Source organism: Thiocapsa rosea (assembly GCF_003634315.1).
Classification (GTDB): domain Bacteria; phylum Pseudomonadota; class Gammaproteobacteria; order Chromatiales; family Chromatiaceae; genus Thiocapsa; species Thiocapsa rosea.
The window spans coordinates 2,149,940-2,207,500 of the sequence record NZ_RBXL01000001.1 but is presented as its reverse complement, the minus strand read 5'-3'; the positions used below and the strand labels follow the sequence as shown (position 1 = coordinate 2,207,500).

52 protein-coding genes and 1 pseudogene (2 of these 53 only partly in view) are annotated in these 57,561 nt (G+C 64.0%); 28 read left to right on the top strand and 25 right to left on the bottom strand.

Going from position 1 to position 57,561, the window contains the following annotated elements; translation table 11 throughout:
* The 6 genes from erpA to BDD21_RS09785 all read right to left on the bottom strand — a co-directional run.
* Positions 1-258 carry the 5' portion of an iron-sulfur cluster insertion protein ErpA gene (gene erpA, locus BDD21_RS09810; RefSeq protein ID WP_120797027.1) on the bottom strand. The gene continues 93 nt to the left of window position 1, outside the view, so 258 of the gene's 351 nt are visible here — the first part of the coding sequence; its start codon is at positions 256-258; its stop codon lies beyond the left edge, outside the window.
* Between the two features lie 136 nt (positions 259-394).
* Positions 395-1,156, bottom strand: a complete 762-nt coding sequence (locus BDD21_RS09805; RefSeq protein WP_120797026.1) for a DUF6776 family protein — start codon at positions 1,154-1,156, stop codon at positions 395-397.
* Between the two features lie 92 nt (positions 1,157-1,248).
* Complete coding sequence (gene argC / locus BDD21_RS09800) at positions 1,249-2,280, bottom strand: N-acetyl-gamma-glutamyl-phosphate reductase (protein WP_120797025.1); 1,032 nt, start codon at positions 2,278-2,280, stop codon at positions 1,249-1,251.
* Between the two features lie 109 nt (positions 2,281-2,389).
* Complete coding sequence (locus tag BDD21_RS09795; RefSeq protein WP_120797024.1) at positions 2,390-2,767, bottom strand: HesB/IscA family protein; 378 nt, start codon at positions 2,765-2,767, stop codon at positions 2,390-2,392.
* An 81-nt stretch (positions 2,768-2,848) separates the two neighbouring features.
* Positions 2,849-3,334, bottom strand: coding sequence for a DUF5063 domain-containing protein (locus tag BDD21_RS09790; protein WP_245969503.1), 486 nt, complete (start codon positions 3,332-3,334; stop codon positions 2,849-2,851).
* A 143-nt stretch (positions 3,335-3,477) separates the two neighbouring features.
* On the bottom strand, positions 3,478-3,642 hold the full coding sequence (locus tag BDD21_RS09785; RefSeq protein WP_007191431.1) for a rubredoxin: 165 nt from the start codon (positions 3,640-3,642) through the stop codon (positions 3,478-3,480).
* A 223-nt stretch (positions 3,643-3,865) separates the two neighbouring features.
* On the opposite strand from BDD21_RS09785, the gene thiD reads away from it, so the two are divergent.
* The 10 genes and pseudogenes from thiD to BDD21_RS09735 all read left to right on the top strand — a co-directional run bounded on the left by thiD (position 3,866) and on the right by BDD21_RS09735 (position 17,730).
* Entirely contained in the window at positions 3,866-4,657 is a 792-nt protein-coding gene (thiD, locus tag BDD21_RS09780; RefSeq protein ID WP_120797022.1) for a bifunctional hydroxymethylpyrimidine kinase/phosphomethylpyrimidine kinase, read from the top strand.
* Positions 4,654-5,238: pseudogene (gene thiE, locus BDD21_RS28255) on the top strand (thiamine phosphate synthase); the annotation flags it as partial. The gene thiD and the pseudogene thiE, both read left to right, overlap by 4 nt.
* 48 nt (positions 5,239-5,286) lie before the next feature.
* A complete protein-coding gene (gene hemL, locus BDD21_RS09775; protein ID WP_211335195.1) occupies positions 5,287-6,570 on the top strand; it encodes a glutamate-1-semialdehyde 2,1-aminomutase in 1,284 nt (427 codons plus the stop codon).
* Between the two features lie 821 nt (positions 6,571-7,391).
* Complete coding sequence (locus BDD21_RS09770) at positions 7,392-9,287, top strand: propionyl-CoA synthetase (protein WP_120797020.1); 1,896 nt, start codon at positions 7,392-7,394, stop codon at positions 9,285-9,287.
* A 135-nt stretch (positions 9,288-9,422) separates the two neighbouring features.
* On the top strand, positions 9,423-10,109 hold the full coding sequence (locus BDD21_RS09765; RefSeq protein WP_120797019.1) for a GntR family transcriptional regulator: 687 nt from the start codon (positions 9,423-9,425) through the stop codon (positions 10,107-10,109).
* Between the two features lie 275 nt (positions 10,110-10,384).
* On the top strand, positions 10,385-11,269 hold the full coding sequence (prpB, locus tag BDD21_RS09760) for a methylisocitrate lyase (RefSeq protein WP_120797018.1): 885 nt from the start codon (positions 10,385-10,387) through the stop codon (positions 11,267-11,269).
* 166 nt (positions 11,270-11,435) lie between these two features.
* Positions 11,436-12,590 (top strand): bifunctional 2-methylcitrate synthase/citrate synthase, encoded by a 1,155-nt coding sequence (prpC, locus tag BDD21_RS09755; RefSeq protein ID WP_120797017.1) that lies wholly within the window; start codon positions 11,436-11,438, stop codon positions 12,588-12,590.
* 95 nt (positions 12,591-12,685) lie between these two features.
* On the top strand, positions 12,686-15,292 hold the full coding sequence (gene acnD, locus BDD21_RS09750) for a Fe/S-dependent 2-methylisocitrate dehydratase AcnD (RefSeq protein WP_120797016.1): 2,607 nt from the start codon (positions 12,686-12,688) through the stop codon (positions 15,290-15,292).
* Positions 15,293-15,495: 203 nt separating this feature from the next.
* Positions 15,496-16,689 carry a 2-methylaconitate cis-trans isomerase PrpF gene (gene prpF / locus BDD21_RS09740; RefSeq protein ID WP_120797015.1) on the top strand — a complete coding sequence of 398 codons (1,194 nt, stop codon included), beginning with the start codon at positions 15,496-15,498 and terminating at the stop codon, positions 16,687-16,689.
* A gap of 300 nt (positions 16,690-16,989) precedes the next feature.
* The gene (locus tag BDD21_RS09735) at positions 16,990-17,730 is read left to right on the top strand and encodes a sulfite exporter TauE/SafE family protein (RefSeq protein WP_245969502.1); all 741 of its coding nucleotides are present in this window, start codon (positions 16,990-16,992) and stop codon (positions 17,728-17,730) included.
* A 98-nt stretch (positions 17,731-17,828) separates the two neighbouring features.
* Here BDD21_RS09735 and BDD21_RS29020 read toward each other — a convergent pair whose 3' ends face one another.
* Together BDD21_RS29020 and BDD21_RS09730 are read right to left on the bottom strand one after the other, a co-directional pair.
* On the bottom strand, positions 17,829-17,963 hold the full coding sequence (locus BDD21_RS29020; RefSeq protein WP_281269148.1) for a hypothetical protein: 135 nt from the start codon (positions 17,961-17,963) through the stop codon (positions 17,829-17,831).
* A 218-nt stretch (positions 17,964-18,181) separates the two neighbouring features.
* The gene (locus BDD21_RS09730) at positions 18,182-18,946 is read right to left on the bottom strand and encodes a spermidine synthase (protein WP_342769597.1); all 765 of its coding nucleotides are present in this window, start codon (positions 18,944-18,946) and stop codon (positions 18,182-18,184) included.
* A 289-nt stretch (positions 18,947-19,235) separates the two neighbouring features.
* Between BDD21_RS09730 and BDD21_RS09725 the strand changes: the two genes are divergently transcribed.
* The gene (locus BDD21_RS09725; protein ID WP_120797012.1) at positions 19,236-20,228 is read left to right on the top strand and encodes a hypothetical protein; all 993 of its coding nucleotides are present in this window, start codon (positions 19,236-19,238) and stop codon (positions 20,226-20,228) included.
* Between the two features lie 35 nt (positions 20,229-20,263).
* Positions 20,264-20,857: a YqiA/YcfP family alpha/beta fold hydrolase gene (locus BDD21_RS09720; RefSeq protein ID WP_120797011.1), complete on the top strand. Its 594-nt coding sequence runs from the start codon at positions 20,264-20,266 to the stop codon at positions 20,855-20,857.
* A gap of 38 nt (positions 20,858-20,895) precedes the next feature.
* On the opposite strand, the gene BDD21_RS09715 is transcribed toward BDD21_RS09720, so the two are convergent.
* Positions 20,896-22,101: a TraB/GumN family protein gene (locus BDD21_RS09715; protein WP_120797010.1), complete on the bottom strand. Its 1,206-nt coding sequence runs from the start codon at positions 22,099-22,101 to the stop codon at positions 20,896-20,898.
* Positions 22,102-22,322: 221 nt separating this feature from the next.
* Here BDD21_RS09715 and BDD21_RS09710 point away from each other — a divergent pair, with 221 nt between their 5' ends.
* Together BDD21_RS09710 and BDD21_RS09705 are read left to right on the top strand one after the other, a co-directional pair.
* The gene (locus BDD21_RS09710; RefSeq protein WP_245969500.1) at positions 22,323-22,739 is read left to right on the top strand and encodes a hypothetical protein; all 417 of its coding nucleotides are present in this window, start codon (positions 22,323-22,325) and stop codon (positions 22,737-22,739) included.
* A gap of 8 nt (positions 22,740-22,747) precedes the next feature.
* Positions 22,748-23,818 carry an AI-2E family transporter gene (locus tag BDD21_RS09705; protein WP_120797009.1) on the top strand — a complete coding sequence of 357 codons (1,071 nt, stop codon included), beginning with the start codon at positions 22,748-22,750 and terminating at the stop codon, positions 23,816-23,818.
* Between the two features lie 112 nt (positions 23,819-23,930).
* Here the strand turns inward: BDD21_RS09705 and BDD21_RS09700 are convergent, their stop codons facing one another.
* Together BDD21_RS09700 and BDD21_RS09695 are read right to left on the bottom strand one after the other, a co-directional pair.
* The gene (locus BDD21_RS09700) at positions 23,931-24,257 is read right to left on the bottom strand and encodes a DMT family transporter (protein ID WP_120797008.1); all 327 of its coding nucleotides are present in this window, start codon (positions 24,255-24,257) and stop codon (positions 23,931-23,933) included.
* Between the two features lie 186 nt (positions 24,258-24,443).
* Entirely contained in the window at positions 24,444-24,866 is a 423-nt protein-coding gene (locus BDD21_RS09695; protein ID WP_120797007.1) for a hypothetical protein, read from the bottom strand.
* A gap of 97 nt (positions 24,867-24,963) precedes the next feature.
* Here BDD21_RS09695 and BDD21_RS09690 point away from each other — a divergent pair, with 97 nt between their 5' ends.
* Entirely contained in the window at positions 24,964-25,278 is a 315-nt protein-coding gene (locus BDD21_RS09690) for a DUF3301 domain-containing protein (protein ID WP_120797006.1), read from the top strand.
* 282 nt (positions 25,279-25,560) lie between these two features.
* Here BDD21_RS09690 and BDD21_RS09685 read toward each other — a convergent pair whose 3' ends face one another.
* The 6 genes from BDD21_RS09685 to BDD21_RS09660 form a co-directional block, all read right to left on the bottom strand.
* Positions 25,561-26,079 carry a ClpXP protease specificity-enhancing factor gene (locus BDD21_RS09685; RefSeq protein WP_120799839.1) on the bottom strand — a complete coding sequence of 173 codons (519 nt, stop codon included), beginning with the start codon at positions 26,077-26,079 and terminating at the stop codon, positions 25,561-25,563.
* Between the two features lie 11 nt (positions 26,080-26,090).
* Positions 26,091-26,696, bottom strand: a complete 606-nt coding sequence (locus BDD21_RS09680; protein ID WP_245969498.1) for a glutathione S-transferase N-terminal domain-containing protein — start codon at positions 26,694-26,696, stop codon at positions 26,091-26,093.
* Between the two features lie 245 nt (positions 26,697-26,941).
* Positions 26,942-27,670 (bottom strand): cytochrome c1, encoded by a 729-nt coding sequence (locus tag BDD21_RS09675; RefSeq protein WP_120797004.1) that lies wholly within the window; start codon positions 27,668-27,670, stop codon positions 26,942-26,944.
* On the bottom strand, positions 27,667-28,911 hold the full coding sequence (locus tag BDD21_RS09670) for a cytochrome b (protein ID WP_120797003.1): 1,245 nt from the start codon (positions 28,909-28,911) through the stop codon (positions 27,667-27,669). Before BDD21_RS09670 ends, BDD21_RS09675 begins: the two co-directional genes overlap by 4 nt.
* Positions 28,911-29,504 (bottom strand): ubiquinol-cytochrome c reductase iron-sulfur subunit, encoded by a 594-nt coding sequence (gene petA, locus BDD21_RS09665; RefSeq protein ID WP_120797002.1) that lies wholly within the window; start codon positions 29,502-29,504, stop codon positions 28,911-28,913. Before petA ends, BDD21_RS09670 begins: the two co-directional genes overlap by 1 nt.
* Positions 29,505-29,683: 179 nt before the next feature.
* Positions 29,684-30,436 (bottom strand): Nif3-like dinuclear metal center hexameric protein, encoded by a 753-nt coding sequence (locus BDD21_RS09660; protein WP_120797001.1) that lies wholly within the window; start codon positions 30,434-30,436, stop codon positions 29,684-29,686.
* A gap of 92 nt (positions 30,437-30,528) precedes the next feature.
* Here BDD21_RS09660 and BDD21_RS09655 point away from each other — a divergent pair, with 92 nt between their 5' ends.
* The gene (locus BDD21_RS09655) at positions 30,529-31,656 is read left to right on the top strand and encodes a trypsin-like peptidase domain-containing protein (RefSeq protein WP_120797000.1); all 1,128 of its coding nucleotides are present in this window, start codon (positions 30,529-30,531) and stop codon (positions 31,654-31,656) included.
* 50 nt (positions 31,657-31,706) lie between these two features.
* On the opposite strand, the gene BDD21_RS09650 is transcribed toward BDD21_RS09655, so the two are convergent.
* Positions 31,707-32,702, bottom strand: a complete 996-nt coding sequence (locus BDD21_RS09650) for an aminoglycoside phosphotransferase family protein (RefSeq protein WP_211335020.1) — start codon at positions 32,700-32,702, stop codon at positions 31,707-31,709.
* Between the two features lie 190 nt (positions 32,703-32,892).
* Between BDD21_RS09650 and BDD21_RS09645 the strand changes: the two genes are divergently transcribed.
* From BDD21_RS09645 to pdxA, 3 genes are read left to right on the top strand one after another with little or no spacing between them, the layout of a single operon-like run.
* The gene (locus tag BDD21_RS09645) at positions 32,893-35,502 is read left to right on the top strand and encodes an LPS assembly protein LptD (RefSeq protein WP_120796999.1); all 2,610 of its coding nucleotides are present in this window, start codon (positions 32,893-32,895) and stop codon (positions 35,500-35,502) included.
* Positions 35,483-36,838 carry a peptidylprolyl isomerase gene (locus tag BDD21_RS09640; protein WP_120796998.1) on the top strand — a complete coding sequence of 452 codons (1,356 nt, stop codon included), beginning with the start codon at positions 35,483-35,485 and terminating at the stop codon, positions 36,836-36,838. Before BDD21_RS09645 ends, BDD21_RS09640 begins: the two co-directional genes overlap by 20 nt.
* Entirely contained in the window at positions 36,835-37,848 is a 1,014-nt protein-coding gene (pdxA, locus tag BDD21_RS09635; protein ID WP_120796997.1) for a 4-hydroxythreonine-4-phosphate dehydrogenase PdxA, read from the top strand. The genes BDD21_RS09640 and pdxA overlap by 4 nt, the downstream gene beginning before the upstream one ends.
* Positions 37,849-37,895: 47 nt before the next feature.
* Here pdxA and BDD21_RS09630 read toward each other — a convergent pair whose 3' ends face one another.
* The gene (locus BDD21_RS09630) at positions 37,896-38,636 is read right to left on the bottom strand and encodes a Crp/Fnr family transcriptional regulator (protein ID WP_120796996.1); all 741 of its coding nucleotides are present in this window, start codon (positions 38,634-38,636) and stop codon (positions 37,896-37,898) included.
* Between the two features lie 450 nt (positions 38,637-39,086).
* On the opposite strand from BDD21_RS09630, the gene BDD21_RS09625 reads away from it, so the two are divergent.
* From BDD21_RS09625 to BDD21_RS09595, 7 genes are all read left to right on the top strand, one after another.
* The gene (locus tag BDD21_RS09625) at positions 39,087-42,227 is read left to right on the top strand and encodes a chemotaxis protein CheB (RefSeq protein ID WP_120796995.1); all 3,141 of its coding nucleotides are present in this window, start codon (positions 39,087-39,089) and stop codon (positions 42,225-42,227) included.
* The gene (locus BDD21_RS09620; protein WP_120796994.1) at positions 42,224-44,578 is read left to right on the top strand and encodes a putative bifunctional diguanylate cyclase/phosphodiesterase; all 2,355 of its coding nucleotides are present in this window, start codon (positions 42,224-42,226) and stop codon (positions 44,576-44,578) included. Before BDD21_RS09625 ends, BDD21_RS09620 begins: the two co-directional genes overlap by 4 nt.
* A gap of 420 nt (positions 44,579-44,998) precedes the next feature.
* Positions 44,999-45,226, top strand: coding sequence for a CsbD family protein (locus BDD21_RS09615; protein WP_120796993.1), 228 nt, complete (start codon positions 44,999-45,001; stop codon positions 45,224-45,226).
* 72 nt (positions 45,227-45,298) lie between these two features.
* A complete protein-coding gene (locus BDD21_RS09610) occupies positions 45,299-45,457 on the top strand; it encodes a DUF3309 family protein (protein WP_120796992.1) in 159 nt (52 codons plus the stop codon).
* 86 nt (positions 45,458-45,543) lie between these two features.
* Positions 45,544-45,717: a transport-associated protein gene (locus BDD21_RS09605; RefSeq protein WP_211335018.1), complete on the top strand. Its 174-nt coding sequence runs from the start codon at positions 45,544-45,546 to the stop codon at positions 45,715-45,717.
* A gap of 132 nt (positions 45,718-45,849) precedes the next feature.
* The gene (locus tag BDD21_RS09600; protein WP_245969497.1) at positions 45,850-46,146 is read left to right on the top strand and encodes a BON domain-containing protein; all 297 of its coding nucleotides are present in this window, start codon (positions 45,850-45,852) and stop codon (positions 46,144-46,146) included.
* Between the two features lie 96 nt (positions 46,147-46,242).
* Positions 46,243-47,316 carry a DUF2333 family protein gene (locus tag BDD21_RS09595; RefSeq protein ID WP_120796990.1) on the top strand — a complete coding sequence of 358 codons (1,074 nt, stop codon included), beginning with the start codon at positions 46,243-46,245 and terminating at the stop codon, positions 47,314-47,316.
* Between the two features lie 159 nt (positions 47,317-47,475).
* Here BDD21_RS09595 and BDD21_RS09590 read toward each other — a convergent pair whose 3' ends face one another.
* Entirely contained in the window at positions 47,476-47,730 is a 255-nt protein-coding gene (locus BDD21_RS09590) for a hypothetical protein (RefSeq protein WP_120796989.1), read from the bottom strand.
* A 627-nt stretch (positions 47,731-48,357) separates the two neighbouring features.
* On the opposite strand from BDD21_RS09590, the gene BDD21_RS09585 reads away from it, so the two are divergent.
* On the top strand, positions 48,358-49,098 hold the full coding sequence (locus tag BDD21_RS09585) for a hypothetical protein (protein ID WP_245969496.1): 741 nt from the start codon (positions 48,358-48,360) through the stop codon (positions 49,096-49,098).
* Here BDD21_RS09585 and BDD21_RS09580 read toward each other — a convergent pair.
* The 5 genes from BDD21_RS09580 to BDD21_RS09560 all read right to left on the bottom strand — a co-directional run bounded on the left by BDD21_RS09580 (position 49,090) and on the right by BDD21_RS09560 (position 56,729).
* Positions 49,090-49,824 carry a L,D-transpeptidase gene (locus tag BDD21_RS09580; protein WP_120796988.1) on the bottom strand — a complete coding sequence of 245 codons (735 nt, stop codon included), beginning with the start codon at positions 49,822-49,824 and terminating at the stop codon, positions 49,090-49,092. The genes BDD21_RS09585 and BDD21_RS09580 overlap by 9 nt on opposite strands.
* Positions 49,815-52,172: a phosphoketolase family protein gene (locus tag BDD21_RS09575; protein WP_120796987.1), complete on the bottom strand. Its 2,358-nt coding sequence runs from the start codon at positions 52,170-52,172 to the stop codon at positions 49,815-49,817. The genes BDD21_RS09580 and BDD21_RS09575 overlap by 10 nt, the downstream gene beginning before the upstream one ends.
* A gap of 361 nt (positions 52,173-52,533) precedes the next feature.
* Positions 52,534-53,097, bottom strand: a complete 564-nt coding sequence (locus tag BDD21_RS09570; RefSeq protein ID WP_120796986.1) for a lipid-binding SYLF domain-containing protein — start codon at positions 53,095-53,097, stop codon at positions 52,534-52,536.
* A gap of 655 nt (positions 53,098-53,752) precedes the next feature.
* Positions 53,753-55,327 (bottom strand): ATP-binding protein, encoded by a 1,575-nt coding sequence (locus tag BDD21_RS09565; RefSeq protein WP_120796985.1) that lies wholly within the window; start codon positions 55,325-55,327, stop codon positions 53,753-53,755.
* 538 nt (positions 55,328-55,865) lie between these two features.
* Positions 55,866-56,729 carry a damage-control phosphatase ARMT1 family protein gene (locus BDD21_RS09560; RefSeq protein WP_120796984.1) on the bottom strand — a complete coding sequence of 288 codons (864 nt, stop codon included), beginning with the start codon at positions 56,727-56,729 and terminating at the stop codon, positions 55,866-55,868.
* Between the two features lie 258 nt (positions 56,730-56,987).
* Here BDD21_RS09560 and BDD21_RS09555 point away from each other — a divergent pair, with 258 nt between their 5' ends.
* A protein-coding gene (locus BDD21_RS09555) for an IS1595 family transposase (protein ID WP_120796983.1) crosses the window boundary here: on the top strand, positions 56,988-57,561 show its 5' portion. It continues 383 nt past the right edge of the window; the window shows 574 of its 957 coding nt (coding positions 1-574); it begins with the start codon at positions 56,988-56,990; its stop codon lies beyond the right edge, outside the window.

Genomic DNA, 57,561 nt, shown 5'->3' with positions numbered 1-57,561 from the left:
GATCTCGGAGCCCATTAGATACTGGAGGCTCATGGGGTCAACCAGCAAGGTGACGCCGTCCGTAACGACCTCGGTGTCGCCGTCCTGGATCTCTTCATCGAACGTAAAGCCGTATTGGAAGCCCGAACACCCGCCCCCCTGGATGTAAACCCGGAGCATCAACGAAGGGTTACCCTCCTCGGAGATCAATTGAGCCACCTTGGACGCGGCGGAGGTGGTAAAAACCAGCGGTAAATCAGCGGCAACGTCAGTCGTCATAACAGTTGGCTCTCGGGTTGAGGAGATTAGGAGTCTTATCCTATGCTCTCCGTCGGTTTTTTCAAGCGCGCAAGACCGGTCGGCGAGTCAGTCGACGCGTGAGACCTCTCGGGTCAGCAATCCGGTTCAAGTCGCATCAAGTCCTTTTAGACAACGCCTCCTCGGGCGAGCCGCTTGGCGACGGCGCCTCGATCGTCGGTGCCCAGGGGAAGGATTCCGACGTCGGTATCAAGCGGTCGTCGGACGGCTCGACCCCGATCAGAAGACCGGTCGGCTCGAAATCGCCGGGGAGCTCGAAGGTCCCCGACAGACTTTGGAGATATTCGAGCGCGATCGGAAGGGCTCGCGGCGCTGCGCTCGGGAGGTCCTCGAGCGACAGCGTCGCCGCACCGCTTGGGTTCCGCCCTTCGATCTCGAATCGAATGTGCCCGGTGGACTCCGAGAATCCCGGCACGACCTGGGTCAGCGTGAAGGCATAGCGAAACGTCTTGGGGGTCCCTGCGGAGACGATGCGCAGGTCATGAACCCGAATTGCACCGCGCTGGCCGTCCTGGACCAGCCGCTTCAGATACGAAAGCTCCCGACTCAAATCCAAGCGGGCCTCTTGCGCTTCCTTGAGTTGATCGGTCAGCGCGCGCGCCGTCTCCCGCTCGATTTGGCCACTGCGCTCGGAAATCACCCGTTCGCGCAGCGCGGCTGCCAGCTCGTCTCGCAGCACATCGCGCTGCGCAATCAAGTCAAGGCGCTCCCTATCGAGCGCAACCAACTCCGGCTGCACGATCGACGTCACACGCTCCTGGCCAAGCTCGAACCCTGCCCAAAGCGCCGCAGCCAAGAGAACGGCATAGAAACCGCCCGCCAGCAGCCGATAGGAGAGGCGCCGCAATGACTCAGGCATGGGAATCGAATGATCCCGGACCGAAGGACAGAGCACTGGACCGCTTGCACATCGGCTCACCCGGCGTCGTCGGACTCAAACGGGCCTGGCCCTCAGGGTAGGAGAGCCAACGCATCCAGCCCGGCCGATTCGTCGATGCCGAACATCAGATTCATGTTCTGAACCGCCTGCCCTGCCGCGCCCTTCACCAGATTGTCGATCACGGACTGGACAACGACCACACCGGAGTCACCTTGGCGCGTCGCCGCCATCCGGCAGAGGTTTGCACCACGCACCGAGCGGGTATCCGGATGCGCCCCGCCCGGCATCGGATCCACGAAGGGCTCGTTCGCGTAATAGGTCGAGAAGAGGTCGTCGAGATCAACGTCGGGTCGGGTCAAGCGCGCATAGAGCGTCGCCTCGATCCCACGGATCATCGGGACCAAATGGGGCACGAAGGTCAGATTCAGTTCCGCACCGGAAAAGCGTTCCAGGTTCTGGCGGATCTCCGGAGCATGTCGATGCCCGGTGACGGAATACGCCTTGAAGCTTTCGCCGACCTCGGCCATCAACAAACCCGTCGTCGCCTTGCGCCCGGCACCGCTCACGCCGGACTTTGCATCGGCAATCAACCAGGTCGGGTCGACCACACCGGCGGCGAGCAGAGGCAGAAACCCGAGTGTCACTGCCGTCGGATAGCAACCCGGATTCGCCACCAGTCGTGCGCCGCGCAAGTCATCCCGGTTGAGCTCCGGCAACCCGTAGACCGCCTCGGCCAAAAGCTCGGGACAGGCATGAGGCATGCCGTACCAGGTCTCCCAGAGACCTGGATCCTTCAGACGAAAGTCGGCAGCCAGATCGACCACACGCACGCCGCGCCCGAGCAGATCCGGCACCGCCTTCATGGCCGTTCCGTTCGGCGTGGCGAAAAAAACGAGGTCGCATTCAGCCAGCGCGCCATCGTCGGGCACGGTGAACTCGAGATCCAGCCGTCCCCGCAGATGAGGAAACATCTCGGCAACGCGGATCCCTGCCTCGCTCCGCGACGTGATGACCGCCAGCTCAGCAGCGGGGTGCCGTGCCAAGATCCTCAAGAGCTCCGCACCCGTATATCCCGTGCCGCCGACGATTCCGACCCTCACCATACCGACTCGACTCCAAACGTGCGAAAAACAGAACGCGATCCTCTATCGCCCCAACGAAAAAAGCGGCATAAGCCGCTTCTCGTTTCGAGGCGACACAAGGCTTTCGGGATCAGGAGCAGCCGCCGCCCGAGGACGACGATGACCCGCAAGAGCCGCAGCCTCCGCCGCCGCCGAGCTGCGGAAGATTGTTGAAGACGAAGGTCGCGTTGCCGTCGCCTTGATCGACGAAGTCGATCTCGACACCGCGCAGATAGGGCAGCGTACCGTCGTCGACTACGACCTTGAAGCCGTCGAATGCCAAGACGCCGTCGTCGTCGTTGATGGCGTCGGTGAAGGTCATCCCGAAACTGATGCCGCTGCAGCCCCCGGGCGTCGCAAACACACGCACGCCTTGCACGTTGTCGTCGACTTGCTCGAACAGATCGGCCATCTTCGCCTGAGCCGGCGCGGTCAGCGTCAGCTCTATTTCATTCAATACCGCGGACATAGGAATCGACCTCTTGACAAATCGGTTTAACGCGGGAGGTTAGCAGAAAACCCGACCATTATACTACCGCAAGATTAAGGGTCAAAGGTCGAGCCGACCTTGCGCGGCGAGCAGGGCGAGGTGGCGCTCGGCATCGACGAGATGTTGGCCCCAGTGACGATCGAACCCGTAGGCCCAGCCCCTCAAGGCGCGCTCGGGGTGACATGCATAGAGCCCGAGTCCGGATTTCAGCTCGCAATAGATGTCGGTCAGATCGTCCGCCAAGCTCCCGGTCATCCCGTCGGCGCCCTCGCTGGCCCGATCGAACTCCAGCCAATAACCGTCGCGATCGGCGAGCCGCCGACGCAGGCGCCAGAACAGCTCGAAGCGCGCATCCAGATCCACCGCGCTCATCGGAAAAACGCCCGAAACCGGGGCCGACACCGAGGAGATGGCTGCCTGCAGACGCGGCAGAAGGCTCGCGACATCCCACAGCCAACGCCGACGGTGCTCGTCCGTAGACGCCTCGATGAGATCGCAATACCGCCTGGCGAGCCCGGCAACCTCAAGGCCCTCGAGTCCGCTCACCTGTCGTTCCGCAATCGCGTCCATGCCAAGGAGTGTAGACGAGAAAATCGGCAATGCGCGGGAACTACCGAGCCCGTGATTCCCGTCGGATTCGCCCATCGAGCCGCTTCTCGGCGTCGCTGGATCTTCAAAATCACGGTACATCAGACCTCGACCATCTCGAAGTCGTCCTTCCCGGCACCGCACTCGGGACACTTCCAGTTGAGCGGAACGTCCTCCCACCGCGTCCCGGGCGGGATATCGTCGTCGGGCCAACCCTCGGCCTCGTCGTAGATCAAGCCGCAAATCACACACATGTAGGTCTTCATCAGGTCGCTCCGTCGCGGTTCCGGCCCCCGGCGCGAGGGTGTGTCGGGATCGACATCCATAATCGCACCGGGGTTTAATGGGCTCCAATGGTCGGGCGGGTCGACTCGGATTTCAACGAAGCTCGGGCGAATCATCTCCGAGGTTCCGCGGAACCCACTCCGCGGCGGCGCGGAACGGCCCCATCCGACCGCACATGCCGGCTGCACAGAAGAGACTCCTCCCATGCGTACCCTCAACGACCGACCCGTCGTCCTCTGCGTCGGCGGCCATGACCCGAGCGGCGGAGCGGGTATTATTGCCGACGCCGAGGCCGTGCGGGCTGCGGGCGCCTTCCCGGTCACCGTGATCAGCGCACTGACCGAGCAAAACACCTGCGGGCTTTCGCGCATCTATCCGCAAGCCCCGGAGCACGTCGAAGGGCAGTGCCGCGCTCTCTTGCGCGACTGCAGCCCGAGCGCACTCAAGATCGGGATGATCGGCAGCGCCCCGCTGATCGACCTGCTCGGCGCCCTGATCGACGAAAACCCCGATCTTCCGGTCGTCCTCGACCCCGTGCTGGGCAGCGGCGCCGGACAACGGGTCGCGGACGCCGCCGTGGTGGATCGGTTGCGCGTGGGCCTGATTCGTCGCAGCACGCTCGTCACGCCGAATCTGCCGGAGGCGCAAACCTTGACCGGTGCACTCGATCCAAGCGAGTGCGCGACGCGCCTACTCGCGCTTGGCGCAGGATGGGTTCTGATCACGGGCACGCATGACGACACGGCCGACGTCACCAATTGGCTGTTCAACGCCGATGGTCTTCAACAACGCCTGGACTGGCCGCGCTTGCCCGGCGACTATCACGGTTCGGGCTGCACGCTGGCGAGCGCGATCGCCGCCCGCCTCGCGCTCGGGGCGACAATGCAGGAGGCCGTCGCCGAAGCCCAAGCCTATACCTGGGAGAGCCTCGATCGGGCGCTCCGGACCGGCCGCTGTCAACTGACACCGAATCGTCTTTACGCACTCGACCGATGACACACCTCGACGGACTCTATTTGATCACCCCGGATACCGCGGAGGCCCCCGGCGTCCTCGCCGAGCAGGTCGCGCAGGCCATCTCGGGCGGCGCCAGGCTCGTCCAATATCGCCAAAAGGGCCGGGATCGGCAGCTGCGACGCGCCCAAGCCGCCGCGGTCCTGGGCGTGTGCCGTGTCGCCGGGGTGCCCTTCATCGTCAACGACGATGTCGAACTCGCCGCCGATATCGGCGCCGACGGGGTGCACCTCGGCCGCGACGACGGCGACCCGATCACGGCCCGGCGACGCCTGGGAGACGACGCCATCATCGGCGTCTCCTGCTACGATGACATGGCCCTCGCCCGAGCCGCCGAGCGGGCCGGTGCGAGCTATGTCGCCTTCGGAAGTTTCTTCCCATCAGCCACCAAACCGCATGCGGTGCGTGCATCCGTGGAGCGTCTGAGCGCCGCACGCGACAGCCTTCGAATTCCCGCGGTTGCGATCGGCGGGATCACGCCACAAAATGGCGGGCTATTGATCGCGGCGGGCGCCCGGATGTTGGCGGTCGTGACCGGTGTCTTTGCGCAGCCGGACCTCGCCGCCGCGGCGCGCGCCTATGCCTCACTTTTTGTCGACGGAGACCCCCCGATGAGCCGATCCCATGATCTCTTCCAAGCCGCGCAGCGCCATATCCCCGGCGGCGTGAACTCGCCGGTGCGCGCGTTTCGCGGCGTCGGCGGCGATCCGGTCTTCTTCGACAGCGCCTCCGGGGCCTACGCGATCGACGCCGACGGCAAGCGCTATGTCGACTATGTCGGCTCCTGGGGCCCCATGATCCTCGGACACGCCCATCCGCAGGTCATTGCGGCCGTGCAGGAGCGCATCCAGAAGGGCCTCTCCTTCGGCGCCCCGACCGAGCTCGAGACGACCATGGCCGACCGGGTCTGCGAGCTGGTTCCGAGCATGGACATGGTGCGCATGGTCAGCTCCGGCACCGAGGCGACCATGAGCGCCCTGCGTCTGGCTCGCGGCTACACGGGTCGCGACAAGGTGATCAAGTTCGAGGGCTGCTACCACGGCCATGTCGACTCGCTGCTGGTCAAGGCCGGCTCCGGGGCACTGACCCTCGGCGAGCCGAGCTCCCCCGGCGTGCCCGCGGCCTTGGCCGAGCTGACCATTACCCTGGCCTACAACGACCTGGAACAGGTGCGCGAGACCTTCGCCGAGATCGGCAGCGAGATCGCCTGCATCATCGTCGAGCCGGTCGCCGGCAATATGAACTGCATCCCGCCCGTGCCGGGATTCCTCGAAGGGCTGCGTGAGATCTGCGACCAATACGGCACCGTGCTCATCTTCGACGAGGTCATGACCGGTTTCCGTGTCTCGCGCGGCGGCGCCCAGGAACTGTTCGGCGTCACCCCGGATCTGACCGCGCTCGGCAAGGTCATCGGCGGCGGCATGCCGGTCGGCGCCTTCGGCGGCAAGCGCGAGATCATGTCCCGCATCTCCCCGCTCGGACCCGTCTATCAAGCCGGCACGCTCTCGGGCAACCCGATCGCGATGGCCGCCGGCCTCAAGACGCTGGAGCTGCTCAGCGAGCCCGGCTTCTACGACCGCCTGAGCGCCACCACGGCGCAGCTCCTCGCCGGTCTGCAGGCACGCGCCGATGCCGCGGGGATCCCCTTCAGCACCAACCAAGCCGGCGGGATGTTCGGACTCTTCTTCACCGGCGAGAAGGTCACCAATTACGAGCAGGCGACGACCTGCAATCAGGATCAGTTCAAGACCTTCTTCCATGCCATGTTGGAGCGCGGGGTCTATTTGGCGCCTTCGGCCTTCGAGGCCGGCTTTGTCTCGATGGCGCATGGCGAGGCCGAGATTCAGGCGACGCTGGATGCGGCCGAGGAGAGTTTTGCCCTGATCGCCCGCTAAACGGCTGCTAAACCGCGCCCGGCGCGACATGCGCCGTTCGTGACTCGGCTCGGCGCTGGTGCGACCCACCGGCGCCGGAGTCGGCGCGGTTTAGGAATTTAGGAGATTGTTTTTTACAGCGCCGAGCACGGGCTGCTCGGTGATTGATCGAGCCAGGAATCCCATTCCAACGGCCCCGGGGTACTTGCGATACCCGTGAGCATCCTGACGTATCCTGCTCGACCCGACGGCCGGTATCCTCGTCAATCCGAAGGTCCGCTGGCTCGCTCATCCCCGTACATATGCCATCCGCAACTCGACGGCCTTGCTCGCAGCCAATCCCTCGCCATCCCGGCACCGCATGACATAAGGCATCGTTCGTAGCGATGTGCATAGCGGCACGTGGCGCAGAGCGCCAAGGGCATGCGTGACACCGCAAAGCGGTGTCACGAGTCCCTGAAGGTTTGGGTGGCCGGTCGAATGAACGCTGCCCGACCTAAGTATCCTTGGGCTTTGTCCGGACCGCGCGCCCCAAGCGCGCGGTCCGGACAAAGCCCGAGTGCGGATTGCAAATTCTCATCACCCGCACTAGTGTTGCATCGCAGCAAATACGCAGAAGCCTTCCGGTCTTAAACCGCGTCCAGAGCGAGATGCTCATTGTCGAGTGAACTCGACGGTTGGTGCATCTACAGCCATTAGCGGAGACGCGGTTTAAAATGATATATTTTTTAATATCTTAAATCGCGCCAACTCCAGCGGTCGTCACGTTTTCCGGGGCCGATCCCATCCAAAAAAACATCGCATACCGCGCTGGGCGCGGTTTAACTACCGAGGAAATCACCATGGGTTATCAAGCCGTCTACGAGCGATCGATGAAGGATCCGGAGTCGTTCTGGGCCGAGGCCGCCGAGCTCATCGACTGGGATCGGCCGTGGGACAAGGTCCTGGACAGCTCCGATGCCCCCTTCCATCGCTGGTTCGCGGGCGGGATGCTGAACACCTGCTACAACGCCGTAGATCGGCACGTCACCGCAGGACGGGGCGATCAGCCCGCGATCATTCACGACAGCCCGGTCACCGGCTCCAAGACCGTGATCACCTATGCGGAACTGCAGGATCAGGTCGCGCGCTTCGCAGGCGCCTTGCTCGCGCTCGGCGTCACCAAGGGCGACCGGGTCATCGTCTACATGCCGATGGTCCCCGAGGCCGCAGTCGCCATGCTCGGCTGCGCCCGGATCGGCGCCATCCATTCGGTGGTGTTCGGCGGTTTCTCCGCACGCGAGCTGGCCACCCGGATCGACGACGCCAAGCCCAAGGTGATGGTCGCCGGATCCTGCGGCATCGAGCCGAACCGGGTCGTCCACTACAAACCGCTGCTCGACTCAGCCATCAATCTGGCCGAGCACAAGCCCGAGCACTGCATCGTCCTGCAACGCGAGCAGGAGCCCGGCACCCTGATCGCTGGACGTGACCTGGGATGGACCGAGGCACTGGCCGCCGCCGAGCCGGCCGCCTGCGTCTCGGTCGCCGCGACCGACCCGCTCTATATCCTCTACACCTCCGGCACCACCGGCCAGCCCAAGGGCGTCGTGCGCGACAACGGCGGACACGCGGTCGCCTTGGCCTGGAGCATGGAGAACGTTTACAACGTCAAACCCGGCGAGGTCTTTTGGGCCGCATCGGACGTGGGCTGGGTGGTCGGACACTCCTACATCGTCTATGCGCCGTTGTTGGCCGGCTGCACCACGATCGTCTACGAAGGCAAACCGGTCGGCACACCCGATGCCGGGGCCTTCTGGCGCGTCATCTCCGAGCACGACGTCTCCGTACTCTTCACCGCGCCCACCGCCTTCCGCGCCATCAAGCGCGACGATCCGAACGCCGAGCATCTCGCGCGTTACGATCTCGGAAGCCTGCGCGCCCTCTTCCTCGCAGGCGAGCGGTGCGACCCGGATACACTCGGCTGGGCGCAGAAGATCCTGGATATCCCGGTCATCGACCATTGGTGGCAGACCGAGACCGGCTGGGCGATCGCCGCGAACTGTCTCGGCATCGAGCAGCTCCCGGTCAAGCCCGGCTCGCCGACCCGAGCGGTACCCGGTTACGACATTCAGGTCCTCGACGACGAGGGCGTCTCGGTCGCACCCGGCGACATCGGCCGCATCATGATCAAGTTACCGCTGCCGCCCGGCTGCTTGCCGACCCTCTGGGGCAACGACGCGCGCTTCATCCAGTCCTATCTCTCGTCCCAACCGGGCTACTACCTCACCGGCGATGCGGGCTACCTGGACGAGGACGGCTACCTGTTCGTGATGAGCCGCATCGACGACATCATCAACGTCGCAGGTCACCGACTCTCCACCGGCGCGATGGAGGGCGTGCTGGCATCCCATCCGGATGTGGCCGAGTGCGCCGTGATCGGTGCGCACGATCAGCTCAAAGGCGAGCTGCCGCTGGGCCTGGTGGTGCTGAAATCGGGCGTTTCGCGCGACGATGCCGTCATCACCAAAGAGCTGGTGAATCTGGTCCGCGATCAGATCGGACCCGTCGCCGCCTTCAAGACCGTGGTCGTCGTGCAGCGCCTGCCCAAGACCCGCTCGGGCAAGATCCTGCGCGGCACCATGAAGTCGATCGCCGACGGCAAGGATTACCGCATGCCCGCCACGATCGACGACCCATCGATCCTCGAAGAGATCGAAACGGCTCTGGGCACGATCGGCTACGCCCGGCACGCCTGATCCGGCCGCCCCGCTCAACCGCCGGGGTCGGGGTTCGCAACCCGACCCTAGCGCGACATTTTGTCGACACTTAAACTTGACAGATCCGGTAAATGGGCTAAATTAGGGTCATTCCTGGATCAAGTGTCGACAGTTATGACATCTGCCACCACCGAACCCCTGAGCGAGGAAACCTCGACGATCGCCGATCGTGTTTTCGGTCAGGTGCGCCAGGCGATTGTCGAAGGCCAGATCCCCGCCGGCAGCAAGATCAGCGAGCCGGCACTCGCGGCCCGCTACGGCATCAGCCGCGGCCCGCTGCGCGAGGCCATGCGCCGGCTCGAATCCACCAATCTCGTCGAACGCCGCCCGAATCTGGGCGCGCGGGTCATCACCCTGTCGAACGATGAACTCCTGGAGATCTACGTGATCCGCGAGGCGCTCGAGGGCATGGCCGCGCGCATCGCCGCGGAACGCATGTCCGATGCGGCCATCGCAGACCTTAAGAGCCTCTTGGAGCAGCACAGGCGCGAGGTCGCTCGCGCCGACTGGCAGACCTATTTCCAGGAGGAAGGCGATCTGGATTTCCACTTTCGCATCGTCCAAGGCAGCGGTAACCGGCGCCTCATCGATATCCTCTGCAACGACCTCTACCACCTCGCGCGCATGTATCGCTGCCAGTTCGGGATGAAGAGCGATCGGGCCGCGGATGCGCTCAAAGAGCATGAGATGGTGGCAGACGCCATCGCGGAACGCGACGGCGAACTGGCTGAGTGGCTGATGCGGCGGCATATCCGCGCCTCGCGACGGGCAGTCGAGCGCCGGCTGGCGGGCGAGCTTTGAGCGGTGCGGAGCGAGGAGCGGTTAGCTGTTAGCTGTTAGCTGTTAGCTGTTAGCTGTTAGCTGTTAGCTGTTAGCTTCCGGAGGGTGCGGAGTAAACGAGGTGCCCGAGAACACGATGCAATTGAATGCCGATTCGATCGGATCAGACCGAATAAACGCTGATAGCTGATAGCTGATAGCTGATAGCTGATAGCTGATAGCTGATAGCTAAGACCCTTACAGCTCTCAACTACAACAGCTCTCGACCAAGTTCCACATCGAAGGAGACCACCCGCATGACCGAAACTCTCACACCCGGCGCCCGCCTTCGGCTCGCCGTTGCAGAGGAGCATCCTCTTCAGGTGGTCGGCGCCGTCAACGCCTATCACGCCATGATGGCTGAGCGCACCGGTTATCGGGCGCTTTATCTCTCGGGCGGCGGCGTGGCGGCCTGCTCCTTCGGGATCCCGGATCTCGGGATGACCAGCTTGGACAATGTGCTGGAGGATGTGCGCCGGATCACCGACGCCACCGCCCTGCCCCTCTTGGTCGACGCCGACACCGGCTGGGGCGGCGCCTTCAACATCGCCCGCACGGTCCGACTGATGAACCAGGCCGGCGCAGCCGGATGCCATATCGAGGACCAGGTCGCGGCCAAGCGCTGCGGTCATCGCCCCGGCAAGGCGATCGTCTCCAAGGAGGAGATGGTCGACCGCATCAAGGCCGCCGTCGATGCACGCACCGACGACTTCGTCATCATGGCCCGCACCGATGCCTTGGCTGTCGAGGGGATCGACTCGGCCATCGAGCGCGCCGTCGCCTGTGTGGAGGCCGGCGCGGACATGATCTTTCCCGAGGCCATGACCGAGTTGGCCCAATACGAGCAGTTCATCGCGGCGGTCAAGGTCCCGGTCCTTGCGAACATCACCGAGTTCGGCTCCACCCCGCTCTTCACGACGACCGAGCTGGGCAACGTCGGGGTGTCGCTGGTGCTCTACCCGTTGTCGGCCTTCCGCGCCATGAACCTCGCCGCACTCAAGGTCTACGAGGCGATCCGCCGCGACGGCACTCAAGCCGCCGTGGTCGACAGCATGCAGACCCGCATGGATCTCTACGACTTCCTCAATTACCACGGCTTCGAGCAGAAGCTCGATGAGCTGTTTGCGCAGGGCAAAGATTGAGGAAAGCCGCCAGCCTCCAGCCCTCTGCCTCCAGCATGAACACCGCTGCCTGAAAGCTGAAAGCTGAAAGCTGATAGCTGATAGCTGATAGCTGATAGCTGATAGCTGGAGGCTGGCGGCTGGCGGCTGGCGGCTCCCCAACATCACACCGACCGAGGAGAACACGATGGCCGAAAACCAAGAGAGCCAACTGCCGAAACCCAAGAAATCGGTCGCCCTGTCCGGCACCGCCGCGGGCAACACCGCTGTCTGCACCGTCGGGCGCACCGGCAACGATCTGCATTATCGCGGTTACGACATCCTTGACTTCGCAGACGAGGCCGAATTCGAAGAGATCGCCTACCTGCTGATCCACGGGCATTTGCCGACATCCGCCGAGCTTGCGTCCTACAAGCGCAAGCTGCGCTCGCTGCGCGGTCTGCCCGCTGCTCTCAAGACCGCCTTGGAGCAGATCCCGCCCTCGGCGCACCCGATGGATGTGATGCGCACCGGCGCATCCCTGCTCGGCACCCTGGAGCCCGAGAAGGACGACATGCCGGTCGCCGCCGCCCGCGACATCGGCGATCGCCTGATCGCCAGCTTCGGCTCCATGCTGCTGTATTGGTATCACTTCGCCCACAACGGCCGGCGCATCGAGGTCGAGACCGACGACGAGTCGGTCGGCGGACATTTCCTGCACCTGCTGCACGGCAAGTCTCCGTCGGCCGAGTGGGTGCGCGCCATGCACACCTCGCTGATCCTCTACGCCGAGCATGAGTTCAACGCCTCGACCTTCGCCGCGCGCGTGGTCGCCGGCACCAACTCGGACATCTACTCCGCCGTCACGGGCGCGATCGGCGCACTGCGCGGACCCAAGCACGGCGGCGCGAACGAGGCCGCCTGCGAGATCCAAAGCCGCTATTTCAGCGCCGACGAGGCTGAGGCGGACATCCGCGAGCGGGTCGGACGCAAGGAGATCATCATTGGCTTCGGTCACCCGGTCTACACCACCGGTGACCCGCGCAACGAGGTCATCAAGACGGTCGCGCGTCGCCTGTCCCAGTCCAACGAGGACATGCGCATGTTCGAGGTCGCCGACCGCCTCGAAACCGTCATGTGGGACATCAAGCACATGTTCCCGAACCTCGATTGGTTCTCGGCGGTGTCCTACGCGCAGATGGGCGTTCCGACCCCCTTGTTCACACCCATCTTCGTCATCTCGCGCACCACCGGTTGGGTCGCGCATGTGATCGAGCAGCGCATCGACGCCAAGATCATTCGCCCGAGCGCCAACTATGTCGGGCCGGAGAACCTGAGCTGGGTGCCGATCGAGAAGCGCTGAAAACCCCTGCGGCAGCGGCCGGGGGCCCCGACCCGAACGCCGACTCTGGACGCGGTTGAAGACGACATTTTCACTCTCAGAATAGTGCACCGATCATGAACAGCGCCAATCGCAAGCCCCTGCCCGGAACCGCCCTGGACTACTTCGACGCCCGGGCCGCCGTCGATGCCATCCAGCCCGGCGCCTACGCCAAGCTGCCCTACACCTCGCGCGTTCTCGCCGAGAACCTGGTGCGCCGCTGCGACCCGGCCAATCTCGCGGATGCCCTCGGGCAGCTCATCGAGCGCCGCCAGGATCTGGACTTCCCCTGGTATCCGGCGCGGGTGGTCTGCCACGACATCCTCGGCCAGACTGCCTTGGTCGATCTGGCGGGGCTGCGCGACGCCATCGCCGAGAAGGGCGGCGACCCGGCGCAGGTCAACCCGGTGGTGCCGACACAGTTGATCGTCGATCACTCGCTGGCCGTGGAGTACGGCGGATTCGACGCGGACGCCTTCGAAAAGAATCGCGCCGTCGAAGACCGGCGCAACGAAGACCGTTTCCACTTCATCGAGTGGACCAAGACCGCCTTCAAGAACGTCGACGTGATCCCGGCCGGCAACGGCATCATGCACCAGATCAACCTGGAGAAGATGTCCCCGGTGATCCAGGCCCGTGACGGCGTCGCCTTCCCGGATACCTGCGTGGGCACCGACAGCCACACCCCGCACGTCGACGCGCTCGGCGTGATCGCTGTCGGTGTCGGCGGCCTGGAGGCCGAGACCGTGATGCTCGGTCGCGCCTCGATGATGCGCCTGCCCGACATCATCGGCGTGCGGCTGACCGGCAAGCGCCGGCCGGGCATCACCGCCACCGACATCGTGCTCGCCCTGACCGAGTTCCTGCGCAAGGAGCGCGTGGTGGGTGCTTATGTCGAGTTCTTCGGCGAGGGTGCCGCCAGCCTCACGATCGGCGACCGCGCCACCATCTCCAACATGTGTCCGGAGTACGGGGCCACCGCGTCGATGTTCTATATCGACCGGCAGACCATCGACTATCTCACCCTGACCGGCCGCGAGCCCGAGCAGGTCGCGCTGGTCGAGACCTATGCCAAGACCGCCGGCCTGTGGGCCGATGCGCTGGTCACCGCCGAATACGAGCGCGTGCTGGAGTTCGACCTGTCCACCGTCGTGCGCAACATGGCCGGCCCGTCCAACCCCCATCGTCGGCTGCCGACCAGTGCACTGCACGAGCGCGGCATCGCGGTGGATCTGGACAAGGCGCTGGCCGAAGAGAAGGACGGCCTGATGCCGGACGGCGCGGTCATCATCGCCGCCATCACCAGTTGCACCAACACCAGCAACCCGCGCAACGTCGTCGCCGCCGGCCTGGTCGCCAAGAAGGCCAACGCACTCGGCCTGACGCGCAAGCCCTGGGTGAAGACGTCTTTTGCGCCGGGCTCCAAGGTCGCCAAGCTGTATCTGGAAGAGGCCGGTCTACTGGCTGAGATGGAACAGCTCGGATTCGGCATCGTCGGCTACGCCTGCACCACCTGCAACGGGATGTCCGGTGCCCTGGACCCGAAGATCCAACAGGAGATCATCGACCGCGACCTCTTCGCCACCGCCGTGCTGTCGGGCAACCGCAACTTCGACGGCCGTATCCATCCCTATGCCAAGCAGGCCTTCCTGGCCTCGCCGCCGCTGGTGGTGGCCTACGCCATCGCCGGTACCGTGCGGTTCGACATCGAGCAGGATGCGCTCGGCCATGACCCGGAGGGCAACGCCATCACTCTCAAAGACCTGTGGCCGAGCGACGAGGAGATCGACGCCATCGTCGCGGCCTGCGTGAAGCCGGAGCAGTTCAAGCAGGTCTATCTGCCGATGTTCGATCTGGGCATCGTGCAGGAGGCCAAAAGCCCGCTTTACGACTGGCGTCCGCAGAGCACCTACATCCGCCGTCCGCCGTATTGGGAGGGCGCGCTGGCCGGCGAGCGGACACTGAAGGGCATGCGTCCGCTGGCGGTCCTGCCGGACAACATCACCACCGATCATCTGTCCCCGTCGAACGCCATCATGGCCGACAGCGCGGCAGGCGAGTATCTGGCCAAGATGGGTCTGCCGGAGGAGGACTTTAACTCCTACGCCACGCACCGCGGCGACCACTTGACCGCCCAGCGCGCCACCTTCGCCAACCCGCAACTGGTCAACGAGATGGCCGTGGTGGATGGCCAGGTCAAGAAGGGCTCGCTGACCCGTGTTGAGCCGGACGGCGAGGTCATGCGCATGTGGGAGGCGATCGAGACCTACATGGGACGCAAGCAGCCGCTGATCATCATCGCCGGTGCCGACTATGGGCAAGGCTCGTCCCGCGACTGGGCCGCCAAGGGTGTCCGTCTGGCCGGTGTGGAGGCGATCGTCGCCGAGGGCTTCGAGCGCATCCACCGCACCAACCTGGTCGGCATGGGCGTGCTGCCGCTGGAGTTCAAACCGGGCGTCGACCGCAAGACGCTTGGGATCGACGGCAGCGAAACCTACGACGTCGTCGGCGAGCGCACGCCGCGCGCCACCCTGACCCTGGTGATCACGCGCAAGAACGGCGAACGTGTGGAGGTGCCGGTCACCTGTCGCATCGATACCGCGGAAGAGCTGGCGATCTACGAGGCGGGCGGGGTGCTGCAGCGCTTCGCCCAAGACTTCCTGGAATCCCGCAAGGTGGCCTGAAAAAAGCCCCTCTCCCCCGCGGGAGAGGGGTTGGGGCGAGGGGGTGAGAGTGGACCAACGCCAATTCGCCAAGACCCTGCGCCAAACCATGCGGTGTTGTCAAGCATCCTGAAGACGCTGGAGTTGCCTGCTCCCCCTCTCCCCCGACCCCTCTCCCACGAGGGGAGAGGGGAGTGAATCGAGCAATCTCAGAGATCCATCGAATGTCCCATCTACCCCAGATCCGCATCCCCGCCACCTACATGCGCGGCGGCACCAGCAAGGGCGTGTTCTTCCGCCTGCAAGACCTGCCCGCGGCCGCACAAGTGGCGGGGGCAGCGCGCGATGCCCTGCTGCTGCGTGTCATCGGCAGCCCGGACCCCTACGGCAAGCAGATCGACGGCATGGGCGGGGCGACCTCGAGCACGAGCAAGACGGTCATCCTGTCCAAGAGCAACAAGCCCGATCACGACGTCGATTATCTCTTCGGCCAGGTGTCCATCGACACGGCCTTCGTCGACTGGAGCGGCAACTGCGGAAACCTCTCCGCAGCGGTCGGCTCCTTCGCCATCAGCGCCGGACTGGTCGATGCCGGCCGGCTGCCGAAGGACGGCATGGCGAGGGTGCGCGTCTGGCAGGCCAACATCGGCAAGACCATCATCGCGCACGTGCCCATGACCGACGGCGCCGTGCAGGAGACAGGTGATTTCGAGCTCGACGGCGTGACCTTCCCCGCCGCCGAGGTGCAGTTGGAGTTCCTGGACCCGGCCGACGAAGGCGATGGCGAGGGCGGCGGCTCGATGTTCCCCACCGGCAACCTGGTCGACGACCTCGAGGTCCCCGGCCTCGGTACGCTCGAGGCCACCATGATCAATGCCGGCATCCCGACCGTATTCGTCAATGCGGCGGCCATCGGCTACACCGGCACCGAGCTGCAGGACGCCATCAACAGCAATGCCGATGCCTTGAGGATGTTCGAGACGATCCGTGCCTATGGCGCGCTGCGGATGGGCCTCATCAAGGATGTCGCCGAGGCGGCGACCCGTCAGCACACGCCCAAGGTCGCCTTCGTTGCACCACCCGCAGACTACGTCTCCTCCAGCGGTAAGCAAGTCGTCGCAGGCGACATCGATCTGTGCGTACGCGCACTCTCCATGGGCAAGCTGCACCACGCCATGATGGGCACGGCAGCGGTGGCGATCGGCACCGCCGCCGCCATCCCCGGCACACTGGTTAACCTGGCCGCCGGCGGCGGGGAGCGTACGGCGGTGCGCTTCGGCCATCCCTCGGGCTCCCTGCGCGTCGGCGCGGAAGCCACCCGGGTCAATGGCGACTGGACCGTGACCAAGGCCATCATGAGCCGCAGCGCCCGGGTGCTGATGGAAGGCTGGGTGCGTGTGCCCGGAGACGTTTTTTAGTGGTTAGTGGTGAGTGGTGAGTGGTTAGAACAGAATTCTTGACCGGTAATTTAGCGACCGGAAGGCTGAAACACCGGCGCGTATCGGGTATTTCTAAAAACGATCTATTTACTCCTCTCTCCCCTCGCGGGAGAGGGGCGCAGGCTGCTCCAGCGCCTCAAGGACGCCCGACACCGATGTCCTCCTCGTCTCTCATGAGACGATTCGCCCGGCACCCGCCGGGCTTTTTTTGCCCGGGACACCAGGCAACCGGATTTCAGCGGCACGCCAAGGCGGAGACCGCGGGAGAGGATCGGAATCTTGGATACATTCGCATTGATCGATCTGTTGGCGATCGGGATCCTGCTGATCTCGGCCTTCGTGCACGGCGCCTTCGGGTTCGGGTTCCCGCTGGTCGCCACGCCGCTGCTCGTGCTCATCATGGACATGCGCGCGGCCGTGCTCCTGACACTCATCCCGACCATCGCCATCAACCTGGTCAGCATCGCCACAGAGCGCCGTTGGCTGGAAGCGCTCCGCCGCTTCTGGCCCATCCCGGTCTTCACGGCCGTGGGCAGCCTGATCGGCACGCGGATCCTGCTGAGCGTCGACCCGGAACCCTTCCGTCTGCTGCTGGCCGTAGTGTTGATCGTCTTCTTGATCCTGCAGCGCAAGCGCGGCGATGGACCCGAGCATCGGATCCCGCACTGGGGGCTGGCGCTGTTGGGATTGGGGATGGGTCTCTTGGCCGGGGTGGTGAACGTCTTCTCGCCCATCGTGGTCGCCTTCGCGCTCTACACCCGGATGCATCCGGGTCTGATGGTCGCGACCTTCAACCTGAGCTTCATCACCAGCAAGAGCGGTCAATTGACCGGATTCGCCCTGCAGGACGCACTGGATCCAACCATCATCCAGCTGGCGTTGCTGGCACTGCCCGCCGTTTTGGCTGTGTTGTGGATCGGTATTCGGGTGCGCCGCCGACTCGATCAGGGGACCTATCGGCGTTGGTTGAACCGGGCGCTTTGGGCAATCGCCATTGTGCTGATTCTCGACTCCGTCTGACGCCGACGGCACCGGCGAACGACAGGCCTAAGGCATCGATGCCTAAGGCGCTGTCGTCCTTGGCCGAGACCGGTGCCGGATCGGAGCCGCGCGGCGAGTTACTTAGGCCCCTTATGTGTAAACGACTGGAACGTGCCGACGATACGGTCTTGAATGTCCTTGGCCCACGGGGGCTGCTGCCAATTCCAGCCGATCACGATACCGATTGCCAGTGCGATGATAACGGCGAACATCTGGTCTCCTCCAGCATCATTGATGGAAAGTTAAAACCACACAACCCGTTCCTGCATGAGGCTGCATGCGCATTATCACAAAAAACATATGGATTTAAACCTTTCCGATCGACCTAAACCGCGACCAGCGCAGTATGCGATATTTTTGGGTGGGATCGGTCTCGGCAGACTCGACGACCGCTGGAGCCGGCGCGGTTTAGTCGCCACCGCAACGCAACTCAGTGCGGCTGCTCGGGCCGAAAACCGAGGATCTGCAACATCACGCCCGTCACGGCACCTCCGAGCATTCCGCCGAGGAACCCGGACGGGACAGCGCCGAGGATCTGATTTGCTGAATCCTGCGCATTGCTGCTCAACATCGTCGAGGTCGTACCGCCGACGATCCAAACGCTGGCCCCGACCACGGCCGCGATGAGTCCGGCGACCACGGGCGCCGACAAGACCGACGGAAACCAGCGGGCGCTGCGCGCGACCAGCCAGCGCTCGGAGACCTGGAAGAAGGTCCCGACCAAGGCCACGACGCCTGCCGACAGGACGAACATGCTGAACCGGATGCCGAGCGAAGCGAATACGAACGCCATGATACCGCCGGCCAAAATACCGGCAATCAGTCCCGTCAGCGTCTCGGCGAGCGGCCGGCCTCCGCCGGTGATCATCCAGGCATAGAACAGGCCCGCAAGGATCCCGCCCGCACCCGCCGTCCCGGCGATCCAAAGGAGTTCGACACTCTGTCCGCTGACGATCAAATACCCGATGGACGCCAAGATACCCGCCATGGCACCCATGAGTGCGACAGGCATGGCGCTGTAAAAAGCCGATGTCGTCATGGCCGCTGCTGCCGCCGCGATCACCAAAGGCTGCCAACCCGCGAGGCCGAGAACAGAGAGGACCTGGTACAGACCGCCGAACAATGCTCCGAACAGCGCCCCCGCGAGACCCCATACAAAGAGTGTCGTAATCATGGATGCAATCGTGTCCTTCACGCGGATGTCCCCTCGGTAAACCGGCTCGGTATTCTTCTTAAAATCACGCGGGGTCCATCATGCGGGGCGACCTGCCGGACGACACCGGGATCCATGACGGCCATTGCGTGTGCGGCCAAGAACGCCACTATAGTCCAGCGCTGCTCGAGGTCATAGGGAGGCTGCCGAAACGCCGAAACGACAAGGGCCAGCGATCGCGGCCCGAAAACGCCGGATCGAGGATCACGATTGCACGCCCCGCGGAAAACCGGTATGACTCCACTCACCCGCCCAGGATCCCGACCCAGGCATGCCCACACAACCCGAGAACGGCAGGCGACGCATCATCCTCGACGAGGAGCGCGTGTTTTACGACGGCTACTGGATCAAGTCCTATAAGCCGCCCGGCGATACGCTCGAGACCAAACGTCGCCTGATCCAAGCGCTCACCCGACGCCTGTTCAATCATGTCGAGCACGGCATCAACATCCCGGGTTCGCGGCTCGACGAGGCACGCCTGGCCTATACCTCGGAAACCGATCCGGAGCGCAAGCGGGTCAACGGGGCCATGCTGGCCGGTGCGCTCTTCAACCGTGCCGCGGATATTTTCACCTGTCTCGTCGATCTGCAAGCCGCCGGGGTGGAGATCGGCGCCGACAACAGCCTGATGCGTGAGTGCGGAGATTGCCTGCTACAAGCATTGGAACTCGGAAAGCTGGTTCGGCATCGCAGCGGAGACGAGGGGATCGACGAGCTCTGGGGCGAGCCGTTCAAGGCGTTTTCCATGACGATCGAGGACTTCTACGACAGCCGTTACCTGAAGATCGCCATGACCATGCGCGACATCGATCGCATCGCAACAGTCCTGAAGGACACCTTTGCGGGCAGTCGCCAGATGACCGATATCGATCCGAAGATCGACGCGTTGGCCGACGCAGCCAAACGCAAGTGCGAGATCCTGCGCACCGACCCGGCGATTTTCGATGTCTGGCCGACCTTCGCGGTCGCGATGGATCGACTCGGCCGAATGGCCCCGGTGCTGCCCTGCGACGCGAGCGCCACAGCCACGCGCGAGGCGATGGACGCTGTCGCACTCTTGCGTGACGGAACCGAGCTCATCGGTTCCATCGTACGCGCACGGGTGCCGATGCCCAAAAGCACGCGCGAGTTTATCGATCGCTGCCTTGTGTTTCGCGTGACGTTTTTCGGTCCTCCCGCGGGCCTGACCGACGCCGAGACCAGTCGCCTCCTGCCCGCCTCATGCCAAGAAGAGCGGCTCGAGGCTCAAGAGCGAGCGCCCTGACGCCGTTCACGCGGCGCTGCGAAGACACCGACAACATGCTCGTTTATATCCACGGACTCAACAGCTCGAGCCGATCCTTCAAGGCCAATCGCCTTCGCGAGCGCTTGGCCCCGCATCCGGTCGTCGCCCTCGACTACCCGGCGCACCGCCCGGCGGATGCCGTCGCCGTTTTATCGGACTTTTTCGCCACGTTTCGCGAGCAGCACGAGTGCATCGAGCCCACCGTGGTCGGGAGCTCTATGGGCGGCTTCTACGGCCAATACCTGGCCCGCCGGTTTCGGTTCTCGCATCTGTACATGATCAATCCGGCACTCACGCCCTGGAATCTTTTCCGAGAACACATCGGCGAGACCATGACCACGGCGGAGGGCGAGCAGTATCGAGTCAGCGAAGACCTGATCGAGAGCACCCGACCCTACGGCGTCGCTGATCCCTGCGACGGCACGCCGAGCACCCTGTTCCTGGAGCGCGGCGACGAGGTCATCGATTCGCGCATCGCCGAGCGCATCTATGCCGCGTGCGGCCGTCTTATGATCTGGGAGGGCGGAGATCATGCGTTTCAGCATCTCGACGAGGCGATCGAGACGATCCGAGCCCACCTTGACGGCCTCGACCGGACCGACCCCTGATTTCAGCCGGCGCGCCTGCGTGATCGGCAGGCGAGACGTCAGGGGACGCCGACGCGAAACAACTGATCCACGATATGAAAGCCGGCGACGTAGGTGCCGATCCCGGAGCCGAGGGTACTGAAGAGAAACACCAGAAAGACGCGGGCGACACGGTTGTGCCACCAGCCGCGCAAGGTCGCGACATCGAGACGCAGCCGGCCGAAATCCGATACCCTGGGCTTGCGCATCGAAAGCTCGACTGCACCCGTCACCATCCCGGCACCGATGGTCGGGTTCAGCGATGTCAGCGGCGCAGCGAGAAACGCAGCCACCACTGTCAAGGGGTGTCCGCCGGCCAGCAAGGCACCCAAGGCGGAAAGACCCCCGTTGATGACGACCCAGGCCGCGACCAGTCCCCACCCCAAGCTGGTGCTCTGTGAAAAGCCGAAGGCAAAGCCGCTCAAGATCAACACGACCAGACCCCACGACAGGATGCGCGGCCAACGGCTCGGCGGGGGGACCTCCTCGAGCGCCCGCGTGATCGCGGAGGGGGCGGCGGCCTCCTTCTCCAACGCCTCGGCGATACCCTTCAGGTGCCCGGCACCCACGACGGCCAAGACACGCTTCACGCCCGCCCGCGCAGGCTCGCTGCGCAGCTTTGCGGCCATGTAACGGTCGCGCTCCTCGATCAGGGGGACGAACAGATCCCGCCGATCATGGGCAAACTCGGCAAATGTCGTCTCCAGGACGTCACCCTCCTTGAGCCGCTCGATCTCCTCCTCGCTGACCTTCTCCGAGGTCAGCATGGCGGCCAAGAGCCCCGTGAAGAGGGTGTAGCGTTTCCACCAGCTGAGATTGGCCGAGATGCGTTTCAGGGTGACGCCGATCTCCCGATCGATCAGCAGGACCGGCAGACCCAACTCTTTAGCGACGCGCACCGCCGTGCGCTGCTCGGCACCGGGCTCGATGCCGAACTGATCCGCCAGACGTTGCTGATAGGCCGACAAGGCGAGATTGGCAACCACCATGTAGACGCGCCGCTGGCGGATGACCGAAAAGAGGTCCATCTCCGACAGCGACTTGGGATCCATCAAGGCACCGAAGCGACTGGGACACAGCTCCACGGCCACCGCGTCGTACACACCGCTCTGCAGCAGGGCGCGGACCTCTTCCTCGCTGGCGCGCGAGACGTGGGCGGTTCCGAGAAGCGTGAGCCGCACATCGGCAACGACGATCTCGCGTTTCGGCTCGATGGATTCAGGCATCGCTATTGAGGACCGGCTAGGGGTAGAACATTCGGCCAGGAATGATACCGCAGATCGCGAGGCGTGCCCCGACGTTGGTCGCGCCCCGGGGCTTGGCTTATCATCCCGGGATGATGCACACGCACATGAGATCGAACTTCGAGGGCACGATGGCTCCACCGAAAGGTTCACGGCACCGGCCGCAAGCGCCCGGGCACATCACGCGCTGGAGCGTCGTGCCGATGTTTGCCCTGCTCCTGACCAGCCTCTCGGGCGCCGGCTGCGCGGTTGTGGAGAAGGACCGTCGGGCCGTCGCACTCCAGGCCGCCACCAGCGGCTATCAGTCCGCCCTGCGCTGGGGCTATTACGAGACGGCGCTCGGTTTCCTGCATCCGGATCAACGCAAAACCGAGGCGCTCCCGGAGATCTTCGACGAGCTGCGCGTGACCGGCTACGACGTCACCCAGCCGCCGGTCATCCAAGCCGACGAGAGCGCCAATCAGGTCGTCGTCATCGACTATTTATTCGAGGACGCCCAGGTCGTCAAGCAGCTGACCGACCGACAGGTCTGGCGGTGGGACGCAGTGACCAACACCTGGTGGCTGCAATCGGGTCTACCCCGGTTCGAACCGGCCGGAACGCGCCGAGCGACCCGCTAGCGCGGCTCATGGTCTCCAATCCCGGCCTCGGACCCGCCACGCGCTTCCTGGTTGCCGCAGCGGCCTTCATCGTCGTTGTTGCGGGCATGCGGGCGGCATCATCCCTGATCACGCCATTTCTGCTCGCGGTCTTCATCGCCGTCATCGCAACACCACCGCTGCGCGAACTGCGCCGTCGCGGTGCGCCCAACTGGGCCGCGATGCTGCTGGTGGTCCTGGCGATCAGCGGTCTCGGCAGCGTTCTCGCCATCCTGGTCGCGGGATCGCTCGACGGCTTCCAGGAGAGCCTCCCGGAGTACCAGGAACGCCTCAAGCTCCTCGTGGACGACCTCGCGCGATGGCTCGACGGCGTCGGCCTGCATACCTCGCGCGAGGCCCTGCAAACCTATATCGATCCCGCGCGCGTCTTGGGGCTGGCGGGAGACCTGGTATCCGGACTCAGCGGCGTGCTCGCGAACGCCTTTCTCATCCTGCTCACCGTGGTCTTCATCCTGCTCGAGGCCGCCGGGCTGCCGGCCAAGCTGCGGGCCGCGCTCGTCTCGCCCGAAACCTCCACGCAACGGATGCATATCGTCCTCGACAGCATCAACCGCTATATGGGGATCAAGACCTTAACCAGCGCGGGGACCGGCGTCGTGATCTGGGCGTGGCTGACGATCCTCGGGGTGGACTATGCCGTGCTTTGGGCCTTAATCGCCTTTTTGTTGAACTTCGTCCCCACGATCGGCTCCATCCTGGCCGCGATTCCGGCGGTCCTGCTCGCGCTCGTCCAGATCGACCTGCAGAGCGCCGTCCTCGTTGCCCTCGGCTATATTGTGGTGAACACCCTGGTCGGAAGCATCCTCGAGCCGAAAATCATGGGCTACGGACTCGGCCTCTCCACCTTGGTGGTCTTTGTCTCGTTGGTGTTCTGGGGATGGGTTCTGGGACCGGTCGGCATGTTTCTGTCCGTGCCTCTCACCATGTCGCTGAAGATCGCGCTGGACGCCAACCCGCAGACACGTCCGATCGCCGTCATGCTGGGGCCGGAGATCAGAGAGCCGCATCGAGACCGCCCGACCGGACCTCTCGAGCGATGATGGAGCGGCGCCGGATTCGCGGAATGTCTTAAACTGCACCGGCTCCAATGGTCGTCAAGTCTGCCGGGGCCGATCCCATCCTAAAGACATCGCATACCGCGCTGAGCGCGGTTTAAGGCCCGGAGACCAGCTTCAACCCGACGATGCCGAGCACGATCATGCCTACGAAGAGAAAGCGCAGCAGGGTGGCCGGCTCGGCGAAGAGGACGATTCCGATGGCAAAGGCCCCGACGGCGCCGATACCCGTCCAAACCGCGTAGGCCGTGCCCATGGGAATACTCTTCTGCGCGACGAGCAAGCAGGCGCCGCTCGCCACCATGCAGAAGACGGCGAATCCGATCCAGCCCCAGCGCAGGCCGGCGTCCGTCATCCCGAGCTTCAGGCCGACGGGCCAACCCCACTCGAAGATACCGGCGACGACGAGATAGAGCCAAGCCATAAGCGATCCCAACCGACATCGCCTCGCGACGGTGCAGCGATCGCCGAGCCTCGAGTGACGGTGAATAAAACGATCCGCGCGGGACGCGGCGGCCGACCGATGCGGCGTACCCGCGACAACGAGAGCCCGGGACACCGCCCGCCCTGCGCGGGAGGGCGGGCCCGGACGGGGCGACGCGTCGGTTCCTTAGGCGTCGGAGAACATGGCCTCCAGACGCTCGATCTCGGCACGCACGGCGTCGGAGACTGACTCCTTCATGGCAGACAGCTTGTCCATCGACTCGCGCGCCATCTCCTCCTTATCCTCCGCCAGGAAGCTCTTGACCTGCTCGATCATTGCCTTGGCTTCCTGCTCGGCTTGGTCACGCACCGCCTCGGCCCGCTCCATCGCCGCATCCGCAGCTTCCGAGGCCGCATCCTTGGTTTCGGCCGCAACCTCACCGGCACGATCCGAGGCATCCTTCGCCGCATCGACCGCTTGGTCGAGCACTCTCGCCTCTTCCGCGGGCGGCGCGGCGGCCTCCTCGACCGGAGCTTGGTCCTGGCCGCAAGCGGCAAGACCCAGCGCGGTACATGACACGATAAGGGCCGACAAAATACGTCTCTTCATCTCGGTCACTCCGTTGTTGTCGAAGGGCCGATATTATATACCGAGCACACGTGAGTTTTCGCCGCATTGCGCCCGTTACACTTGAGGAGCTGTTTGAATGAGCAATCTGCTCGCCGTCTTTTTTCTGCTCTTGCTCGGCTGGTTCTGGCTCGACACCATGCGCGCGCGGGAGATCGCGACCGAGATCTGCAAGACCGCCTGCCGTCAACGGGATCTGCAGTTTCTGGATCAAACGGTCGCCATGCGACGACTTGGCCTGGCCTGGCGTTCGGAAGGCTTGAGGATGCGCCGCGTCTATCGTTTCGATTTCAGCGAAGAAGGCGTCGGACGCCGCAGCGGTTATCTGGTGATGCGGGGAATGACCCTCGAGGATCTGAGCTTCGGGTTACCGACGCAGGCGCAGGACGCCTGATTTCCGGAAAAGGATCTACCGGCAGAGCCGCAACCAGGAAAAGTGGCCGAAGGCTCTACTCGTTGTCGTTGTCGTTGTCGTTGTCGTTGTCGTTGTCGTCATCGGATTCCGGACGCACACGACAACGACAAATTCTGCGACGGTTTGCTCGAGACTGACGGCATCGGAGACTCGATGCCTTCCAGGCACTCGCTGTCGGGATGATTACTCCCGGAAATCACGTTAAACCCCGTCCAGTGCGGGATGCATCATTTGTTGGAATGGCTCGGCCTCGCTCGGACCTTACTTGACGACCTTCAGCGTCGGACCACCGCCCTTCCCTTTTCCTTTACCTGAAGGGGCTTTGGGATTTTGGGGGCCTTGGGGACTCTGGATACCCCGAGGCGAACCGACCGATCGTGGCTTGCTTCGCTTCTGCTCGACGTGTGCAGTGGAGTCCGGCTCGGCCTCGGGCTCGCCGGGAAGCGGATAGGCCAGCTCGGGGAAAACCATCCCCTGGCCGTTCTCGCGCGTGAAGATGCCCAGCACCGCTTCCACGGGGAAGTAAACATCCCGAGCCACGCCGCCGAAACGCGCGTTGAACTCGATCTGCTCGTTTCCCAGGACCAGCGCGCGCACCGCGCTCGGGGACAGGTTGAGCACCAGACGCTCCTCCTCGACGAACTCCTTCGGAGCCTGCACCCCGGGATAACGGACATCCACCACCAAATGCGGCGTCATATCGTTGTCCAGGATCCACTCGTAGATCGCCCGGATCAGATAAGGCTTCGTCGATGTCATGGTGTCGGTCTCGCTCTCCATCGGGCCCTCCATCAGGACAGGTCCGCGATCATCTCCTTCTCGGCCTCGGTGAGGCTCTTACGGAAGGCATCGCAGGCAAAGATGCGTCGCATATAGACCCGCAACGCCTCGGCCTGGGGCGGCAGCTCGATACCCAGGACCGGCAGTCGCCACAGGAGCGGCGCGATGCAGCAGTCGACCAGAGAGAACTCGTCGTTCATGAAGAAGGTATGAGCACCGAAGACCGGCGCTGTGACGGCCAAGCTCTCGCGTAGCTCCTTGCGTGCCTGTTCCGCCTCGGTCGGACTCCCGAGCCGAATACGGCCCATCAGGGTGTACCAATCCCGATCGATGCGATACATGAACAGCCTGGCGCTCGCACGCGAGACGGGATCGACGGGCAGCAGCGGGGGATGGGGGAAACGTTCGTCGAGATACTCCATGATGATGCGCGACTCGTAGAGCCGCAGATCCCGATCGACAAGCGTCGGAACGGTCCCGTAGGGGTTGAAGTCCATCACCTCCGCCGGAAGGTCGTGTGCGTCGACGTCAACCACCTCGACTGCGATACCCTTCTCGGCGAGCACCATCCGAACACGATGGCAGTAAGGACAGGTGGGATCGGAAAATAGCGTCATCACGGATCGTCTACTCGCAGCCACAGCCATTCTTCCCTTCTCCAGCATGTGGACAAAGCCCGGTCGGGCCCGAGGAACTGATATCGCCGACCGTCCGGGTCAGCTGCCTTGAGCATTGCGCTCGTCTGTCGAACAGTGAATCGGAAGCGTCGAGCCGGAAGCAATCGCTTCCGGCTCGACCCGCAAAACGGAGAGAACAGGCGTCGGCCTCGGCAAATCGAGGCCGACGCGATACGCGACAACCGCTAGTGGACGTCTTTCCAGTATTCCTTCTTCAGCGCAAAGGCCACGATGAAGAAGAGGCCGAGGAACAGCAGGACATAGATCCCCATCCGGCGCCGTTCCATTTGGCTCGGCTCACCCGCGTAGGTGAGGAACGCGGTGATGTCTCGCACCATGGTGTCGTATTGCTCGGGGGCCAGACTTCCGGGTTGCGCCAGCTTCACGCCGGCGATGGTCGGCTCGTGTCCGGCATGCTCTTCGACGATCGCCTCCTGCACGCCCTGCAGATCACCGAGCACGTGAGGCATACCCACCAAGGGGAAGATCACGTTGTTCACGCCGTAAGGCCGCGTGGGATCCGCGTAGTAGCTCTTCAGGTAAGTGTAGACCCAGTCCGGGCTGCGCCAGCGCGTCACCAAGGTGAGATCCGGCACCGCCGTGCCGAACCAGACCTCGCCGTCGGCAGGACGCATCGAGTTGACCATCATATCGGTCGGCTGGGCATCGCCGAACAGCAGATTCTCGCGGAGAACCTTGTCGTCGATCCCCAGATCGTCCGCCATGCGTGAATAACGCATGTGGCTGAGTGAATGACAGGCCATGCAGTAGTTGACGAAATACTTGGCCCCGCGCTGCAGTGAAGCCTGATCGCTCAGATCGATATTGGCTTTCTCCAACTTGACGTGGCCACCGGCGGCGAAGCCGACGGCGGGCAGGAGCAACGCCAGTGCGGCGATGATCAGCTTTCTCATGAGGTCACCCTCTCCGGAACGGGCTTGGTCTTGTCGATCGAGCTGTAGATCGGCATCAGCAGGAAGTAGGCGAAGTAGATGGACGTGAAGATCTGCGACAACAGGGTCAGGAAGGGATCGACCGGTTGCAGGCCGAGCCAAGCCAACACGATGAAGGAGATCGCGAACAGCCCCGTCATCACCTTGAAGATCGGCCCCTTGTAGCGCATCGACTTGACCTTGCTGCGGTCCAGCCACGGCAACACGAAGAGGATCAGGATCGCCGCGAACATCACGACCACGCCGGGGAACTGGGATCCGTACATCGGCGGCACCGCCCGCAACATCGCGTAGTAGGGCGTGAAGTACCACACCGGAGCAATGTGCTCGGGGGTCTGGAAGGGGTTGGCCGGCTGGAAGTTCGGGGCCTCGATAAAGAGTCCGCCCATGGTCGGTGCGTAGAAGACGATGGCCGAGAAGATCGCGAGGAACACGACCACGCCGACCAGATCCTTCACCGTGTAGTACGGATGGAAGGGGATCCCGTCCGCGGGCGCCTTGTCGCTCCAGCGATTACCCTTCGGGCCTTCCTTGATCTCGACCCCGTCCGGGTTGTTGGAGCCGACATGGTGGAGTGCAACGATGTGCAGGAAGACCAGGGCGGCCAACACGAACGGCAAGAGGAAGTGGAAGGCGAAGAAGCGATTGAGCGTCGTATCCGAGATGACGTAGTCGCCACGGACCCAGACCGCAAGATCGTCGCCGACGACGGGAACGGCCGCGAACAGATTCACGATGACCTGTGCACCCCAGAACGACATCTGTCCCCAGGGCAGGAGATAGCCGAAGAAGGCGGTCGCCATCATCGCCAGATAGATCACGACACCGATGATCCACAGCAGCTCGCGCGGTTTGCGGTAGGAGCCCCACAGCAAGGCGCGGAACATGTGCAGATAGATGACGATGAAGAAGGCGGATGCGCCCGTAGAGTGGATGTAGCGAATCAACCACCCCCACTCGACATCGCGCATGATGTATTCGACCGACGCGAAGGCATCCATGGCCGACGGCTTGTAGCTCATCGCCAACCAGAGGCCGGAGACGATCTGGATCACCAGCGTCAAGATCGCCAGCGAGCCGAAAAACGACCAGAAGTTGAGGTTCTTCGGGGCGTAATACTCGGAAAGGTGTGCCTTCCAGGTCTCCGTCAGCGGGAATCGCTTATCGATCCAGCTGAGGTTCTCGGACTTTTCTGCGCTCATCAAGCCGCTCCTCGATCCTCACCGACCAAGATGGTGGTGTCATTGATGTAGGTATGCACGGGAATCACCAGATTTGTAGGGGCCGGAACACCCTTGAACACCCGGCCGGCAAGGTCGAACCTGGAGCCGTGGCAGGGACAGAAGAAGCCGCCGCGCCATGCCGCTCCCATGTCGTCGGGGGCGAACTCCGGCCGGAAGGTCGGAGAGCAACCCAAGTGCGTACAGATCCCGATAACGACAAAGTATTGCTCCTTGATGGAGCGCGTCGCGTTTTGGCAATACTCCGGCTGCTGCGGCAAGTCGGATGCCGGATCGACCAACTGGCCGTCCAGTGTCGGCAAGGCCTCGAGCATCTCCGGCGTGCGGCTGACGACCCAAACCGGTTTACCGCGCCATTTGACGCGCAGGATCGCGCCCGGTTCCAGTTGGCTGATGTCGGCCTCGACCGGCGCACCCGCGGCACGCGCCTTGGCGCTCGGGTTCATCGACGCAATAAATGGTACGAGGGCGAAGCCGGCTCCGACGGCTCCGACCACGCTGGTCGCGGCGACAAGCACACGCCGCCTGGTTTTGTTCACGCCTTGTGCGCTCATAAGCCACTAACCCCCGGCTGGCGCGAGCCCCATAGACAGCTTATCGGCTGGCGGCTCACGCATGGTCATGAAATGAAGATCAGAATATGCCGATTCTCTACAAAATCGACCGGGCATTGTCTTGTATTCCGGTCGGATCGGTCAAGGCAAAGCGGCCGAACCCCGAGCGGATGATCGGACTAGGCCGGATTGTCGATCTCGATGAAGCAATGCTCCAGCCCGAACCGATCGGCAAGGTGCGCACCCAGGGCCTGAACCCCATAGCGCTCGGTCGCATGATGTCCGGCCGCGATGAAGGCGACCCCGAGCTCGCGCGCCGCGTGGGTCGTCTGCTCCGAGATCTCTCCGCTCACATAGGCATCGACGCCGAGCGCGGCCGCCTGCTCGATGTATCCTTGGCCGCCGCCTGTACACCAAGCGATCCGCTCGATCCGCTCTCGGCCCGCGGCGATCAGGGTCGCAGGGCGCCCCAAGCGCTCCGAGACCCGAGCAGCGAAGACCTCCGGCGAGCACCCGAAGTTCAAACGCCCCGACCACAAGACCCCTCGGCGATCCGCCACGGGCTCGGCATCGACCCACCCGAGGTGCGCAGCCAAGGCGGCGTTGTTGCCCACCTGCGGATGCGCGTCGAGCGGGAGATGATACGCGATCAGGCTGGTTCCGGCCTTGAATAATCGCCTTGCGCGCCGCCCCTTCATCCCGACGAGACAGGGCGCCTCGTTCTTCCAAAACCACCCGTGGTGGACCAGAATCGCGTCCGCACCCCATGCAATCGCGGCCTCGATCAATGCTTCGCTCGCCGTCACGCCGCTGGCCAAGCGCGTAATCGGACGCTCGCCTTCGAGCTGCAAGCCGTTCGGCGCGTAGTCATCGAAATCACCGGCGGCGAGAAAACGATCGCAGTAAGCGACCAATGCGTAAGGATCGACCATGGTTTAGAATCGCGCTCGGACAAACAGCCGATCCCTCGGCTCCATCGCCGGAGATCCCCGCGGAGACCCCCGCGGCCGCTTAGATTAATCGCATGCTCAAGATAGGTCCAACCACCCTTCTGATCACGGCCCTCGTCGGCGGGGCCTCGGGCTCGGCCGTGACGCTCTTGCTGGCCCCGCCGGGATCGGACCCGGTGGCGCAGCACGACACCGCGGGCACGGCGGCGAATCTGCGCGACGACCTGCCGACCTTTGCTCGGGCGGTGTCGCGCGTCGCGCCGGCCGTCGTGAGCATCTTCGCGACACAGACCGAACTCGGGCCGCCGCGATCGACCTTGCCGACCTATCCGGGACTCCACCACGCACCGCCCGGGGCAGCCGCCTCCCGCACCGGACTGGGCTCGGGGGTGATCCTGTCGCCCGACGGGCTCATCCTGACCAACCGCCATGTCGTGCAGGACGCCGATCGCATCCGCGCGGTGCTTGCCGACGGGCGCTCGCTTGCGCTCACGCTCATCGGGGTCGATGCGGATACCGACCTCGCCGTGCTCAAGGCCGACGCGCAGGGGCTGCCCACGGCGCCGATCGGAGACTCCCGCGCCCTGCGCGTCGGCGACCTGGCGCTGGCGATCGGCAATCCGTTCGGGGTCGGCCAGACCGCCACCATGGGAATCATCGGCGCGACCGGGCGCGGCGAGCTGGGCATCACGAGCATCGAGAGCTTCATCCAAACCGATGCCGCCATCAATCCGGGCAATTCGGGCGGCGCACTCGTGAACGCACAGGGCGAGCTCATCGGCATCAACACCGCCATCTTCACCGAGACCGGAACGGCGCAGGGGGTCGGTTTCGCCATCCCGGCCGAGATCGCGATCGAGGTGGCGCACGCGCTCGTCTCGCAGGGTCAGGTCACGCGCGGATGGATCGGTCTGAGCGGGCGCAGCGTGACCCCGGAGCTGGCCGAGTCGTTCGGGTTGCGCTCGGCGCGCGGAGTGCTGGTCGCCTCCACCCTTCGCGACAGTCCGGCGGCGCAGGCCGGTCTACGCCCTGGCGACGTGGTGACCCGAATCGACGACCGGGACGTCGCCACGGTGCAGGATCTGCTCGACGCGGTCGCCGGCGCCGGCCCGCATACCGCCTTGAGCCTGGAGGTCTGGCGCGGCAGCGAGCGCATCCTCACACGCGCCACCACCGACACCCGTCCTCCGCAGGCGGAGTAATCGGGCGGCGACGACACCTGCCTTGCGAGCAGGCTCCGCTCAGGCAAACCTCAGCCCTCGGCGTTCGATCCCGTCGCGACCAGGTCGTCCAACAACGGCAGCACACGCGCATCCAATAACCACGACAAACCGTCAAGCTCGGAATAACGGCCCGACACCTCGCGCACATAGCCGAGGGTTCGCGGTATGTCGGCGAGATAGTGCGGTTTGCCGTCGCGTCGATGCAACCGCGCGAAGATCCCGCAGGCCTTCAGGTGCCGCTGCACGCCCATGAGATCGAGCCAGCGCAGAAAGCGCCCGAGATCGTCCTCGTGAAATACACCGCGTTCACGGGCGAGATGGAAATAGCCCGAGGCCCAATCGGTGACGCGCTCGACCGGCCATGCGATGTAGCAGTCGCGCAGCAGCGAGACCAGATCGTAGGTGACAGGCCCCAGCACAGCGTCTTGAAAATCCAGGATACCGGGGTTGCCCGCATCGGTCAGCATCAGATTGCGCGAGTGATAGTCGCGATGAACGCAGACCCGCGGCTGCTCCAGGGCGCTCGCCACGAGCCGATCCTCCACCCGCGCGAGCGCGGCGGATTCTTCCGGCGAGAGCACGAGGCCCGGCAACGACGTCAGAAACCACTCGCGAAACAGACCCAGCTCCCGGCGCAAAAAGGCATCGTCGTAGCTCGGCAGGCCATCCGTCGGGCCGCGCGCCTGGATGATCGCCAAAGCGCCCAGCGCGTCGCCGTAGAGGCGCTCGGCCGTGTCCTCGGTCAGCTCGCCCAGATACACCCGCTCACCGAAATCGGTGAGCATGAGAAAACCATGGGCGCGATCCTCCGCATGGATCTCGGGCGTGTTGAGCCCGACCGCGCGAAACCGTCGCGACAGATCGGCGAAGCGTCCGCAGTCCTCGAGTTCCGGGGGCGCATCCATCAGCACCCGCGTGGTGCCGCCATGAAAGAGCCGCCAATAGCGACGAAAACTCGCGTCCGACGAGGCAGGCGCGAGCGCGAAGTTATCCGACCCCAAGATCCCCGCCGCCCAGCGGCGCATAGACTCATATCGATCAGACACGGACACCCCGATCAGACGCGTCGGCGACGCGGACCGACCGGCCCGCGACAGGTTCAAGATTGCTGAGCTTCTACAGATGTGCCATGGTTGCAGGTTCATGCGAACCCGTCCACCGATCCGAGACCCCGACCTTGGACCGCCGCCGGCTTGAGTCGACCTGACATCCAACGTGCGCCTCGTTTCACTGGCCATCATCCTCTGTGCCGTCGCCGCGACCGCGGGAGCCGACGACCGCCCGACGGTCGAGACGACCGGCGCATCGCAGACCGCCGCACGCCCGAGCCCGGCCCCCGACCCGACCGGCGATCCGGTCGCTCACCCCGATGGCCCGCGCGATGGTCCGACCGATATCGGGATCGCAGACCCGCGTACGCCGACGGCGAGCGCCGCGACCATCGCCGCCCCCGTTACCCTGCCGCCGCTGCAACCTCTGATTCCGGATCCACAGGGCGGCGTGCTGCAGGAGCTCGATCGCCACGATCCGCGGGGCGACTCGGATGACGCCCTGCCCCTGCTCGTGTCTCCCCTAGACCCGAAAACAGATGCTCCGGCCGTCGAATTCGCACCGCGCGCACTCGAGTTGCCGGATGCCTGGGATCCGCGACTGCACGCCGATCTCCCCTGGGAGTTTTGTGGACCACGCTCCGGCGCGGCCGGGTTCACCGGCCCCGCGGCCCCGACGGGCACGGAAGGCATTCCGGTCGAGATCATCGCCGATCGCGTCGACTACGACCGCAATACCGAGGTGATTCAGTTAAGAGGCGGCGTCGATGTCGTTCAGGCCGATCAACGTCTGGTCGCCGATCTGTCGACCTACGACCGGCGCAGCGGTCGGCTCGACGCGAGCGGAGATGTCTTCCTCGAAACGCCTGGACTGCGCATCCAAGGGGACAAAGCGGATTACAATGTCCTGACCCGCCAGGGTACGATCGGCACGGCGCGCTATCGGCTCTCGGGCAGCGCGAATCTGCTCGGCACCGCCGAGGAGGCCGAGATCCTCTCCGAGCAGCAAAGCCGGTATCGCAACATCACCTACACCACCTGCCCGCCCGGCAATGCGGATTGGTCGATCAAGGCGCGCGATCTCAAGCTCGATCAGGAAAGCGGCATGGGCTACGCCCATCACGCCCGCATCCGTATCGGCAAGATCCCGGTGCTCTACACACCCTACATCTTCTTCCCGATCGACGATCGGCGCCGCAGCGGCTTTCTGATTCCGAGCTTCGGCTCGTCCAACACCACCGGCACCGACGTCAGCATCCCCTACTACTGGAACATCGCCCCGAACATCGACGCGACCATCACCCCGCGCATCATGAGCACACGCGGCCTGATGATGGGCACCGAGCTGCGCTACCTCGATCGCTTCCAGCAGGTGGAGATCAACGCGGAGGTCCTGCCCGAGGACCGTCGTGCCACCGAACTCGGCACACGCGGGGCGTTGCGGATCGAGCAAACGGGGCGGCTCGGCCCGCGCTGGGCGAGCGCAATCGATTTTGCATCGGTCTCGGATGACCAATATCTGCAGGACTTCGGCAATCGCCTGGACGCCACGAGCCTGCGCAACCTCGTTCAGCGCGGCGACATCTACTATGCCGGCGAGGGCTGGCGTGCACTCACGCGCGTGCAGCAGTTTCAGACCATCGACGCCGCGATCCCGCCCGCGAATCGCCCTTACGGACAGATGCCGCACGTCGAGCTGGACTATTTTCCGCAACGCTGGAACGACCTGATCGAGTACAGCCTCACCGGGCAGTACGACTTCTTCGACCACGGCAGCCGCGTCCACGGCAATCGCCTGGTCGCGGTTCCGACCCTGCGCATCCCGCTGCGGCGCAGCTTCGGGCAGATCCTGCCGCGCGCGCGTCTTTACTACGCCGGCTACGATCTGACCGACCAAACCCCGGGGCTGCCGGCGCGCCAATCCTACGCGATCCCGAGCTTCGACCTGGACGGCACCCTCGTCTTCGAGCGCGATACCGCCTGGTTCGGCACACCGACACTCCAGACCCTGGAGCCGCGGATCTACTATGTGCTGACCTCCTTCGAGAACCAGTCCAACGCACCCTTGTTCGACACCACTCCGCTGGACTTCTCCTTCGCCAGCCTGTTTCGCCCGAACCGCTTCACGGGTTACGACCGCATCGGCGACGAGAACCGGCTGACCCTCGGCCTGACCTCGCGCACCATCGCCAATCAGACCGGACAGGAGCTTTTTCGGGCGAGTGTCGGTCAGATCTATTTCTTCGAGGATCGTCGCGTCCAGTTGACCGGCAACTCGATCGAGGACGATGTTCAATCCTCCGTCGCCGGTGAATTCGCCGCCCGGATCAGCGACGATTGGAGCGCACGGGCGAGCCTGCAATGGAACCCCAACGACACCGAGGCACCTTGGGAGAAACGGGTCCTGCAACTGAGATATGCGCCGAGCGAGGACAGTCGGCTGAACCTCGCCTACCGCTTCAACTACGGCGACCAGCCCGATCTGCGCTACGAGGACACCGACATCTCGCTGCAGGTGCCGATCGGTCCACAGGTGAAGCTCGTCGGACGCTGGCTCTACTCGATGCTCTACGACGAAACGGTCGAGGCCTTTGCCGGTATCGAGTTCGGCCGCTGCTGCTGGCGCCTGCGGGTGCTCGGCCAACATCTTCAAACCGGCAACGACAGCGGCAACACCAGCCTGATGCTGCAGGTCGAGCTTGCCGGACTCGGCTCATTCGGAAATCAGATCGACAAACTCCTGGAACGAGGCATCTATGGTTATCACACGGACTAGCCGCCGATATGACAGGGCGCAAGCCTATCGCCGTCGTGTCGCCGTCGGCTCACTCCTCGCGTGCCTGCTGATCGCATCGGCGCCGGCGTCGAGCCAGACGTCCATCCAAGAGCTGGACGCCATCGTTGCGATCGTCAACGACGACGTCGTCGTGCGCAGCGAGCTCAACACCGAGATCGACCTGATCCTGCCCCAGATGCAGAGGGCGGGCACCACCCCGCCGCCGCGCTCCCAGCTCGAAAAACAGGTGCTCGACCGACTCATCCTCAAACGCCTGCAAGACCAGCGCGCTCGCGACCTGGGGATCCAGGTCGAGGAGGCCACACTCAACGAGGCCCTGACCAACATCGCCCAGCGCAACGGTCTGAGTCTCGAAGAGCTGCAGGCCACGCTCGAAGCCGGAGGGATTCGCTTCGCCGATTTCCGCGAAGACACCCGCTCCCAGATCGTCACCAGCCGTCTCCAAAACCAGGAGGTGGTCAACAAGATCCAGATCACCGACCAGGAGATCGACCGCTTTCTCGAGCGCGAGTCGAGCCGCCTCGTCGAGCGCGAGCAGGTCCGGCTGCAGCACATCCTGATCGCCCTGCCGGAGAATGCGACCCCGGCGCAGGTCCAAGCCGCCGAGTCCAAGGCCGCCCGCCTGGTCACGCGGCTGCGCGGCGGCGAGGATTTCGCCAAGGTCGCCGCCGCCGAGTCCGACGGGCGCAACGCCCTGCAGGGCGGCGATCTGGGCTGGTTCGAGATGGGCGCGGTGCCGAGCCTGGTCAGCGAGCTCGCCTTCACCATGGCCGAAGGCGAGATCAGCGACCCCCTAAGCAGCCCCAGCGGTTATCACATCATCAAGCTCACCGAGATCAAGGCCGCGACATCGGCCGCTGTCGTACAGACCAACGCACGCCACATCCTGGTCCGCACCAACGAGCTGGTCTCCGACGACGACGCGAAACGGCGTCTCGAACAGCTGCGCATGCGCATCGTCGGCGGGGAAGACTTCGCGGCCCTCGCCCGCTCGAATTCCGACGACACGGGCTCCGCCCTGAAGGGCGGCGATCTGGGCTGGGTCAATCCCGGCGACACCGTGCCGGACTTCGAGGAGGCCATGAACGCCCTGCCTCCGAACGGGGTCAGTCAGCCGTTCCAGAGCCCCTTCGGCTGGCATATCGTGCAGGTGATCGAGCGACGCAACCAGGACCAAGAGGGCGAGTTCATGCGGCTCAAGGCGCGCGAGGCGCTGCAGCGCCGCAAGGCCGAGGAGGCGACCGAGGAGTGGCTGCGTCAGCTGCGCGACGAGGCCTATGTGGAGATCCGACTCGAGCAGGATGCACAACTGTGATCGCGGTCACGCCCGGCGAGCCCGCCGGGATCGGACCGGATCTGCTCGTGCGCCTGGCGCAGGAACCGTCGGACACGCCGATGGTCGCAATCGCGGACCCGGATCTCCTGGCCGAGCGGGCGCAACGGCTCGGGCTTCCGCTGCAGATCGACCCTTTCGAGTCCGGTGATGCGGCCCCCCCGGCTCAATCGGCACAGGCCGGACACCTCGCCGTCCTGCCGGTCGCCTTGCGGCAGCCGGTCACCCCGGGCCGTCTGAACACCGCCAATGCACCTTACGTCCTCGACACCTTGCGCATCGCCTGCGACGCCTGCCTGGACGGCAGCTTCACGGCCCTGGTCACGGGACCGGTGCACAAGGGCGTCATCAACGACGCCGGCCTACCCTTCACCGGTCACACCGAGTTTCTCGCCGAGCGCTGCGGCGCCGAGCCGGTCATGATGCTCGCCACGCCCGGCCTGCGCGTGGCCTTGGTCACGACACACTTGCCGCTGCGCGATGTGAGTGACGCCATCACCCGCGAGCACCTGACCGAGGTTATCCGGATCCTCCACCGGGACCTCTCAAGCCGATTCGCGATCCCCGAGCCGCGTATCCTGGTCTGCGGGCTGAACCCGCACGCGGGTGAAGGCGGTCACCTGGGACGCGAGGAGATCGAGGTGATCGAGCCCGTCCTGAACACGCTTCGGGCATTGGGATGGCAGCTGATCGGGCCTTTGCCGGCGGACACCGCCTTCGTTCCCGACAAGCTCGCCGGCGCCGACGCGGTCTTGGCGATGTATCACGATCAGGGTCTGCCGGTGCTCAAGCACCTGGGATTCGGTCAGGCGGTGAACATCACACTCGGCCTGCCGATCATCCGCACCTCGGTGGATCACGGAACGGCGCTGGACTTGGCCGGGACAGATCGGGCGGATCTCGGGAGCATGAGGGCTGCTGTCGGCATGGCCCAATTTTTGACTAGAGCGCCTTGTCAAACGACTCCGAGCAACGTCAACCGACCTGCGTAGTCAGTGCTGACGAGAGGAAGCACGACAACCAACGACGGTCGACACCCTCAGTGTGGCGGAATCACCTCGGGAAGCAGCCGGCGAAACTCTTTCCTGACCACCTCGTAGCACTCGCACACCCGCGCTTCCAGGCCAGGTCGATCCAGGACGGTGATCCGGCCCCGGCTGTACTCGATCAACCCGGCACGCTGCAAACGTCCGGCGGCCTCGGTCACGCCCTCGCGCCGCACACCCAACATGTTGGCGATCAGCTCCTGGGTCATGTGCAGCTCGTTGGAGGGTAGACGGTCGAGACTGAGCAGCAACCACCGACACAGCTGCTGGTCCACCGTGTGATGACGGTTGCAGACGGCGGTCTGCGCCATCTGGGTCAGCAGGGCCAGGGTGTAGCGCAGCAACAGCGGCGGCAGGACCGCTTCGCGACGTCCTCCGGTGCGCGCGAAGGCCTTCTGGAGCAGGGGTCCGCTGAGCCGATACGCCTCCCCGGCGCTTTGCACCACGGCACGATTCGGCATGGTTCCCCCACCCATGAAGAGGGCGATGCCGACGATGCCGTCGTTGCCGACCACGGCGATCTCAGCGGATGCGCCATCCTCCATCACATACAGGAGGGATACGATGGCGGTGGTCGGGAAAAAGACGTGATTCAAGGTTTCCCCGGACTCGTGGAGCGTCAGCCCGAGCGCCAGCTCGACCCGTTCCAGATGGGGCAGCAGCTTGCGATACTCGGACTCGGGCAAAGTGCCGAGCAGACGGTTCTGGCGCGGGCTCGGGGTGGCGATGGACATGAGCGCTTTCCGGCGACCTCACTCTGGATCATTGAAAAACGATAGCACGGTGTTCACGGCATCGCCTCCTTATGTGCGATTCCGAACAGAGTGTGACCGACAACTCCGCTACACTTCCCGACAAGGTCGAGAGCAGATCAGCCAAGCAGCTGACCAGACGCCTCGGTGGTCAGGTTCCCACAGACCCGTCCGGGCAAGTCGCAAACGAACCCCGTCGATCGGCCAGGTCCACGGCAAACCCCGCAGGGACTGCGCCGCCGGCCGTGTTCACACCATCGTCCGGTCGGTGGACAAGCGCAGGGTAAAGGGTAGGGACACGCGCAACGCAGTCCACCCGACCGCTGCGGAACCCGGATTTTACCAAACCCGCGCCGTCTGACCGAAGGACCGCCCGACGATCGGGCGGCAAGCGTTCCGACGCTGTCATCACTCACCCGGCGGAGAATAGCCATGACCAAGACGAGGATCCGGGACGACGATACGCACATCCCTGCGTTGCCCGTCGCGCCGACGAAGATCACGGAGCCGTCGTCACCGCCGACCCCGACCCCAACCCCAACCCCGACCGAGGATCCGAATGCCACGGGGCCGCCGCCCGAGCGGAGCGCCGCGCCGCCCTTCCCCATCGTCGGCATCGGTGCCTCCGCCGGCGGCTTAGCCGCGTTCGAGGCATTCTTCTCGGCCATTCCACGCGATATCGAGACCGGCATGGCCTTCGTGCTGGTGCAGCATCTCGCACCGGACCACAAGAGCATCCTCACCGAGCTGGTCAAGCGCTATACCCGCATGCAGGTCCGGGAGGTCGAGGACGGCATGCGGGTCGAGCCGGACTGCGCCTACATCATCCCGCCCAGCCACGACATGGCGCTGTTCAACGGCACCCTGCGCCTGCTCGAGCCCACGGCACCGCGCGGCTTGCGCCTGCCGATCGACTTCTTCTTCCGCTCCCTGGCACAAGACCAGCATGAGCGCGCGATCTGTGTCGTGCTCTCGGGTACCGGCAGCGACGGCACCCTGGGCGCACGAGCGATCAAGGGCGAAGGCGGCCTGGTGATTGCCCAGGCGCCGAAGACGGCGGCCTACGACGGCATGCCGCGCAGCCTCATCGCCGGCGGTCATGCCGATTACGTCCTGTCCCCGGCGGAGATGCCGGCGCACCTCCTCGCCTATGCCGCACAGGCCTTCGGCAAGGCCGCCCGGCCGGTCGTCTCGTCGGCGAAGCCCGAGGATGCGCTGAGCAAGATCTGCATCCTGCTGCGCGACAAGACACGTCATGATTTCTCCCAGTACAAGGAGAGCACCCTACGGCGTCGGATCGAGCGGCGCATGGCGCTGCACCGGATCGATCGCCAGGGCGACTATGTCGGCTTCCTGCGGCAGGATCCGGCGGAGATCGAGGCCCTCTTCGGCGACCTGCTGATCGGGGTCACCAACTTCTTCCGCGATCCCGAGGCCTTCGCCGCCCTCGAGGCGGAGGTCATTCCGCGTCTGTTTTCCGGCAAGCCGGCGGGCGCGACCGTGCGGGTCTGGGTCTGCGGCTGCTCCACCGGCGAGGAGGCGTACTCCGTCGCCATCCTGCTGCGCGAGCATCTGGAAACCCTCAAGCAGGCCTACAAGGTGCAGGTCTTTGCGACCGACATCGATCCACGTGCCATCGCGCAGGCCCGCACCGGCCTCTATCCGACCAGCATCTCGGCCGACGTCTCGGCGGAACGGCTGGCGCGCTTCTTCTCGGATGACCCGCAGGGGGGTTACCGCGTTCAGAAGGTGGTGCGCGATCTCCTGATCTTCTCCGAGCAGGACCTGGTGCAGGACCCGCCCTTCTCCAGGATGGATCTCATCAGTTGTCGCAACCTGCTGATCTATCTCAACGGCGACCTGCAAGCGCGCCTGATCACGCTCTTTCACTACGCCCTGAATCCGGACGGCGTGCTCTTTCTGGGCAACTCCGAGACCGTCGGCGAGGTCCCGGCCCTGTTTGCACCGCTCAACCGCAAATGGAAGCTCTACAGCCGTCTGGAACGCTCGCGCGGTGCCTTCATCCCGACCTCGGTCATGCGCGGGAACCTCCCGCCGATGTCGACCGGCGTCGCGGATCCACTGCCGCCCGCCGCGGCGGGTCGGAACACGAACAAGCTCGATCTACGCGCGCTGACCGAGCAGGCCCTGCTGCGTCACTGTGCCCCGGCGGGCATCCTCGTCAACGGCCGCGGCGAGATCCTCCACATCTACGGCCGCACCGGGCAGTATCTGGAGCCCGCCCCCGGCGACGCCGCCATGAACATCTTCGCGATGGCGCGCGAGGGCTTGCGACGCGATCTGACGACCGCGCTGCACCGCGCCGTGACGCACCGCGAGCCGGTGCGTCGCTCGGGGCTGCGGGTGAAGACCAACGGCGACTACAGTCGCATCGATCTGACGGTGCGCCCGGAGCAGACGCATCTGGACGGGGTCCTGCTGACGGACTTCTACCTGATCGTCCTGGAAACGGCCACACCGGAGATGGCCGCGCCGAGTGCAGCCCCGGCCTCCGGCGATGCGACCCCGGAGCCGAACGCGCGCATCGCCGAGCTGGAGCTCGAGCTGCGCGCGAAGGAGGAATACCTGCAATCCACGCGTGAAGAGATGGAGACCTCCAACGAGGAGCTGAAATCCACCAACGAGGAGATGCAGTCGGTCAACGAGGAGATCCAATCCACCAACGAGGAGCTGGAGACCTCCAAAGAGGAGCTGCAATCGCTCAACGAGGAGCTGGCCACCGTCAACGCCGAGCTCCAGACCAAGGTCGCCGATCTCTCGCGCGCCAACAACGACATGAACAACCTGCTCGCCGGCACGGGCGTGGCGACCCTGTTCGTGGACCACCAACTGCGCATCACCCGCTTCACGCCGACGGCGACCCGCCTGATCAAGCTGATCGCGGCCGACATCGGTCGACCGGTCGGCGACATCGTCTCCAACTTTGCCGACGATACCGATCTCACCGAGGACGTGCAGGCCGTGCTGAGCGACCTGATGCCCCGCGAGCACGAGGTGCAGACACGACAGGGTGCCTGGTACCTGATGCGCATCGGACCCTATCGCACCCTGGAGAACGTCATCGAGGGCGCCGTCATCACCTTCGTCGACATCTCCGAGCGCAAGCGAGGCGAGGACGCGGTCCACGCCGCCCGTGCCTTCGCCGAGGCGATCGTGGATGCGATCCGCGAGCCCTTGGTCGTGCTGGATGCGGAGCTGCGGGTGATCTCGGCCAACCGCGCCTTCTACCGCCACTTCCGTCTCATCGAAGCGGACACCGTCAACCGGCACCTGTTCACGTTGAGCGAGCACCGCTGGGACATCCCGGCACTGCGCGATCGCCTGCAGGAGATCCAAGCCCACGGAGGGAGTTTCGAAGACTTCGCGGTGGAGCAGACCTTTGCGGACATCGGCGCACGCGCGCTGCGGCTCAACGCCCGGTGCCTCGACCCCGGCGAGGGTCAGCCCGGCATGATCCTGCTCGCCATGGAAGACGTGACGGTGGGCGGCGCTCACCGTGTCGCGGACATCCAGCCGAACCCATCGCCCACGAAACCCAAGGACCGGCCATGACCGCACCCCATGATTCCGAAGACCGGACGGATCCGGGCGACGCGGGCACGCCGCCGCGCGCTCCCTCCCGCGAGGAGACCGTGGCACGGCTGCGTCGAGAGGCCGAGGAGCGCCTGTCGGCACCCGACGCACCGGCACTGCGGGCGCTCGCACCCGATGAGGCCGAACACCTGATCCACGAGCTGCGCGTGCATCAGATCGAGCTCGAGCTGCAGAACGACGAGCTGCTGCGCACCCAAGAGGCGCTGGAGACCGCCCGGGCACGTTACTTCGATCTCTACGATCTGGCGCCGATCGGCTACGTGACCCTGACCGAAGAGGGCATGATCCGGGAGGCCAACCTGGCCGCCGCCACCCTGCTCGAAACCCCGCGTGTCGCCCTGGTCGGTCGTCCACTCACCCGCTTCATCTTCCCCGAGGATCAGGACATCCTCTATCGGTGCCTGCATCGGCTCCGGACCACACGCGAGCCCCAAACCTGCGAGCTGCGGCTGCGCAAGGGGCAAGGCGCCGGGCGTTGGATCCGTCTCGACAGCTGTCTCGAACCCCATCGGATGGGCACTCACGGCCACTGGCGGGCCACCCTGAGCGACATCACGGCGAGCAAAGAGGGCGAGCAACGACTGCTCGACGCACAGACCCGGTTGAAACGAGTGGCAGGGGTCGCCGATGTCGGCTTCCTGGAGTGGAATCCGCGCACCGGCGCCATCCTACTGCCGCCCGCAGTGCACTCCCCGACAAGCGATGCGCAGGACGCCGCGGCGCCGCAGAACTTGGACACCTGGCTGGACCGGCTGCATCCGGAGGATCGCGAGGCGGTCCGCGCCGCCTTCGCCCGCTTCGCCACCGACTGCGAGGCGCCCCCTGAAATCCACTATCGTCGACGCAGCGCGAACGGGGACTATCTCTGGTTCGCGGCCTACCTGGAGCCGATGACGGATGATCAGGGCCGGCTCGATCGGATCCTCGTCGTTCACCAGGACGTCACCCAACGCAAGGCATCCGAGGAGCGCGCACTGCACTTGGTGCAGCACGACCCCTTGACCGGGTTGCCCGGCCGCAGCCTGCTCGCGCCGATGGCCGCGCAGATGCTTGCCGGTGCCGGGCGTGCGGGGAGACGCCTGGCGGTCTTGTTCGTCGATCTGGACCGGTTCAAGGCCATCAACGACAACTACGGACACGCGGTCGGCGACGAGGTGCTGCGGCAGACCGCGCAGCGGCTGCGCGCGTCGTTCCGCGCCGACGACCTGGTGGCCCGGCTCGGCGGCGACGAGTTCGTGATCGTCCTGGCCAACATTCGGGACGAAGACGACGCCGCGAGCGCCGCCGGCACGGCCATCGCCGCGCTCTCGCGCCCTTACGCGGTCGCCGAGCAGGAATTGACCTGTCTGCCCAGTATCGGGATCAGCCTCTATCCGGACGACGCCACGACGCTCGAGGCCCTGATCAAGTGCGCGGATCTGGCCATGTACCACGCCAAACAGGTCAGTCCGGGGCAGTTCCAGTTCGCCGCGGCCGCGCTCGAGCGCCAGACGCGTGCCGTGACTTCACTGAAGAGCGTCCTGCGCGAGACGATGTCGCAAAACGGGTTTCGCCTCTTCTATCAACCGACACTCGACCTGCACAGCGGCGCCGTCCTCGGGGTCGAAGCACTGCTGCGGTGGCCGCAAGCCGACGGCAGCGAGATTGCACCCTTGGTGTTCCTGCCGATCGCCGAATCCATCGGACTCATCCACGACCTCGGTGCCTGGGTGCTCCGAGAGGGCCTGCGCCAGCACCGCGCCTGGTTGGCCGAGGGATTGCCGCCGATCCCCGTGACGGTGAACGTCTCGGCGCGTCAGTTCCGCCATCAGTCGTTTCTGCAGCGCATCACGGACGCCCTGCGCGACGGCGGGGTCGACCCGGCCCTGGTGTCGCTCGCACTGGGCGAGGCCACGCTGCTGCAGGACCGCTCCGCATCGCGCCGCCTCCTGGATAAGCTGCACGCGCTCGGCGTGCGGGTGGCGCTGGACGACTTCGGCCTCGGGCAATCCTGCCTCGGCCACATCGAAGACCTGCCGTTGGACGCTCTGGAGATCAACCGGACCCTGGTGCAGGGTCTGGGTGGCGGGGGACGCGCGCCGGCCATCGTGGAGACCATCGTGCGTCTCGGCCACGCCCTGCAGATCAAGGTCACCGCTGTCGGCATCGAGACCGAAGCGGAGCTCGGCGCCGTGCGCGACCTCGGATGCAACCGGGCGCAGGGATTCTATCTGGGCAAACCCATGACGGGGGACGACCTGGCCACCTGGTATCGCCGCCGGCCGCCCGTTCTCGGAAGAAACCCGTCCCCTTCGCTCGATTCACCCTGATGCGGTGAACTTCGCCGTGATCCGCTCGAGAGGCGTGGCGAGAGTTCTCGCGCGCAAACCTGATTGAATGCGGTCATCTCGCCACAGGAATTAAAAGGCGGACACCGTGCGCACGCCGATGACGGCCCGTTGCGTATCGCCGCATTGGCCTTTTTATTGCTTTTTTATTAGGCCATTTGAATAGTGCGCTCCAGCGCTTCACGCAATGATTTCAAAGCTCGATGAACAGCGCGACTTATCGGGTTTCCAACGACAATAGACCTAGCAAAAACGCCCGGAACAGCTATACTGAAAGTGATGGAGCACATGGCACGCCAATCCGCATCAACGATAAGATGTGCAGGCTGCCTGGCACACGTGGTCCCGCAGGGCGAGGCACCACAGAACAATTCAACCTTATCAACATGAAAGGTCATTAAAATGAACTGGAATCAAGTGCAAGGCAACTGGAAACAATTCACCGGCAAGGTCAGGGAGAAATGGGGAGACATCACGGACGACGACCTCGACCGCATCGCCGGCAAACGTGATGTGCTGGTCGGGCACATTCAGGAGAAATACGGCATTGCACAGGAAGAAGCCGAAAAGCAGGTCAAGGAGTGGGAAGAGACCAACAAGCTCGAAGAGTGGGTCGATTCGAAAACGTGAGCGTTCGGCCCCGTTCACGACTGCAACCGAGCAGCGAGCGGGGTCCGCGCGCCGCCCTAGAGGAGCAAGCACATGTCACTCGGCACGATTCTCATCGTCGTTCTGGTCCTCATCCTGATCGGTGTCATCCCGACCTGGTCGCATAGTCGGTCGTGGGGTTACGCCCCCTCGGGCGTGATCGGTACGATCCTCGTCATTCTGCTGATCCTGCTGTTGTTGGGTCGACTCTGATCTTCAGATGCCGTCGGTCGATTCGCAGCACGCCGAACCGCCCGACGGATCTGTCCCTATCACCATGAAGAGAGGCACACCCTGTAATGAACCTATCCTTTAAAGCGATGTTGATGGCGTTGTTGGTCCTGGGCTTCGCACTGGGATCGGTCGGTTGCGAGAAAGAGGGTCCGGCCGAGAAGGCTGGACAAACGATCGATCAAACCGTCGAGAAGACGGGTGACAAGGTGGAGGACGTCACGGATGCTGCCACGAGATAACGCGGAGGTGCCGGCATGAATCGATTCTTTACTTTCGGCTTGATGTCGTTATTGATCCTGGTTTTCGCACTGGGGTCGGTCGGTTGCGAGCAAGAGGGTTCGGCCGAAAAGGCCGGGCAATCGATCGATCGAATGGCCGAAAAGGCCGGTGACACGATGGAGGAGGCCAAGGAGGCGGCTGCCGCGAAGGCAGAGGAGGCAGGTGCCTATATCGACGACGCGGCGATCACGGCCAAGATCAAGGCCGACGTCTTGGCTGATCCTATGCTCAAGGTGTTTCAGATCAGCGTCACGACAACCAACGGCGTCGTCACGCTCAGCGGTGAAGTCGACTCGCAGGCGAGCATCGATAGAAGTCAAGCCATCGCCAGTGGAGTAGAGAACGTCGAATCGGTGCGGAACGAGCTGGTGGTCAAGGCCGCCGAGTAGCGTCGCGACTCCATCTGAACATCTGAAGGAACGAACCGCTCCTCGGAAAGCCCCGGGCTTCCGAGGAGCCCCCACATCCACGTTGAGGAGACGCAGATGGACGCCGAAGTCAAAACGAGAGCCCCGCAATTGAAGCATCGGGTCGTGAAGGTCGCCAAGTACTATCATCCCAGCACCTGGAGGGAGAAAGGTCTGTGGTGGACCGCGGGTCTGTTTCTGGTGACTTACCTGGTCATCGTGATCATCTTGGGCGTTGTGTGGTCACGCTCGCCCGGATCGATCGACCTCGATAAATACGCCATGCAGCAGGTCGGACAGGATTCGACCAAGCTGGTGCCCGGAAGCATGACGACCACCGCGGCCATCGCGATTGCCGAGACCCTTTTGAAGAAACCGGGCGGCTACCTGACGAACGATATCACCCCTCCGGGGATCTTCCTGGACAACATCCCGAACTGGGAATTCGGCGCCTTGACCGAGCTTCGCGATTTATCACGCGCCCTGCGCAATGACTTCAGTCGGTCGCAGACGCAGTCGGTGGAAGACGTCGATCTCCAGATGGCGGAGCCGAAGTTCAACTACGACTCCCATTCCTGGATCTTCCCGTCCTCGGAGTCGGAATATCGCGACGGGGTCGCAGCTCTGAAGCGGTATATGGCACGACTCGCCGACGATCAAAAAGGCGATGGTGAATTCTTCGCCCGCGCCGACAATCTGGCCGCCTATCTGCAGGTTGTCGCCAAGCGGCTCGGCAGTCTTTCGCAGCGGCTGTCCTACGCCGTCGGTCAAGCCCCGCTCGATACGGCCTTGGCCGGCGACGCGAGCGCCACGGAGGCATCGCCCGCCGCCGGGCAAACCTGGAAGAAAACGCCTTGGCTCGAGATCGACGACGTCTTCTTCGAGGCCCGGGGCTATACCTGGGCGCTGCTCCAGACACTGACCGCCATGGAGACAGACTTCGCCCCGGTGCTCGAGAAAAAGAACGCCCTGGTCTCTCTGAAGCAGATCGTACGGGAGTTGGAGAATACCCAGAACACGATCTGGAGCCCCATGATCCTCAACGGCACCGGATTCGGACCGATGGGCAACCATTCTCTGGTGATGGCCTCCTACATCTCGCGCGCCAATGCAGCAATCATCGATCTTCGTCGGCTCTTGATCGAAGGTTAGCGAAACGCCCGGTAATTGTGCCCTCCTCGGACGGAGGGCACCAAACCACAACCTTAGGGGGGCTCGTGACACCCGCGTTGAGGTGTCATGCGCCCCCCCGCGACGACCCGCGGCACGCAACACCATGGCCGTCGTTGCGGACAGGAGATCTCAACGGTTTCAGGTCTTGCGTCGGGCGACAGATTGCAGGATGGCTGGGATATCGATGTTGTATCCGGCAAGCTCGCGATCGATCCTTTCCAGCCGTTCGCGGTCGATTTCACTCTGACTGCGTCGGTATGCAAGGGCGATTCTGCGGCGCTCGCGGATCAATCCCTTGACTTGCGATGTGCTGTCTTCGACCGATTCGGCGGCAGCGTGATTGGGCAGGATGTTTTCACTCCGATTGATTGACGTGGTCTTCAGCCGACCCATATCCACAGCCCTCTTTCCGAGTTGAACCATCAGCGTTGAATTTAAGACGCCGGCGTCGCCCCGTCTGTACGCTAGCGCACACTTCGGTGCGCAACGGCTCCGCCGGGCGCTGGTTGCGCACCTCCAACGTGCGCTACCGTACAGACGATAAGCGTCATGAAGGCGATACTGACAGTAGGCATCGATGTTGGATGCCGGGTCGGTCGTGTACAGACAGATGGATCTGTGTGCGTGGTGCATGCAGTCAGGCATCGACATCGCCGCCGTCTTATCAGCAGCGTGAACTTCCAGAGAAACGCTCAACCAGGTAAAGACAAATGAATAGCCTCTCGACAAGCGCTCTTCTTATCGCCATGACGTTGGTCCTTCTGCTCGCAGCATGCAGCACTGCCTCGAAGCATGAGCCAGCCCCTGCCGCCGTCGCCCCGATGTACGAGCCGATACCAGATCGCAATTGATGACTTGCCGGTTTCGACTCGATTCGCTGTCAACTTTGAAATTGAAACATTCAAGTTGACAGCGAAGGTCGAGAGTCGAGTCCCCGGTGGTGCATGAAGCCCTTCAGGTTCACGTTGTCGCAAGCCGTTGCGCACGCTTACAGTGATGTTTAGGCTTTTCCGGCCCGCCGTGATCGGTTTCTTCACGATACTCGTCAGCCATACCGGTCTGGTTGATGTCGCCTCGTCACCGCTGATCTTTGATCACCCGCAGGAATCGTCGGTGACGAGACCTCTCCCACCGGAATACGTGATCGACCCGGACGGATCCGTGGTACTGCGCATTTGCTTTAACTGGTCCTGTGCGCGCAGACAGACCATCACCTTCACACCCGACGATATGGCTCTTCTAAAACGGCATATCGCGCTTTGTCCGGGCACAAGTCTGCACGATCGGTTACAGCATGTGCGTATCGCCATCTGGCAAATGGAATTGCTGGCACAAAAGTATCAACCCTTGTTGGCCAACGACCGTGCCATCAACGATTTCGAGGCGGGACTTGAGGGGCGGATGGATTGCGTCGATAGCGCCAGCAACACTACCAATTATCTGCATATCCTGCGGGATATCGGGGAACTGGCCGGTTGGACGGTCGCACCGCCAAAAGTGCGCAGTCTTTTAGATCTCACTGCGGTTCACTGGACCGCCGTCATGATCGATACCGAGAGTGGACGTCCCTGGAGCATTGACTCCTGGTTTCGCCCGAACGGCCATCTGCCGATGGTCATGCCCTTGCCGAGCTGGATCGCCAAGAAGAAGGCATGGGAACCGCCTTTCGAACGTCTGAATTCTACCCCGCATTCGATCGACGAGCTCTGCAACACGCAGCCACGTGATCGCGCCGGGCCAGGGGTATCTTCCTTACGATGATGATCCAACCCGCCTCGTTTCCGGCATGACATAAACAACGCCGGACGTCCCGGAAAACACGCCATAGACAACATCCTTGAAGAAGTCTACCGGAACATTGATGCAGCCATAGGAAATACGGTTATCGAGCGGCGACGGAGTGGCCAGGCGTTGCGCCCGGCGCTGTTCGGGTCTGGTCGTAATCACCGGATGCATGGAGATGGCATTCTTGTAGTCCACCCAGAGTATGTCCTTGCCACGGGAATTGCGGCCCATTGCCGCCACGAAACGACCCGCAGGCGTCGTGCGCTCCGAAGGGGGGATTTGCGCCATCGGAATGTCGTTGAGGCCGGGGGCGACGTCATCTCCCGGCGCCAGGCCCAGCAGCGCGGGTGCTGCTCCTTGCAGCTTTCCGTCAACGTCGAACACATAAACCTTGGCGTTGACTTTATCGACAATCGCGAACGGCATGTCGAGATTGTCCCGTGAGCCGACAACCCAATCTGCCAGATCCCGTGTCCTGTGCGAGGCGCGCTCCGACGCAAAGTTGGCTTGCCTCGCACCATTTGGCGTGGCCGTTTTCGGCTGCATCACGAACGGGGCATCCGCGTCTTCGGAGTAGTGTGCACTGAACATCGGGTTGGACCGATGAGCGGCCATGTCCGTACCCGTTGCCAGATGCGTGCTGCAACCGGAAACAAACACAACAAAACACAGGCTGAGTACCGCTCGTTGCTCTATTGCCATGTCCAGTCCCGGATCTCCGGCAGATCCTCCCCGTGCTCGGCGATGTAGTGCTTGTGCTCGATGAGCTTGTCGCGAATGGCCTGCTTGGCGTACGCGGCCCTGGGGCCGAGTCGCGGCACCCGATCGATGACGTCGGCGACCAGATCGAAGCGGTCCAGCGCGTTTTTGACGACCGTATCGAAGGGCGTCGAGGTGGTGCCTTCTTCCTTGTAGCCGCGCACATGTAGGTTGCTGTGATTGGTGCGGCGATAGGTAAGCCGATGAATCAGCCAGGGATAGCCGTGATAGGCAAAGATGATGGGTTTGTCGGTGGTGAAGAGCACGTCGAAGTCCTGGTCGCTCAAGCCGTGCGGGTGTTCGCTCGGCGGCTGAAGCTTCATGAGGTCGACCACGTTGATGACCCGGACCTTGAGGTCGGGGAAATGCTCGCGCAACAGGGTGACGGCGGCCAGGGTTTCGAGCGTCGGCACGTCGCCCGCGCAGGCCATGACGACCTCCGGCTCGCCGCACTGGTCGTTGCTGGCCCAGGGCCAGATGCCGATGCCGGCGGTGCAGTGCTTGATCGCGGCATCCATGTCGAGCCATTGGGGCGCGGACTGCTTCCCGGCGACGATGACGTTGACATAGTTGCGGCTGCGCAGACAGTGATCGGTCACCGAGAGCAGGGTGTTGGCATCCGGCGGCAGATAGACCCGGATGACCTCTGCCTTTTTGTTGATGACGTGGTCGATGAAGCCGGGATCCTGATGGCTGAAGCCGTTGTGATCCTGACGCCAGACGTGGGAAGACAGCAGATAGTTCAGCGAGGCAATCGGCCTGCGCCAGGGGATGTGATTGCACACCTTGAGCCACTTGGCGTGCTGGTTGAACATGGAATCCACGATGTGGATGAAGGCTTCGTAGCAGGAGAAGAAGCCGTGCCGGCCGGTGAGCAGATAGCCTTCGAGCCAGCCCTCGCACTGATGCTCGCTCAACATCTCCATCACCCGGCCATCCGGTCCGACCTGCTCGTCGCCGGGGACGAGCTGCGCGATCGAGCAGCGATCCGTCACCTCGAACACCGCGTCCCAGCGGTTGGAGGCCGTCTCATCCGGACTGAAGACACGAAAAGTCTGAGGATTGAGCCGCACCACCTCGCGGATGAAGCGCCCCTGAACGCGGGTCGCCTCGCCGTCCACGCCACCCGGCCGGGGCACGTCCACCGCATGATCTCGGAAATCCGGCATCCGCAGATCCCGCAGCAGCAGCCCGCCATTGGCATGCGGATTGGCGCTCATGCGCCGATCACCGTGCGGGGCCAGGGCCGCCAGATCGGCCTTGAGCTTGCCGGTCGCGTCGAACAGTTCCTCCGGGCGATAGCTCTTCAGCCAGTCTTCCAGGACCTCCAGATGCCCGGGATGCCGCATGTCGGCCATCGGCACCTGATGGGAGCGAAAGGTGCCTTCGGTCGCCTTGCCGTCCACGCTCTTCGGGCCGGTCCAGCCCTTGGGCGAGCGCAGGATGATCATGGGCCAGCGCGGACGGGTCTCGAACCCGAAGGCGCGTGCATCGTTCTGGATGCGCTGGATCTCGGCAACCGCGATGTCGAGCGTGGCGGCCATGAGCTGATGCATCGTCATGGGATCGTCGCCCTCGACGAAATAGGGCGCGTAGCCATAGCCGTAGAACAGCGCCTCAAGCTCATCGCGCGGAATGCGCGCAAGCACGGTGGGACCGGCGATCTTGTAGCCGTTCAGGTGCAGGATGGGCAGCACGGCCCCGTCGTGGATCGGGTTGAGAAACTTATTGGAGTGCCAACTCGTGGCGAGCGGGCCGGTCTCCGCCTCGCCATCGCCGACCACGCAGGCCACGATCAGGTCGGGATTGTCGAAGGCCGCGCCGAAGGCATGCGAGAGCGCATAACCCAGCTCGCCCCCCTCGTTGATCGACCCCGGCGTCTCGGGCGCGACATGGCTGGGGATGCCGCCGGGAAAGGAGAACTGCTTGAACAGCCGCCGCATCCCCTCCTCGTCCCGCGAGATGTTCGGATAGACCTCGCTGTAGGTGCCTTCCAGGTAGGCGTTCGCCACCATGGCCGGTCCGCCGTGACCCGGCCCGGCAATATAGATGAGGCTGAGGTCGTTGTCCTTGATCACGCGGTTGAGATGCGCGTAGATGAAGCTCAGGCCCGGCGTCGTGCCCCAGTGGCCGAGCAGGCGCGGTTTGATATGCGCCAACGCAAGCGGCTCTTTCAGCAGCGGATTGTCGTAGAGATAGATCTGTCCGACCGAGAGATAGTTCGCCGCGCGCCACCAGGCGTCGAGCTTGCGCAGCCGTTCCGGGTCGAGGGTCTGGGTCGCCGTGGTCATACGCTGATTCCTGAATGGGCGGTGACGAGGTGATTCCACTCGGGGTGATGCCGCCTGGCCGTGGCGAACGATTGCCGGAAATCGCACGGCCGGGAGTCGAGAGTAGATACCGTTACCGCCCGCCGGTCTGTGCGTTGTCGAACATAGGGTTGTAAACCGCGCCCAGAGCGAGATGCTCGTTTTCGAGTGAGCTCGACATGGGGTGCATCCGCAGCCCCTCGCGGGGACGCGCTTTAAAAGCGCAAAGCATGAGACAACGGCGCTGGCTGACGGGCATTGAGGTGATGCCCGTCGCTTGAAGCGATGAAGAGCGTGCCAGCGGGGGCATCATCGGCGCGCGGGCAAGACCGCGCACCTCCTCTCAACGTTTGATGGGAGTAATTTTCGTCCCTTCGATACTGAGGCTGGCCATCAGCCCCTGCTGATCAAAAATGAAGGCGTAGGCATCGTCTTTTAATGTCGTCGATGACAAATTCTTAGCCGCGCCTGCATCCACCGCCACCACGGTCGGCCCGACCCCGATTTCCCATCCTTCCGACTTATCGAGATAACTCAATACTTTGTCATTCATGAGAAAGACGACGTAGCTGTAGGACTGGGCGCCGGCCTGCCAGCCCCAGGACGCGGATACGGAATTGTAGTAGCCGGCGACCTCGGAGCCCTTCATCAAAACACCCTCGCCATAACTTCCGCCGAAGACGAGTCCGGCCTTGACGACATTCGGGAACACCAGAATCGCCTTTGCCGTCTTGCCGATCGTAGCGGCATCCGGATTGGTCTGATACAAGAGCTCTAATGCAGTGGCTGCGTCTTTATTCAGGTCTTCCGCCGTTGCGGCCAACGCCTGGCCGCCGAAAAACGTCAGTGAAATCGCGGAAGCCGCAACAAGAAGGGGGAGTTTCATCGTGTTTCTTAGATTGCTCATGCGCATATCCTCGGTCGTTCTGCAATGGTTGGAAGGAACGTAAAGCCTGCTTGACGTCCTTGACTGTCGTGGCGATCTGTCTAAGGCGATTTCCGTGAATAGGCATCCCGACAGCGCATGCCGGGAAGACCCGTAGGTGCGAATTCTTTCGCCCCTACACACCGGCAGAGCCTTTCCCGGCAATCACCTAAACCGGGTCCAGGGCTAAACAACATCGGATCCTTCCGAATGACAGTGACTAGACTAGGCCGAAGTTTGCGCAAGTTCTGTTCGCTGGCGAACAAAGCGATTCTCGCTTTGAGCCCGCATCGGTCGGCACGGCGATCGGTGACCTGATGGCGCCGAAGCCTGCTGGAACGAAGGTGACGAATGAGACGACGGGGGGCGGGGACGTCCGGCCGATCATCCTAGAACCGGCAGTTGACCGCGTCGCGCTTCATGCCTCGAGCCGCGGCGCGCCGAATGGGCCGAGTTGCAGCGGCAACTTTCTCTAGGGAGCGATTTAAAAACAACCGAAACGTAGGATGGGTAGAGCGCAGCGAAACCCATCCAGCTCGCGCCAAGGTCATCGGACCGAAACCCGCCAGCGCGGTGGTTTGGAACTTTATGAACGCCGTAGGTGGGGCGCCATCGACGCACGTTTGCCCAGGCTGCCTTAGGCGCGCACCACCTGAATACATCGCCCTTGCGGACTCGCCGCCGTGTTGCTCGCGGTGCGCTCGGCAATCGGCGGTTGATCGGTGCGCCGGTCGAAGATCACGAGCCAGCCGCTGTTCAGCCCCAGGCCGGCCAGATAACCATCCAGTTGGATCAGCCCCTCGGCCAGCGGGTCCGGGGCGCCGTCGCGCCAGACCTTGAGCTCCATCGCCAGGGTCACCGCACCGTAGCGCAGGCACAGATCCATCCGCCCCATGCCGATGGCGTATTCGCGCTCCAGGGTGCCGCCGCCGTTGATCACCCGATGCAGAAAGGCCATGAGCACCAAGTGCGGGGCGATCTCGTGATAGGGCGCGCTGCGCAGCAAGGGCTCGCCGTGCCGGCGCCAGAAGGCGAGAAAGGCATCCAGCAGCGCGGCGGGATCGAGGCTGCCGTCGGCAGTGAGCCAGGTCGGGGCGATGCGCGGCAGGGAGTCCTGCGGTCCGCTGGCCAGGGCGCGCGGCAGGACTTCACGGTAGATGGGATTGGCGACCACCAGCCCACCCGCGCCGTCGCGGCGCAGCAGCCCCAGATCCACCAGATACTGGCGGTCGTCTTCGGAGGCTTCGCCCGGCAGCGTGCCGGCGAGCATCGGCTCGATCACCCGCCGCACCCGTGGCTCCTGCAATTTGTGGGCGAGTTGATCGAGATGGGTGACGCGCTCCAGGATCATCGCCTCCTTGGCCCGGTCGATCAGCGCCAAGGTGATGGGCTGAGTGCGATCGCGTCCTTCGGGAAACTCGAAGCAGGCGCGATAAGCCAGCGCGTTGACCAGCCAGGGCTGGCCTTGGGTGAGTTCCCAGACCCGGTCCAGCGCCTCGGGGGTAAAGACCTGCCCGGTCTCGGCGGTATGCTCCAGCAGCAAGGTCCGCACCTCGTCGGCGCTGAAATCGCCCAGCCGCAGCGACTTGGCCTTGATGTTGAAGGCGCTGCCGCCGGTGATGGCCTCGCGCTCGGAGCTGGCGTGGATGCGGTAGTCGCGCAGATCGCGCACGCCGCATAGGACTACGGTCTGCGGGAAGCCCTCCGGGCGCTGGGTATAGCCGGCGCGCACCTGGCGCAGCAGCGAGATCAGGGTGTCGCCGATCAGGGCATCGACCTCGTCGAGCAGCAGCACCAGCGGCTGTGGACTGCGAAGGCACCAGCGTTCGAGCAAGGCGTTCAGCACACCCTCGGCCCCGTGCGCCGGCCAGACCTCCTCGGTCCAGGCGTAGAGCCGTTCCTCGCCCAGATCACGCCGCGCGGCGGCGCCGATGGCCCCGCAGATGGCCCGCATGCCGCGCGCCACATCTTCGCGCGCGGTCTGGGCAATCTCCAGATTGACATAGACCGCCCGATAGCGGCCCGCGCGGTTCAAATACTCGGCCAGCGCCAACAGACAGGTGGTCTTGCCGGTCTGGCGCGGGGCATGGAGCAGGAAGTATTTCTTCTGCTCGATCAGGCGGAGGACTTCGTCGAGATCCCAGCGTTCGAGCGGCGGCAGACTGTAGTGATCCTCCGGCCGAACGGGGCCTTCGGTGGTGAAAAAACGCATCGGGCACCTCGCGGGCGACGGCATGTCCCGAGCATAGCATGCGGGTTTTGCTGCATCGCTCACCTGGACGATGCCCTAGGTGATTTCAGGGAAAGGATCTACCGAAAGAGTCGGAGCCAAGGTCAGTCGTCGAAGGGTCTACTCGTTGTCGTTGTCGTTGTCGTTGTCGGATTCCGGACGAACCGATCCTTCCTCGCACATCCGATCGGTCGGAAGCCACGTCGCGAAGCGGCGTGCCCCCGGGATAGACGACGTGCAGTCGTCCTCTTCCACGGGCCTCGCGCGCACGACCGTCGCGTCAGGCAAAACCTGAAAGGAGAGGATAATCGAGAACGGATGAGCACAACGGACACCGGTGCCGAAGCACGTTCGGCGCGGCTCTCGCGTGCGTCGCGTTGACCGCGACCTCGCGGGCCGTCGGGCCGGCTGAAGAGGACGACTGCACGTCGTCTATCCCGGGGGTGTCGCTGCTGCGCGACGACCGTTGGCGTCACTTCCAACCCATCGTTTGCGCAGTTGGGATGTTGTTTCCCGGAAATCACCTTAGGAATGCGTCGGTATCCACCGGTGCTTTGAGCACAACGCTGCCGACCGGCACGTTCAGATCGTCGGCAATGACCGGACACTTCGCCTGGAGCAGAAAGAACACCGGCGCCTGGATCCCACTGAGTGTCTCGTAGTTCGCCTGGCCCTTGGCAATCATCAGCGACGCCCGTGCGAACTGCTCGCGAAACGCCGCGGAACAATGCTCGAGGACGGTGCCGGGCGCATCCGAACCGTTATCCATGATGTGACTGACGACGTCCAGACCTGCAGACAGGGCGTCCTCGCGGGTTGCATCGTTGATGACTGGACCGGCCTTGACGACATAGGTCACCGGCAGGGCGAGGAACTCGATCAGCACGCGGTCAAAGACCGTTTCACCGGCGTTGTCGGCCAGGTAAAGGAGGCTATCGGCGTCCTTCAGCGCCTTGCGCAAGCGCGCCAAACCGTCGATCGCGAAGGGTTGTTCGAGGACCCGCGCCAGGTTCGCTTCCAGGTCGAAGGGTTCCGCCATGCCGTCGTCGATGATGTTGCCGGCGATGGCGATGCGCACGGCGGTCTCCAGTGGGTCCGGGGCCTCGCGCACGCGCTCGCGCAATCCCGGCAGCAGTGTCATGGCCTGCGCCGTGGCGTCCCGCTTGCTCCGCGCATAGGGATCGGGCGTGTGCGTCTCGCGCCGGACCGTTCGGTGGATGATCTCGGCCATCACCGGCGGCGTTGCGTACGCCGGCAGGGCGCGGAGCTGGTCCATGGTCTCCAGCAGGATGTGACGTTGCAGCTCCACCGAGGCTTCGGCCTGGCGGGCCGCGCTCAGGGCCTGACGCAGGAAACAGGGATAGCAGTCGAGATAGGTCTTCATTGCGCAATCGTCCGAATCATTGGTGTTTCCCGTTGCAGGATCGAAGCTAAACCGCGCCCGGCGCGGTCTGCGGTGTTTTTGGATGGGATCCGCCCCGGCAAACTTGACGACCGCTGGAGCTGGCGCGGTTTAGGTTATTAAAAAATAGGTGATTAGCGTCGTCCCTCAGCCAGCGATTTTCGAGCCGGCAGGCTCACGGATTGAGCCACCCCCCGGCGCACACTACAGGCATCTCCAACCGCAGCGAGGCCGACGGCGATGCCGCAGAACCCGATTCAATTCCAGCCGGGCATGTCCCTGGACGATTTCTTCGCACGCTACGGCACCGAAGCCCAGTGCGCGGCGGCCCTGGAGGCGTCGCGGTGGCCGCAGGGGTTCGTCTGTCCGCACTGCGGAGCCACCTCGCACAGTCGCTTCCACGCCGACGGGCGCACCTACTGGCAGTGCGCGCAGTGCCGGGTGCAGACCTCGCTGACGTGCGGGACCCTGTTCGAGAGCTCCAAGCTGCCGCTGACCAAATGGTTTCAAGCCATGTACCTGGTGACGCAGAACAAGAACAACCTCTCGGCACTGTCGCTCAAACGCCATCTCGGCGTGTGTTATCGCACCGCCTGGCGGCTCAAGCACAAACTCCTCGAAGCCATGGCCGAGCGCGAGTCCGGTCGCCTCCTCACCGGCGTGGTTGTTGCCGACGACGCCGTCGTCGGGGGCAAGCGCCGCGGCGGCAAACGCGGACGCGGCGCCGAAGGCAAGGCCGTGTTCATCGCCGCGGTGGAAGTCGGCGACGACGGTCATCCCCGACACGTGCGCTTCGACCCGCTCCCCGATCTGA

Coding starts and splice junctions, on each gene's coding strand:
- BDD21_RS09685 (WP_120799839.1), bottom strand. CDS start 26,079: ATGGAGAGCGAGACCGACACCATGACATCGACGAAGCCTTATCTGATC.
- BDD21_RS29020 (WP_281269148.1), bottom strand. CDS start 17,963: ATGTTCGCCGTTATCATCGCACTGGCAATCGGTATCGTGATCGGCTGG.
- BDD21_RS09650 (WP_211335020.1), bottom strand. CDS start 32,702: ATGCGCCGCTGGGCGGCGGGGATCTTGGGGTCGGATAACTTCGCGCTC.
- BDD21_RS09620 (WP_120796994.1), top strand. CDS start 42,224: ATGACCGCACCCCATGATTCCGAAGACCGGACGGATCCGGGCGACGCG.
- BDD21_RS09700 (WP_120797008.1), bottom strand. CDS start 24,257: ATGGCTTGGCTCTATCTCGTCGTCGCCGGTATCTTCGAGTGGGGTTGG.
- petA (WP_120797002.1), bottom strand. CDS start 29,504: ATGAGCGCACAAGGCGTGAACAAAACCAGGCGGCGTGTGCTTGTCGCC.
- BDD21_RS09770 (WP_120797020.1), top strand. CDS start 7,392: ATGGGTTATCAAGCCGTCTACGAGCGATCGATGAAGGATCCGGAGTCG.
- BDD21_RS09610 (WP_120796992.1), top strand. CDS start 45,299: ATGTCACTCGGCACGATTCTCATCGTCGTTCTGGTCCTCATCCTGATC.
- BDD21_RS09560 (WP_120796984.1), bottom strand. CDS start 56,729: ATGAAGACCTATCTCGACTGCTATCCCTGTTTCCTGCGTCAGGCCCTG.
- BDD21_RS09570 (WP_120796986.1), bottom strand. CDS start 53,097: ATGAGCAATCTAAGAAACACGATGAAACTCCCCCTTCTTGTTGCGGCT.
- prpF (WP_120797015.1), top strand. CDS start 15,496: ATGTCCCATCTACCCCAGATCCGCATCCCCGCCACCTACATGCGCGGC.
- BDD21_RS09625 (WP_120796995.1), top strand. CDS start 39,087: ATGACCAAGACGAGGATCCGGGACGACGATACGCACATCCCTGCGTTG.
- BDD21_RS09590 (WP_120796989.1), bottom strand. CDS start 47,730: ATGGGTCGGCTGAAGACCACGTCAATCAATCGGAGTGAAAACATCCTG.
- BDD21_RS09640 (WP_120796998.1), top strand. CDS start 35,483: ATGGTTATCACACGGACTAGCCGCCGATATGACAGGGCGCAAGCCTAT.
- BDD21_RS09690 (WP_120797006.1), top strand. CDS start 24,964: ATGAGCAATCTGCTCGCCGTCTTTTTTCTGCTCTTGCTCGGCTGGTTC.
- BDD21_RS09615 (WP_120796993.1), top strand. CDS start 44,999: ATGAACTGGAATCAAGTGCAAGGCAACTGGAAACAATTCACCGGCAAG.
- BDD21_RS09575 (WP_120796987.1), bottom strand. CDS start 52,172: ATGACCACGGCGACCCAGACCCTCGACCCGGAACGGCTGCGCAAGCTC.
- prpB (WP_120797018.1), top strand. CDS start 10,385: ATGACCGAAACTCTCACACCCGGCGCCCGCCTTCGGCTCGCCGTTGCA.
- BDD21_RS09695 (WP_120797007.1), bottom strand. CDS start 24,866: ATGAAGAGACGTATTTTGTCGGCCCTTATCGTGTCATGTACCGCGCTG.
- BDD21_RS09795 (WP_120797024.1), bottom strand. CDS start 2,767: ATGTCCGCGGTATTGAATGAAATAGAGCTGACGCTGACCGCGCCGGCT.
- BDD21_RS09605 (WP_211335018.1), top strand. CDS start 45,544: ATGAACCTATCCTTTAAAGCGATGTTGATGGCGTTGTTGGTCCTGGGC.
- BDD21_RS09715 (WP_120797010.1), bottom strand. CDS start 22,101: ATGCCTGAATCCATCGAGCCGAAACGCGAGATCGTCGTTGCCGATGTG.
- BDD21_RS09680 (WP_245969498.1), bottom strand. CDS start 26,696: ATGACGCTATTTTCCGATCCCACCTGTCCTTACTGCCATCGTGTTCGG.
- acnD (WP_120797016.1), top strand. CDS start 12,686: ATGAACAGCGCCAATCGCAAGCCCCTGCCCGGAACCGCCCTGGACTAC.
- BDD21_RS09580 (WP_120796988.1), bottom strand. CDS start 49,824: ATGGCAATAGAGCAACGAGCGGTACTCAGCCTGTGTTTTGTTGTGTTT.
- BDD21_RS09660 (WP_120797001.1), bottom strand. CDS start 30,436: ATGGTCGATCCTTACGCATTGGTCGCTTACTGCGATCGTTTTCTCGCC.
- BDD21_RS09765 (WP_120797019.1), top strand. CDS start 9,423: ATGACATCTGCCACCACCGAACCCCTGAGCGAGGAAACCTCGACGATC.
- BDD21_RS09805 (WP_120797026.1), bottom strand. CDS start 1,156: ATGCCTGAGTCATTGCGGCGCCTCTCCTATCGGCTGCTGGCGGGCGGT.
- BDD21_RS09600 (WP_245969497.1), top strand. CDS start 45,850: ATGGCCGAAAAGGCCGGTGACACGATGGAGGAGGCCAAGGAGGCGGCT.
- BDD21_RS09630 (WP_120796996.1), bottom strand. CDS start 38,636: ATGTCCATCGCCACCCCGAGCCCGCGCCAGAACCGTCTGCTCGGCACT.
- BDD21_RS09725 (WP_120797012.1), top strand. CDS start 19,236: ATGCCCACACAACCCGAGAACGGCAGGCGACGCATCATCCTCGACGAG.
- prpC (WP_120797017.1), top strand. CDS start 11,436: ATGGCCGAAAACCAAGAGAGCCAACTGCCGAAACCCAAGAAATCGGTC.
- thiD (WP_120797022.1), top strand. CDS start 3,866: ATGCGTACCCTCAACGACCGACCCGTCGTCCTCTGCGTCGGCGGCCAT.
- BDD21_RS09710 (WP_245969500.1), top strand. CDS start 22,323: ATGTTTGCCCTGCTCCTGACCAGCCTCTCGGGCGCCGGCTGCGCGGTT.
- hemL (WP_211335195.1), top strand. CDS start 5,287: ATGAGCCGATCCCATGATCTCTTCCAAGCCGCGCAGCGCCATATCCCC.
- BDD21_RS09565 (WP_120796985.1), bottom strand. CDS start 55,327: ATGCGTTTTTTCACCACCGAAGGCCCCGTTCGGCCGGAGGATCACTAC.
- BDD21_RS09670 (WP_120797003.1), bottom strand. CDS start 28,911: ATGAGCGCAGAAAAGTCCGAGAACCTCAGCTGGATCGATAAGCGATTC.
- BDD21_RS09675 (WP_120797004.1), bottom strand. CDS start 27,670: ATGAGAAAGCTGATCATCGCCGCACTGGCGTTGCTCCTGCCCGCCGTC.
- BDD21_RS09655 (WP_120797000.1), top strand. CDS start 30,529: ATGCTCAAGATAGGTCCAACCACCCTTCTGATCACGGCCCTCGTCGGC.
- argC (WP_120797025.1), bottom strand. CDS start 2,280: ATGGTGAGGGTCGGAATCGTCGGCGGCACGGGATATACGGGTGCGGAG.
- BDD21_RS09785 (WP_007191431.1), bottom strand. CDS start 3,642: ATGAAGACCTACATGTGTGTGATTTGCGGCTTGATCTACGACGAGGCC.
- BDD21_RS09595 (WP_120796990.1), top strand. CDS start 46,243: ATGGACGCCGAAGTCAAAACGAGAGCCCCGCAATTGAAGCATCGGGTC.
- BDD21_RS09705 (WP_120797009.1), top strand. CDS start 22,748: ATGGTCTCCAATCCCGGCCTCGGACCCGCCACGCGCTTCCTGGTTGCC.
- BDD21_RS09720 (WP_120797011.1), top strand. CDS start 20,264: ATGCTCGTTTATATCCACGGACTCAACAGCTCGAGCCGATCCTTCAAG.